Origin of the sequence: Tepidiphilus thermophilus (genome assembly GCF_001418245.1) — a bacterium.
GTDB classification, from domain to species: Bacteria; Pseudomonadota; Gammaproteobacteria; order Burkholderiales; family Rhodocyclaceae; genus Tepidiphilus; species Tepidiphilus succinatimandens.
Genome location: NZ_LIPU01000002.1, coordinates 55831 through 113219, shown reverse-complemented (window position 1 = coordinate 113219; position 57389 = coordinate 55831). Strand labels below are relative to the sequence as shown.

45 protein-coding genes and 1 tRNA gene (2 of these 46 only partly in view) are annotated in these 57389 nt (G+C 65.8%); 22 read left to right on the top strand and 24 right to left on the bottom strand.

Features of this window, described 5'->3' with window-relative positions; translation table 11 throughout:
* A protein-coding gene (gene ppsR / locus ASC37_RS02260) for a posphoenolpyruvate synthetase regulatory kinase/phosphorylase PpsR (RefSeq protein WP_055422824.1) crosses the window boundary here: on the bottom strand, positions 1-121 show its beginning. The gene continues 719 nt to the left of window position 1, outside the view; only the first 121 of its 840 coding nucleotides appear in the window; it begins with the start codon at positions 119-121; the stop codon falls past the left edge of the window.
* Between the two features lie 101 nt (positions 122-222).
* Here ppsR and ppsA point away from each other — a divergent pair, with 101 nt between their 5' ends.
* Together ppsA and ASC37_RS02250 are read left to right on the top strand one after the other, a co-directional pair.
* A complete protein-coding gene (ppsA, locus tag ASC37_RS02255; protein ID WP_055422823.1) occupies positions 223-2604 on the top strand; it encodes a phosphoenolpyruvate synthase in 2382 nt (793 codons plus the stop codon).
* A gap of 39 nt (positions 2605-2643) precedes the next feature.
* Positions 2644-2720, top strand: a tRNA-Arg gene (locus ASC37_RS02250).
* A 55-nt stretch (positions 2721-2775) separates the two neighbouring features.
* Here ASC37_RS02250 and ASC37_RS02245 read toward each other — a convergent pair.
* Complete coding sequence (locus tag ASC37_RS02245) at positions 2776-3624, bottom strand: thioredoxin family protein (protein ID WP_055422822.1); 849 nt, start codon at positions 3622-3624, stop codon at positions 2776-2778.
* Positions 3625-4099: 475 nt separating this feature from the next.
* Here ASC37_RS02245 and ASC37_RS02240 point away from each other — a divergent pair, with 475 nt between their 5' ends.
* The 3 genes from ASC37_RS02240 to ASC37_RS02230 all read left to right on the top strand — a co-directional run bounded on the left by ASC37_RS02240 (position 4100) and on the right by ASC37_RS02230 (position 9764).
* Positions 4100-5410 carry an AmpG family muropeptide MFS transporter gene (locus ASC37_RS02240; protein ID WP_072247891.1) on the top strand — a complete coding sequence of 437 codons (1311 nt, stop codon included), beginning with the start codon at positions 4100-4102 and terminating at the stop codon, positions 5408-5410.
* Between the two features lie 146 nt (positions 5411-5556).
* Positions 5557-6711, top strand: coding sequence for an exonuclease SbcCD subunit D (locus ASC37_RS02235; protein ID WP_055422820.1), 1155 nt, complete (start codon positions 5557-5559; stop codon positions 6709-6711).
* Entirely contained in the window at positions 6708-9764 is a 3057-nt protein-coding gene (locus ASC37_RS02230) for an AAA family ATPase (RefSeq protein WP_055422819.1), read from the top strand. The genes ASC37_RS02235 and ASC37_RS02230 overlap by 4 nt, the downstream gene beginning before the upstream one ends.
* A 33-nt stretch (positions 9765-9797) precedes the next feature.
* Here the strand turns inward: ASC37_RS02230 and dnaE are convergent, their stop codons facing one another.
* The 8 genes from dnaE to ASC37_RS02190 form a co-directional block, all read right to left on the bottom strand.
* Entirely contained in the window at positions 9798-13262 is a 3465-nt protein-coding gene (gene dnaE / locus ASC37_RS02225; RefSeq protein ID WP_055422818.1) for a DNA polymerase III subunit alpha, read from the bottom strand.
* Positions 13262-14245 carry a quinone oxidoreductase family protein gene (locus tag ASC37_RS02220; RefSeq protein WP_088178254.1) on the bottom strand — a complete coding sequence of 328 codons (984 nt, stop codon included), beginning with the start codon at positions 14243-14245 and terminating at the stop codon, positions 13262-13264. The genes dnaE and ASC37_RS02220 overlap by 1 nt, the downstream gene beginning before the upstream one ends.
* A gap of 19 nt (positions 14246-14264) precedes the next feature.
* Positions 14265-16565, bottom strand: a complete 2301-nt coding sequence (locus ASC37_RS02215) for an NADP-dependent malic enzyme (RefSeq protein ID WP_055422816.1) — start codon at positions 16563-16565, stop codon at positions 14265-14267.
* 99 nt (positions 16566-16664) lie between these two features.
* Positions 16665-18194 (bottom strand): GGDEF domain-containing protein, encoded by a 1530-nt coding sequence (locus ASC37_RS02210; RefSeq protein ID WP_055422815.1) that lies wholly within the window; start codon positions 18192-18194, stop codon positions 16665-16667.
* A gap of 190 nt (positions 18195-18384) precedes the next feature.
* Complete coding sequence (locus ASC37_RS02205) at positions 18385-19521, bottom strand: FAD-dependent monooxygenase (protein ID WP_055422814.1); 1137 nt, start codon at positions 19519-19521, stop codon at positions 18385-18387.
* A gap of 16 nt (positions 19522-19537) precedes the next feature.
* The gene (locus ASC37_RS02200) at positions 19538-20887 is read right to left on the bottom strand and encodes an aminopeptidase P N-terminal domain-containing protein (RefSeq protein ID WP_055422813.1); all 1350 of its coding nucleotides are present in this window, start codon (positions 20885-20887) and stop codon (positions 19538-19540) included.
* Entirely contained in the window at positions 20884-21591 is a 708-nt protein-coding gene (locus ASC37_RS02195; RefSeq protein WP_055422812.1) for a nucleotidyltransferase family protein, read from the bottom strand. The genes ASC37_RS02200 and ASC37_RS02195 overlap by 4 nt, the downstream gene beginning before the upstream one ends.
* 13 nt (positions 21592-21604) lie before the next feature.
* A complete protein-coding gene (locus ASC37_RS02190) occupies positions 21605-22600 on the bottom strand; it encodes an aminoglycoside phosphotransferase family protein (protein WP_055422811.1) in 996 nt (331 codons plus the stop codon).
* Between the two features lie 494 nt (positions 22601-23094).
* On the opposite strand from ASC37_RS02190, the gene ASC37_RS02180 reads away from it, so the two are divergent.
* Genes ASC37_RS02180 through rsmA form a run of 4 tightly spaced genes read left to right on the top strand, consistent with a single transcriptional unit; the run spans position 23095 to position 28110 of the window.
* The gene (locus tag ASC37_RS02180) at positions 23095-25326 is read left to right on the top strand and encodes an LPS-assembly protein LptD (protein WP_055422809.1); all 2232 of its coding nucleotides are present in this window, start codon (positions 23095-23097) and stop codon (positions 25324-25326) included.
* On the top strand, positions 25326-26333 hold the full coding sequence (locus ASC37_RS02175) for a peptidylprolyl isomerase (protein ID WP_055422808.1): 1008 nt from the start codon (positions 25326-25328) through the stop codon (positions 26331-26333). The genes ASC37_RS02180 and ASC37_RS02175 overlap by 1 nt, the downstream gene beginning before the upstream one ends.
* Complete coding sequence (gene pdxA, locus ASC37_RS02170; protein ID WP_055422807.1) at positions 26330-27307, top strand: 4-hydroxythreonine-4-phosphate dehydrogenase PdxA; 978 nt, start codon at positions 26330-26332, stop codon at positions 27305-27307. Before ASC37_RS02175 ends, pdxA begins: the two co-directional genes overlap by 4 nt.
* Positions 27304-28110: a 16S rRNA (adenine(1518)-N(6)/adenine(1519)-N(6))-dimethyltransferase RsmA gene (gene rsmA / locus ASC37_RS02165; protein WP_055422806.1), complete on the top strand. Its 807-nt coding sequence runs from the start codon at positions 27304-27306 to the stop codon at positions 28108-28110. The genes pdxA and rsmA overlap by 4 nt, the downstream gene beginning before the upstream one ends.
* Positions 28111-28133: 23 nt before the next feature.
* On the opposite strand, the gene ASC37_RS02160 is transcribed toward rsmA, so the two are convergent.
* Positions 28134-28346 carry a YgaP family membrane protein gene (locus tag ASC37_RS02160; RefSeq protein WP_055422975.1) on the bottom strand — a complete coding sequence of 71 codons (213 nt, stop codon included), beginning with the start codon at positions 28344-28346 and terminating at the stop codon, positions 28134-28136.
* A gap of 89 nt (positions 28347-28435) precedes the next feature.
* On the opposite strand from ASC37_RS02160, the gene rmuC reads away from it, so the two are divergent.
* Positions 28436-29908 (top strand): DNA recombination protein RmuC, encoded by a 1473-nt coding sequence (gene rmuC / locus ASC37_RS02155; RefSeq protein WP_055422805.1) that lies wholly within the window; start codon positions 28436-28438, stop codon positions 29906-29908.
* 51 nt (positions 29909-29959) lie between these two features.
* Here rmuC and ASC37_RS02150 read toward each other — a convergent pair whose 3' ends face one another.
* A complete protein-coding gene (locus tag ASC37_RS02150; RefSeq protein WP_055422804.1) occupies positions 29960-31708 on the bottom strand; it encodes a cation acetate symporter in 1749 nt (582 codons plus the stop codon).
* The gene (locus ASC37_RS02145) at positions 31705-32013 is read right to left on the bottom strand and encodes a DUF485 domain-containing protein (RefSeq protein WP_055422803.1); all 309 of its coding nucleotides are present in this window, start codon (positions 32011-32013) and stop codon (positions 31705-31707) included. The genes ASC37_RS02150 and ASC37_RS02145 overlap by 4 nt, the downstream gene beginning before the upstream one ends.
* 172 nt (positions 32014-32185) lie before the next feature.
* Between ASC37_RS02145 and ASC37_RS02140 the strand changes: the two genes are divergently transcribed.
* Entirely contained in the window at positions 32186-33838 is a 1653-nt protein-coding gene (locus ASC37_RS02140; protein WP_055422802.1) for a fatty acid--CoA ligase, read from the top strand.
* Here the strand turns inward: ASC37_RS02140 and mnmH are convergent.
* Positions 33835-34950 (bottom strand): tRNA 2-selenouridine(34) synthase MnmH, encoded by a 1116-nt coding sequence (gene mnmH / locus ASC37_RS02135; protein ID WP_072247890.1) that lies wholly within the window; start codon positions 34948-34950, stop codon positions 33835-33837. The genes ASC37_RS02140 and mnmH overlap by 4 nt on opposite strands.
* A 22-nt stretch (positions 34951-34972) precedes the next feature.
* Between mnmH and selD the strand changes: the two genes are divergently transcribed.
* The gene (gene selD, locus ASC37_RS02130) at positions 34973-36055 is read left to right on the top strand and encodes a selenide, water dikinase SelD (protein WP_055422973.1); all 1083 of its coding nucleotides are present in this window, start codon (positions 34973-34975) and stop codon (positions 36053-36055) included.
* 7 nt (positions 36056-36062) lie between these two features.
* Here selD and ASC37_RS02125 read toward each other — a convergent pair whose 3' ends face one another.
* Positions 36063-36749, bottom strand: coding sequence for an arylesterase (locus ASC37_RS02125; RefSeq protein WP_082438342.1), 687 nt, complete (start codon positions 36747-36749; stop codon positions 36063-36065).
* Here ASC37_RS02125 and ASC37_RS02120 point away from each other — a divergent pair.
* The gene (locus ASC37_RS02120; protein WP_055422800.1) at positions 36748-37446 is read left to right on the top strand and encodes an ABC transporter ATP-binding protein; all 699 of its coding nucleotides are present in this window, start codon (positions 36748-36750) and stop codon (positions 37444-37446) included. The two genes, ASC37_RS02125 and ASC37_RS02120, sit on opposite strands and share 2 nt — an antisense overlap.
* Here the strand turns inward: ASC37_RS02120 and ASC37_RS02115 are convergent.
* Genes ASC37_RS02115 through ASC37_RS02105 form a run of 3 tightly spaced genes read right to left on the bottom strand, consistent with a single transcriptional unit; the run spans position 37440 to position 40394 of the window.
* Positions 37440-38348 carry a DMT family transporter gene (locus tag ASC37_RS02115; RefSeq protein WP_055422799.1) on the bottom strand — a complete coding sequence of 303 codons (909 nt, stop codon included), beginning with the start codon at positions 38346-38348 and terminating at the stop codon, positions 37440-37442. The genes ASC37_RS02120 and ASC37_RS02115 overlap by 7 nt on opposite strands.
* A 28-nt stretch (positions 38349-38376) precedes the next feature.
* Positions 38377-39552, bottom strand: coding sequence for an FAD-dependent oxidoreductase (locus ASC37_RS02110; RefSeq protein ID WP_055422798.1), 1176 nt, complete (start codon positions 39550-39552; stop codon positions 38377-38379).
* Positions 39549-40394 carry a squalene/phytoene synthase family protein gene (locus ASC37_RS02105; RefSeq protein ID WP_055422797.1) on the bottom strand — a complete coding sequence of 282 codons (846 nt, stop codon included), beginning with the start codon at positions 40392-40394 and terminating at the stop codon, positions 39549-39551. Before ASC37_RS02105 ends, ASC37_RS02110 begins: the two co-directional genes overlap by 4 nt.
* 111 nt (positions 40395-40505) lie before the next feature.
* Between ASC37_RS02105 and apbC the strand changes: the two genes are divergently transcribed.
* The 5 genes from apbC (at position 40506) to ASC37_RS02080 (ending at position 48014) form a co-directional block, all read left to right on the top strand.
* Positions 40506-41594: an iron-sulfur cluster carrier protein ApbC gene (apbC, locus tag ASC37_RS02100; protein WP_055422796.1), complete on the top strand. Its 1089-nt coding sequence runs from the start codon at positions 40506-40508 to the stop codon at positions 41592-41594.
* 85 nt (positions 41595-41679) lie between these two features.
* Positions 41680-42246: a dCTP deaminase gene (gene dcd / locus ASC37_RS02095; RefSeq protein ID WP_028874211.1), complete on the top strand. Its 567-nt coding sequence runs from the start codon at positions 41680-41682 to the stop codon at positions 42244-42246.
* A 52-nt stretch (positions 42247-42298) separates the two neighbouring features.
* Positions 42299-44533 (top strand): arginine/lysine/ornithine decarboxylase, encoded by a 2235-nt coding sequence (locus tag ASC37_RS02090; RefSeq protein WP_055422795.1) that lies wholly within the window; start codon positions 42299-42301, stop codon positions 44531-44533.
* A 54-nt stretch (positions 44534-44587) separates the two neighbouring features.
* Positions 44588-45907, top strand: coding sequence for an ABC transporter substrate-binding protein (locus ASC37_RS02085; RefSeq protein ID WP_055422794.1), 1320 nt, complete (start codon positions 44588-44590; stop codon positions 45905-45907).
* Positions 45908-45917: 10 nt separating this feature from the next.
* Entirely contained in the window at positions 45918-48014 is a 2097-nt protein-coding gene (locus ASC37_RS02080) for a putative bifunctional diguanylate cyclase/phosphodiesterase (protein WP_055422793.1), read from the top strand.
* On the opposite strand, the gene ASC37_RS02075 is transcribed toward ASC37_RS02080, so the two are convergent.
* Entirely contained in the window at positions 48011-48505 is a 495-nt protein-coding gene (locus ASC37_RS02075) for a dihydrofolate reductase (protein WP_055422792.1), read from the bottom strand. The two genes, ASC37_RS02080 and ASC37_RS02075, sit on opposite strands and share 4 nt — an antisense overlap.
* Positions 48502-49296, bottom strand: a complete 795-nt coding sequence (locus ASC37_RS02070) for a thymidylate synthase (RefSeq protein WP_055422791.1) — start codon at positions 49294-49296, stop codon at positions 48502-48504. The genes ASC37_RS02075 and ASC37_RS02070 overlap by 4 nt, the downstream gene beginning before the upstream one ends.
* Positions 49297-49434: 138 nt before the next feature.
* Here ASC37_RS02070 and ASC37_RS02065 point away from each other — a divergent pair, with 138 nt between their 5' ends.
* Both ASC37_RS02065 and ASC37_RS02060 read left to right on the top strand, forming a co-directional pair.
* The gene (locus ASC37_RS02065) at positions 49435-50199 is read left to right on the top strand and encodes an oxygen-binding di-iron domain-containing protein (protein WP_055422790.1); all 765 of its coding nucleotides are present in this window, start codon (positions 49435-49437) and stop codon (positions 50197-50199) included.
* Complete coding sequence (locus ASC37_RS02060; protein WP_055422789.1) at positions 50196-52367, top strand: putative bifunctional diguanylate cyclase/phosphodiesterase; 2172 nt, start codon at positions 50196-50198, stop codon at positions 52365-52367. Before ASC37_RS02065 ends, ASC37_RS02060 begins: the two co-directional genes overlap by 4 nt.
* 26 nt (positions 52368-52393) lie before the next feature.
* On the opposite strand, the gene ASC37_RS02055 is transcribed toward ASC37_RS02060, so the two are convergent.
* The 3 genes from ASC37_RS02055 to ASC37_RS02045 are packed head-to-tail and all read right to left on the bottom strand — an operon-like array spanning position 52394 to position 55031.
* On the bottom strand, positions 52394-52693 hold the full coding sequence (locus ASC37_RS02055; RefSeq protein ID WP_055422788.1) for a lipid-A-disaccharide synthase N-terminal domain-containing protein: 300 nt from the start codon (positions 52691-52693) through the stop codon (positions 52394-52396).
* Positions 52690-53418, bottom strand: coding sequence for a glycosyltransferase family 2 protein (locus ASC37_RS02050; protein WP_055422787.1), 729 nt, complete (start codon positions 53416-53418; stop codon positions 52690-52692). Before ASC37_RS02050 ends, ASC37_RS02055 begins: the two co-directional genes overlap by 4 nt.
* Positions 53419-53423: 5 nt before the next feature.
* Positions 53424-55031, bottom strand: coding sequence for an ArnT family glycosyltransferase (locus ASC37_RS02045; RefSeq protein ID WP_055422786.1), 1608 nt, complete (start codon positions 55029-55031; stop codon positions 53424-53426).
* A 215-nt stretch (positions 55032-55246) separates the two neighbouring features.
* Between ASC37_RS02045 and ASC37_RS02040 the strand changes: the two genes are divergently transcribed.
* Positions 55247-55939, top strand: a complete 693-nt coding sequence (locus tag ASC37_RS02040; RefSeq protein ID WP_055422785.1) for a response regulator transcription factor — start codon at positions 55247-55249, stop codon at positions 55937-55939.
* Entirely contained in the window at positions 55917-57173 is a 1257-nt protein-coding gene (locus ASC37_RS02035) for a sensor histidine kinase (protein WP_055422784.1), read from the top strand. Before ASC37_RS02040 ends, ASC37_RS02035 begins: the two co-directional genes overlap by 23 nt.
* Here ASC37_RS02035 and ASC37_RS02030 read toward each other — a convergent pair.
* Positions 57168-57389, bottom strand: partial view of a hypothetical protein gene (locus ASC37_RS02030; RefSeq protein ID WP_055422783.1) — the 3' end only. The gene runs 294 nt beyond the window's last position; only the last 222 of its 516 coding nucleotides appear in the window; its start codon lies beyond the right edge, outside the window — the gene reads right to left on this strand; its stop codon occupies positions 57168-57170. The two genes, ASC37_RS02035 and ASC37_RS02030, sit on opposite strands and share 6 nt — an antisense overlap.

Genomic DNA, 57389 nt, shown 5'->3' with positions numbered 1-57389 from the left:
CGCGCACCTCGTCGTAGTCGAACTCGGGGAATTGCGCGAGCAGACTGTGACCGAGCGTTTCGGCGGTGATGCCCGTGCCGTCGGAGACGTAGAATACGGTGCGTTTGGGGGTATCCGGCATGGCGGGGGAGCAGGCGCGAGCGGCGCTTTGCGCTTACCAAAATGGGGGAAAACCCTTAGAATACCATTTTTCCGTGCCTCACGAACTCAGGAAAGGCTGCGATGACTCGATATGTGATCCCGTTCAACGAGCTGCGCATGACCGACGTCGGCATCGTCGGCGGCAAAAACGCCTCACTCGGCGAGATGATCAGCCAACTGCCCGCGGACGTGCGCGTGCCGGGCGGTTTCGCTACCACCGCCGAGGCCTACCGCCTGTTCCTCGCGCAAAATGGCCTGGCGCAGCGCATCCATGAGGCGCTCGAGGCGCTCGACGTCGATGACGTCAACGCCCTCGCCAAGACGGGCGCCGAGATCCGCCGCTGGATCATGGAGACGCCTTTCCCGCCCGAGTTCGAAACCCAGATCCGCCAAGCCTACGCCGAGCTCGTCGCCCGCGAAGGCGAGGGGGCGAGTTTTGCCGTGCGCTCCTCGGCCACGGCCGAAGACCTGCCCGATGCCTCCTTCGCCGGCCAGCAGGAAACCTTGCTCAACGTCTCGGGCATCGAGAACATCCTGCACGCCATCAAGGAAGTCTTCGCCTCGCTCTACAACGACCGGGCGATCGCCTACCGCGTGCACAAGGGTTTCCGCCACGCCGAAGTGGCGCTCTCGGCCGGCGTGCAGCGCATGGTGCGCTCCGACGTGGGCGCTTCCGGCGTGATGTTTACCATCGACACCGAATCCGGTTTCCGCGACGTCGTCTTCATCACCGCCTCCTACGGTCTGGGCGAGATGGTGGTGCAAGGGGCGGTCAACCCCGACGAATTCTACGTCCACAAACCCACCCTGATGCAGGGCAAGCCCTCCATCATCCGCCGCAATCTCGGCTCCAAGCTCATCAAGATGGTCTTCGGCGAGCCCGGCGAGGGGGTGCGCGTCAAGGTGGTCGACGTGCCCGAGGCCGATCGCAACCGCTTCTGCCTCGAAGACGCCGACATCCTCGAACTCGCTCGCTACGCGGTCATCATCGAACGCCACTATGGCCGTCCCATGGACATCGAATGGGGCAAGGACGGCATCGACGGCAAGATCTACATCCTGCAGGCGCGCCCCGAGACGGTGAAGTCGCAGGAAAGCGGCCGCGTGATGGAGAAATACCGCCTCAAGCAGCACGGCAAGGCGCTGGTGCATGGGCGCGCCATCGGGCAGAAAGTCGGCGTGGGGCCGGTGCGCATCGTCACCGATCCCAGCCAGATGGAGCGCGTGCAACCCGGCGACGTGCTCGTCACCGACATGACCGACCCCAACTGGGAGCCGGTGATGAAGCGCGCCGCGGCCATCGTCACCAATCGCGGCGGACGCACCTGCCACGCGGCCATCATCGCCCGTGAATTGGGGATCCCGGCCATCGTCGGCTGCGGCAACGCCACCGAAGTGCTGCAGGAAGGGGAGATCGTCACGGTCTCCTGCGCCGAAGGCGATACCGGCTACGTCTATCGCGGCAAGCTCGACTTCGAAGTACAGCGTACCGACCTCGGAACGCTGCCCGAGCTGCCGGTGAAAATCATGATGAACGTGGGCAATCCCGAGCTTGCCTTCGAGTTCGCCCAGATCCCCAACGCCGGCGTGGGCCTTGCCCGGGTGGAGTTCGTCATCAACAACGTCATCGGCGTTCATCCGCGCGCCATCCTCGAATTCGACCAGATCTCGGCCAAACTGCGTGAGGAAATCTCGCGCCGCGCCCGTGGCTACGCCAGCCCGCGCGCTTTCTACGTGGAAAAGCTCGCCGAAGGCATCGCCACCATCGCCGCCGCGTTCTATCCGCAGCCGGTGATCGTGCGCCTGTCCGATTTCAAATCGAACGAATACCGCAAGCTCCTGGGCGGCGAGATCTATGAGCCGGAAGAAGAAAACCCCATGTTGGGCTTTCGCGGGGCGGCGCGTTACATCGCGCCGAGCTTCCGCGAGTGCTTCGAGATGGAATGCGAGGCCGTGAAGAAGGTGCGCGACGTCATGGGGCTCACCAACGTCAAGGTGATGATCCCCTTCGTGCGCACCGTGGGCGAGGCCGAGCGTGTGGTCAAGCTCCTGGCGGCCAACGAGCTCGAACGCGGCAAGAACGGGCTCGAGCTCATCATGATGTGCGAGATCCCCTCGAACGCGCTGCTCGCCGAAGCCTTCCTCGAGCACTTCGACGGCTTCTCCATCGGCTCGAACGACCTCACCCAGCTCACCCTGGGGCTGGACCGTGATTCGGGACTAGTGGCCGAATCCTTCGACGAGCGCGATCCGGCGGTGAAAGTCCTGCTCGGCATGGCGATCGACGCCTGCAACAAGCTCGGCAAATACGTCGGCATCTGCGGCCAGGGCCCGTCGGACCACCCCGATCTGGCCGAATGGCTGATGGAGCGCGGTATCCAGACGATCTCGCTCAACCCCGACACCGTCATCGACACCTGGCTTCAGCTCGCCGAGCGCCTGCGCGAGCGAAAGGGTGCTTGACACCTGGCGGAGAATGGCTATAATTTCAATCTCTGTTGCGCGCCCGTAGCTCAGTTGGATAGAGTACCTGGCTACGAACCAGGGGGTCGTGGGTTCGAATCCTGCCGGGCGCGCCAAGAACCGGAACCCGGAGCCGCTGGTGCGGCTTCGGGTTTTTTTATCGGTGTCGAGTCAATACAGCACACTTGCCAGCTTGCGCCGATACTCGGCCACGAGCGGATCGTCTCCCAGCAGCTCGAAAACGGAAAGCAGCGCCTTGCGCGCCGCCTCGTCGTTCCAGCGTCGGTCGCGACGGATCATCGCCAGCAGCTCATCCATCCCTTCCGCGTAACGTCCCGCCGCCACCAGCTGTTTGGCCAGCCGCAGGCGCGCTTCCATGTCGTCGGGGTTGCGGGCGAGCCGTTCGCGCAGCGCCCTTTCGTCTTCCGTCGCCGCGCGGGCGAATTCCAGCCGTGTGACGAGCCGTTTGGTCGCCTCGTCGAGTCGCCCAGCAGCAGAGATGGCGTCGATCTGCGCTTGGGCTTCTTCGAGCCGTCCGAGCTCGATCAGCACCTCTGCCAAGGCGCGTTTGACTTCATCGTCGTCTGGTGCGAGTGCTGCTGCGGCTTCCAGGCGCTGCAGGGCAGCAGCCAAGTCACCGCGTCTGCGTAGTTGCTGTGCCTCGCGCAATAGATCGTCGGCCGGCGAGGGGAGCAACCGCTCGATGAAGTCTCGTACCGCCCGCTCCGGCAGCGCTCCGGTGAATTCGTCGACCACCTCGCCATGGCGGAACGCCTTGACGTTGGGGATGCCGCGCACGCCGTAGCGGGTGGCGAGCGCCGGGTTCTCGTCCGAATTCACCTTGGCGAGCAGGAAGCGGCCGCCGTATTCTTCGGACAGCTTTTCCAGGATGGGCTTGAGCACCCGGCACGGTCCGCACCAGGGCGCCCAGAAGTCGACCAAGACGGGAACCTCGTGCGAGCGCTCGAGTACGAGAGAGGGAAAAGTGCGTTCGTCGACGTCGAAAGAAAATTGACTCATCGTTTCCTTTCCTGATTTTCGACAAGGGACGACTGGGAGAGCCCATTCAGCGTAAGATATGAGGATAAGGCCTGGCCGCGACAAGGATGAAAACGAAGGCAAAGGCGCAGAGCACGCCAAGATCCCTCCCTGGTCCGAAGACACTGGAAACGCCGGGCAACCCGGAAGGGGGCCTGATGGGGGGGGAATCATCGCCTTGCCAAGGGTTTTAGTTGATTTTAGCCCCCATTGCAACCTCAACGTCAAGATTTTCGTTTGGGCGAAACAATGAGTTTTATAATCTCGATGCCGCGCTCGCGTTCGTCGTGGTGGTCATGCTCTTCGGCCAGGTTACGCGAGTGACGATTTTCGTCGGACCGGCGTGGATTGCCCCGGTCGTGACGGCTTATCATGCTTTTGGTCTTCAAAGGGAAAACGTCGGCTTGCCATCGAGGCCAATTCTTGAAAGAGGCTTCCGATTGCCGAGAAAATGACCATGCCTGCCTGGCTTGCCCCGCTTCTCACCCGCAAGATGCTGATCTGCATCTTTACCGGTTTTGCCTCTGGGCTGCCGCTCTACCTCCTCATCAACCTGCTGCCCGCCTGGCTGCGCAGCGAAGGCGTCGACCTGAAGACCATCGGCTTCTTCGCCCTGATCCAGTTTCCCTACACCTGGAAATTCCTCTGGTCGCCTCTGCTCGACCGTTTCGCGCCGCCGCTCGGCCGGCGGCGTGGCTGGATGCTGATCACCCAGATCGGCCTTTTATTTTGCATCGGCGGCTTGGGCGGTTTCGATCCGCGGACGCACATTTTCGCCATTTCCTGCCTCGCCGCGCTGCTGGCGTTCTGTTCCGCCACCCAGGACGTGGCGCTCGACGCCTTTCGCCGCGAACTGCTCGCCGAGAGGGAACTGGGCCTGGGCAATGCCGTGCATGTCAATGCCTACCGGCTCGCCGGCCTCGTTCCCGGTTCGCTTTCGCTGATCCTCGCCGACCGTCTGCCGTGGAACATGGTCTTCTGGATCACGGCGCTGTTCATCCTGCCGGGCATGGCGATGGCGCTCTTCATCCGCGAACCGGTCGTCGTCGACCGGCCGCGCACCCTGCGGGCGGCCTGCATCGAACCCTGGCAGGAATTCATCGGCCGACGCGGCTGGCGCGATGCCTTCTGGATCCTGGCTTTTCTGTTTTTCTACAAATTGGGCGACTCGCTCGCCACCGCCTTGTCGACGCCGTTCTACCTGGACATGGGCTACGGCAAGACCGACATCGGCCTGATCGCCAAACACGCCGGTCTGTGGCCGGCCATTCTCGGCGGCTTGGCGGGTGGCCTGTGGATGGTGCGCATCGGCATCAACCGCGCCTTGTGGCTCTTCGGCCTGGTGCAGATGTTCGCCATTCTCGGTTTTGCCTGGCTGGCCTGGCTCGGCCCTTTTTCGCACGTCGGCACCTTCGAGCGCGCTGCACTGGCCGGCGTGATTTCCGTCGAATATCTGGGCGTCGGACTGGGGACGGCGGCCTTTACCGCCTTCATCGCGCGCACCACCCATCCGGCTTACACCGCCACGCAGTTCGCGCTCTTCACGAGTCTCGCCGCCGTGCCGCGCACTGTGATCAATGCCTTTGCCGGCGTACTCGCCGAACGGCTGGGCTGGATGAATTTCTTTTTCTGCTGCGTGGCGCTGGCCGTGCCGGGCATGCTTTTGCTCAAATGGATCGCGCCCTGGAACGGGGAAAGATGGGGCGACTCGGAGCGCCGGCTCGATCCGTCTGGCGGCATCGGCACGATGCCACTGCGGTCGAGGTAGCGGGTAGTCTGGTTCGTCCGCTCTCGAGGGATCCGGGGGATATAATGGATCGATCAGAGGCTGGACAAGCACCTGCCCGGGCGATGGCCTTATCGTAGCATTGGGGCATTGCCGCGGTTCGGACGGGAAAATCTTCCGGAGGGGACATGAGGATCCTGCACACTGCCGACTGGCATCTCGGCCGCGTCTATCACGGCGTCTCACTCCTGGAAGACCAGGCGCACGTGCTCGATCAGCTGGTCGGGCTCGTGCGTTCGGAGCGCCCGGATGTGGTGCTGATCGCCGGCGACGTCTACGACCGCTCGGTCCCGCCGGCCGAGGCCGTTCGCCTGCTCGACGAGACGCTCACCCGGATCGTGGTGGGCGAGCGCACGCCCGTTCTGCTCACCGCCGGCAACCATGACAGTCCCGATCGGCTCGGCTTTGGTGCGCGTCTTCTGGCCGAAGCCGGGCTCACGGTCCGGGGGCTTGCGACCGCCGACGTCTCTCCCGTGCTGCTGCGAGACCGTTACGGCGAGGTCGCTTTCTATCCCTTGCCCTACGCCGAGCCCCCTTGGGTGCGTCAGTGTCTGGAGGACGAGTCGATCGCGGACCACCACGCGGCGATGAAGGCTCAGGTCGAACGCATTCGACGGCTCCACGATCAAAGTCGCCGTTCGGTGCTCATCGCCCACGCCTTCGTGCAGGGTGGGACGGCGAGCGAATCCGAACGCCCTCTGTCGGTTGGCGGGACCGGTCTCGTCGGGGCGGAGGTATTCGAGGGATTCCATTTCGTGGCGCTCGGCCATCTGCATCGCCCCCAGAGCCTGGCCGGTGGTCGCATCGACTATGCCGGTTCGCCCTTGAAATATTCTTTTGCCGAGGTCGGCCACGACAAGAACGTTTCGCTGGTCGAGCTCGACGGACAGGGCTGCGTGCGTCTCGAACGCCTGCGGCTCACTCCGCGTCGGGACCTGCGCATCCTCAGCGGCAGCCTGGACGAGATTTTGGCCGCCGCCGGAGACGATCCCGGCCGGGACGACTACGTCCTTGCCCGGCTCACGGACACGAGTGCGCTCCTCGATGCGATGGGAAAACTGCGCACGGCCTACCCCAATGCGCTCGCCATCGAGCGTCCGCAGTTTGCCGGAGCGGGAGCTGGGCTCGAAGCGGGCACCGATCACCGCAAAGTCGGGCTGGACGAACTCTTCGAGGCTTTCTACCGCGAGATGACGGGGCGCGCGCTCGACGAATCCGCCAGGCGCCTGCTGCATACCGAGATCTCTGCCCTGTCCCAGCAGGAACGGGAGGTGGCCCCATGAGACCGATCCGCCTGATCCTGAGCGCCTTCGGCCCCTTTGCCCAACGCGAGGAGATCGACTTCACGCGCCTGCCGCCGGATGCGCTCTTTCTGATCCACGGTCCTACGGGAGCAGGAAAGACTTCGATCCTCGATGGTATCTGCTACGCGCTCTATGGCGAGACCTCCGGCAGCGAGCGGAGCGCCAAGGAGATGCGCAGCCATCATGCCGCGGACGATGCGCTCACCGAAGTCGAGTTCGAGTTCGGTCTGGGACGCAGGCGCTATCGCGTCAAGCGTTCGCCAGAGCAGGAACGCGCCGCCCTGCGGGGCAAGAAGGATCAGCGGGTCAGGATTCCGGCCAGGGCCGAACTGCAGGTGTGGGATGGCGATGGCTGGAAGCCTCTCGTCAGCAAGGCGACGGAGGTCACGCAACGCCTCGTCGCGCTCCTCGGTTTCGAAGCCGACCAGTTCCGCCAGGTCATTCTGCTGCCGCAAGGGCAATTCCGCAAACTCTTGGCGGCCGACTCCAAGGAGCGGGAGCAGATTCTGGAGACGCTCTTCGCCACCGAAACCTGCAAGCGCTTGCAGGAACGGCTCAAAGCGGCGGCGAATGCTCTTGAGCGGCAGGCCGAAGAAGCCAAGGCCCGGAAAAAGACGCTGCTCGAACAGGCCGGGGTGGAGTCGGAAGAAGCGCTCGGTGCCCGGATCGAGGAAGCGACGGCACGGCGCTCGCTCCTGGCGGAGGAGGAACGACGTCGCCGCACCGAAGAGGCGAACGCCACCGCCGCGCTCGCGGCCGCTGAGGCTCTGGCGCGGCAATTCGAGGAACGAGATGGCGCTCGCGCCGCCTTGGACGGGCTGAGCGCTGCTGCCGCCGCGATCGCAACCCGACGCCGTGAGCTGGATGCCGCCTCGCGGGCCCAGTTCGTCCGTGCGGCCCATGCGAACTTCGAGGACGCCGCTGCGCAACGGCAGCGGCTCGCCCAGCAGTTGGCGCAGGCCGAGGGCGAGGTCGAAGCCACCGCCCGCCAGCGCGAATCGGCCGAATCTCGGTTGCAGGAAGAACGCGCGCGAGCGCCCGAACGGGAACGGGCCATTCGCGAGCTCGAGCGGCTCGAAGGCTTGCGCGAGGCCGTGCGCACGTTCGACGAGGCGCGGCGGGAAGCAGAGAAGCTCTCCCGCTCGGCCGAAGCGGCAGAGGCCGAACTCGCGCGCCTGCAAGGAGAATCCAAAACCCTCACCGAGCAGCGTGCACGGCTGCAGCAGGCGATCGAGGCGGATACTCCCCTGGCTGGGCGGGTCGAGGCGCTGCGGCGCGATCTCGCCCAACAGGAACGACTCATCCGCTCGCTGCAGCAACTCGATCAGGCCAAAGCGGCCCTGGCCGCGCACCGCGACGAAGAAACCAAATGCCGCCAAGCCTTGGAGGCCGCGCAGACCGGGCGGGATGCCGCTCGGGTGCGTAAGGAGGATTTGGAAGCGCGCTGGCGCAGTGGCCAAGCCGCCGTGCTCGCCCTGCACCTGAGCGAAGGTGCTCCGTGTCCCGTTTGCGGCAGTCTGGAGCATCCTGCCCCGGCGACGGCGGGCGAGGCCGTGCCGAGCGAGGAAGAACTGAATGCGGCCGCCAAGGCCCTGCAGCAGGCCGAATCCGCCTTGGAAAGCGTTCGTGCCAAGCATCAGGCCGTTCTGGGTCGGATCGCAGGGGCCGAATCCGTAGTTTCAACCTTGGAGGCGGGACTGCCGCCCGATCCCCCCAGCCTCGAGCAGGCCAAAGCGCGCCTGGTCGACCTCGAACGTGACCTGGCGAGAGCGCTCGAAGCGACCAAACGGCTCGATGCAGCCAAGGCCGAGTTCCAAGCTTGCGAGCAGCGGCTCGCCGCGCTCGGTCCTGCGCTGGAGCAGACGCGCAGCCGCACCGAAACCTTCAAGATCCAAGCCGCGGCGGCTGCGGCCCAAGTCCGCGAACGTTCCGACCGAATTCCGGAACCTCTGCGCGACGTACGCACGCTCGAGCAGGCGATCGACGCTGTCCGCAAGCAAGCGGATACGCTCGCCGCCCGGCTCAAAGCGGCCGAGGAAGCGCATCAGCAGGCGAGTACCGCGCACGCGGCTGCGGGTTCGAAGCGGCAGGAGCGCGCCGAAGCGCTCGATGCCGCCTCGGTGCGCCTCGCCCAGTCCCACGCCGTCTTCCTCAAGGCCCTGCAGGAACAGGGTTTCGCGGACGAAGCCGCTTTCCGCGAGGCCATGCGTTCCCCCGAAGAAATTGCCGTCTTGCGCACCGAGATCCAGTCCTACGACGAATCCGTGGCGGCAGCCAAGGAACGCCTGCAGCGCGCCGAAAACCAGGTCGCCGGAAAAACGCCACCGAATCTCGCCGCGCTCAAAGCCGCCCAGGAAGAGGTCCGGCGCGCCGTCGAGCAGCTTGTTGCCCAGCAGCAGAGTCTCGAAGAGCGTATCGGGCAGGACCGCAGGACGTGCGAAGTGCTCGCGGCCATCGGGCAGGAGCTGGGGGAGATTGAGTCGCGCTACGAAGTGATGGGGCACCTCGCCGGTATCGCCAACGGGGACAATGGCAAGAAGCTCACCTTCCAGCGGTTCGTGCTCGCGGCACTGCTCGATGACGTGCTGCGTCAAGCCTCCCTGCGCTTGCGCACCATGAGCCGCGGCCGCTACAGCCTGCAGCGGCGCGAGGACGTGGCCGATGCGCGCAGGGCCTCCGGCCTCGATCTCGAAGTCTTCGACGAATACACCGGTCGATCCCGGCCGGCCAGCACGCTTTCGGGCGGCGAGAGCTTCATGGCCGCCCTCTCGCTCGCACTGGGGCTATCGGACGTCGTGCAAGCCTACGCGGGCGGCATCCAGCTCGACACCCTCTTCATCGACGAAGGCTTCGGCAGTCTCGATCCCGAGTCGCTCGACATGGCGATGAAAGCCTTGAGCGAGCTGCGGCAGAAGGGACGAATGGTCGGCATCATCTCCCACGTCGACGAGCTCAAACGCCAGATCGACGTCGGCATCGAAGTGATCCCGGGGAGAAGCGGCAGCCATGTCCGGGTCGGAGCGGTAGGGTGATGTTGGGCAGTGGACGATGGTTTTTCGGATGGATTAGGCGTAACGCACCTCGACGCGCTCTACCCCCGGGATTGCGCGCAGGGCGGCGAGTAAGGTCTCCTGTGGGTGCACCCCCCAGGTAGGGGAGGGACGCAGCATTCCTTCGGTGCCGTCCAGGCGCAGGGTGAGCGCGAGCGGCAGCTTGCCACCGAGATGCGGACGCAGCGCGGCTTCCAGCTCGGCGGTGAATTCCGGCGTGGTGCGTTCGAGTGCCACGGTGAGGGCGACTGCCCGGGCGCGTTCTTCGCGCAGCTGCGCGAGCGTGGCGAAGCGCTCGGCCACCACCCGCAACCCCCCCGAGTAGTCGTCGGGGCTTACTTTCACCTCGGCGAAGAGCGGCTCGTCGAGCACGATGGCGTGGCGCCACGCCTCATAGACCTCGCTGTAGGCGAGCACCTCGACCTGGGCCGTGCCGTCGTCGAACTCGACGAAAGCCATCTTGCCGCGGTTGCCCATCTTGGTGCGCAGGGCGGTGACTACCCCGGCGATCCACACCGGGTCCCAGCCGGGTTCGAGGCTGGCGAGCGGCCTCGACACCAGACGGCGCACTTCCTCGGCCCAGGCGTGGAAGGGGTGCCCCGAGAGGAAGAATCCGAGGGCGCTCTTCTCTTCCTTGAGCCGTTCGCGCTCGGTCCAGGGGCGCACGGCGGCAAAGGCCGGCTGCATCGCTTCGGCCTGGGGGAGATCGTCGAAGAGTCCCGCCTGCAGGACGTTCGCCTGCGCCTGCTCGGCCGCTTCCAGCGCGAGCCCGACGGTGGCGAGCAGCTGCGCCCGGTCGCGTCCGGCATGTCCCGGCAGGGTGTCCAGCGCCCCGGCGCGCACCAGGGCTTCGAGCACGCGGCGATTGACCGCTCGCCGGTCGATGCGTGCGCACAGCTCGAAGAGATCACGGAAGGGGCCGTTGCGCTCACGCTCGGCGACGATGGCTTCGGCCGCCGGCCGGCCCACCCCCTTGATCGCGCCCAGACCGTAGCGGATGGTGCCCGAGTCGACCGGTTCGAAACGGTAGGCGGAGGCGTTGACGTCCGGCGGCAGGATCTCGAGGCCGTTGGCGCGCGCGTCTTCGACGAAGATCTTGACGCTGTCGGTGTCGTCCATGTCGGAGGACAGCGTCGCGGCCATGAAGGCGGCGCAGTGGTGCGCTTTCAGCCAGGCGGTCTGGTAGGTGACCACGGCGTAGGCGGCGGTGTGTGACTTGTTGAATCCGTACTCGGCGAATTTCTCCATCAGGTCGAAGAGGCGCATGGCGAGCGCCTCGTCGTAGCCTTTCTTGCGCGCCCCCTCGCGGAAGATCTCGCGGTGCTTGGCCATCTCCTCGGGCTTTTTCTTGCCCATCGCCCGGCGCAGCAGGTCGGCCCCGCCCAAGGTGTAGCCGCCGATGATCTGCGAGATCTGCATCACCTGCTCTTGATAGACGATGACGCCGTAGGTGGGTTCGAGGCAGGGCTTGAGGTCGTCGTGGAAATAGTCGATGGCCTGCTCGCCTTTCTTCCTCAGGATGAAGTCGTCGACCATGCCCGAGCCCAGGGGGCCGGGGCGGTAGAGGGCGAGCACGGCGATGATGTCTTCGAAGCGGTCGGGCTGGAGCTTCTTGAGGAGCTTCTTCATCCCCTCCGATTCGAGCTGGAAGACGGCGGTGGTGTTCGCCTCTTTCAGGATCTGGTAGGTGGCCGGATCCTCGTAGCCCAGGGTTTCGAGTTTGGGGCGACTGCCGGTGAGTCGCTCGACGTAGTCGAGGGCGAGGTCGATGATGGTGAGGTTGCGCAGCCCCAGGAAGTCGAATTTCACCAGACCGATCGCCTCCACGTCGTCCTTGTCGAACTGCGACACGGGCACGGCGTCCTCGCCGTCGGCCAGATACAGGGGACAATAGTCGGTGAGCTTGCCCGGGGCGATGAGCACGCCGCCGGCGTGCATGCCCACGTTGCGCGCCAGTCCCTCGAGCGGCCGGGCGAGCTGCCACAGCTGCTGGATCGCCTCGCCGTCGTTGGCGTCTTCCATCAGCTCGCGCAGCTGCGGTTCGAGCTCGAGCGCCTTGTCGAGCGACACCGGTTTGACACCCTCGAGCGGGATGAGCTTGGAGAGGCGGTCGCACAAGCCATAGGGCAGGTCGAGCACGCGCCCCACGTCGCGCACCACGGCTTTGGAGGCCATGGTGCCGAAGGTGGCGATCTGGCTCACCGCGTCGTGCCCATAACGATCGCGCACGTACTCGATCACTCGGTAGCGCCGATCCTGGCAGAAGTCGACGTCGAAGTCGGGCATGGACACCCGTTCGGGGTTGAGGAAACGCTCGAAGAGGAGCGCATAGCGCAGGGGGTCGAGGTCGGTGATGCGCAGGCTGTAGGCGACGAGCGAGCCTGCGCCCGAACCGCGTCCCGGGCCGACGGGCACGCCGTTTTCCTTGGCCCAGTTGATGAAGTCGGCCACGATGAGGAAGTAGCCGGAAAAGCCCATCTGGACGATGGTTCCGGTCTCGAAGGCGAGCCGCTCTTCGTAGCGCGGGCGCTGGCGTTCGCGCTCGGCCTCGATCGGGTAGAGTTCGCGCAGACGCACTTCCAGCCCTTCCTTGGCGCGCTCGACGAGGTAGTCGTCCAGCGTCACGCCCGGCGGCGTGGGGAAGGGCGGCAGGAAATTCTTGCCCAGCGTGATGGAGAGCGAGGCGCGCCGCGCGATCTCGCCGGCGTTCTCCAGCGCCTCGGGCAGGTCGGCGAAGCGCTCGGCCATCTCGGCGCGGCTGAGGAAGTACTGCTCGGCGGTAAAGGGCTTGGGGCGCCGGGGGTCGGCGAGCACCGTGCCCTGGGCGATGCACACGCGCGCCTCGTGCGCCTCGAAATCCTCTGGGCGCATGAATTGGATGGGGTGCGTGGCCACCACCGGCAACCCCAGGCGGGCGGCGAGCCCGACTGCGGCTTCCACGTAGAGCTCGGTGTCTGGCTGCCCGGCGCGCTGCAGCTCGAGGTAGAAGGCGTCGGGGAAGACCTCGGCCCAGCGCCGCGCCGCCGCTTCGGCTTCCTCTTCTTTTTGGGCGAGCAGCAAGCGCCCCGGTTCGCCCTCCATCGCCCCGGAGAGGGCGATGAGGCCGCTGCAGGATTCCCGTTCGAGCCAAGCCGGGTGGATCTCGGCGCGGCCGCGGTACTGGTTCTCGAGATAGGCGCGACTGAGGAGCTCGCACAGTTGGCGATAGCCTTCGCGGTGGCGGGCAATGAGCAGCATCCGCCAGGGGTGGGCGCGGTCCTCTTCGTTGCTGATCCAGACGTCCACGCCGATCACCGGCTTGATGCCCTTGGCGCGCGCGGCCTTGTAGAACTTGACCATGCCGAAGAGGTTCATCGCATCCGAGATGCCCAGGGCGGGCATGCCGTCGGCGGCGGCCGCGGCGACGGCATCCGTGAGGGTGCAGATGCCGTCGGTGAGCGAGTATTCCGAGTGCAGGCGCAGATGGACGTAGGGCGTCATCAGGGCAGCAGAAGGGTGGCGCCGATGGTGCGGCGCGATTCGAGCGCGCGGTGGGCCTCGGCCGCCTGGCTGAGCGGAAAACGCTGGCCGATCTTGACGTCGAGCCAGCCTTGACGGATCGCCGCGAAGAGCTCTTCGGCCATGGCGAGCAGATCCTCGCGCCGGGCGATGTAGGTGAAGAGCGTCGGGCGCGTGAGGAAGAGCGAACCCTTCTGCGCGAGAAGCCCGATGTCGAAAGGCTCGACCTTGCCCGAGGCGTTGCCGAAGGAGACCATCAGCCCCAGGGGGCGGAGCGAATCGAGCGAGCCGAGGAAGGTGGCGCGGCCCACCGAGTCGTAGACCACGTCGACGCCTCGTCCGTTGGTGAGCGCACGGGTGCGCTCGGTGAAATTCTCCCGCGTATAGACGATGACGTGATCGGCGCCGTGCGCGCGCACGAGTTCGGCTTTTTCATCGTTGCCTGCGGTGGCGATCACCGTGGCGCCGAGCTGTTTGGCCCATTGCACGAGCAGCAGTCCCACACCGCCGGCAGCGGCGTGGATGAGCACCGTGTCGCCCGGCTGCACGCGGTGGGTGCGGCGTACCAAACACTGCGCCGTCAGGCCTTTCAGCATCACCGCGGCGGCGGTCTCAAAGGAAATGTCGTCGGGCAGGCGCACGGCGCGCTCGGCCGGGAAGTTGCGTACTTCGCTGTAGGCGCCTACGGGTGAGAGAGCCCCGCCGCAGTAGGCGACGCGATCGCCCGGGCGAAATTCGGTCACGCGGGGGCCGACGGCCTCGACCACGCCGGCACCTTCCTGACCCAACCCCGACGGGAGGGCGACGGGATAGAGGCCGGTGCGATGGTAGGTGTCGATGAAATTCACCCCGATCGCCTGGTGGCGGATGCGGAGTTCGCCCGGACCGGGATCGGGCAGCTCTACCGTCTCCCAGCGCAGGACTTCGGGGCCGCCGTGGGCGGAGAAACGGATCGCGTGCGTCAGCATGGCCTTGCTTCCCCGGTCATTGCGCTTTGAGTTTGTTGCGCAGCTCGAGCGCGTCGACCACCGATACGGCCGTCATGTTGACCAGGCGACGCACCGTCGAGGAGGGCGTGAGGATCTGCACCGGCATGGCCGCGCCCAGCAGCATGGGGCCGACGGTCACCCCGTCGCCATTGGCCACTTTCATCAGGTTGAAGGCGATGTTCGCCGCGTCCAGATTGGGCATCACCAGGAGGTTCGCTTCGCCTTCGAGCGTGCTTGCCGGAATCAGGCGCTGGCGGATGCCCGGGTCGAGCGCCGAGTCACCGTGCATCTCGCCGTCCATGTTGAGCTGCGGGCACAAGGCGCGCAGGATGTCGCGCGCCTGGCGCATCTTGCGCGCCGAAGGAGTGTCGGCCGAGCCGAAGTTGGAGTGCGACAGCAGCGCCACGGCGGGTTCATAGCCGAAGCGGGTGAGCTCGACGGCGGCCATGCGGGCGATTTCGGCCACGTCTTCGGCGCAGGGGTCGTAGTTGACGTAGGTGTCGGTGATGGCCAAAGTGCGCTTGGGCAGCATGAGGATGTTCATCGCCGCGAAGAGGCGCGCGTCCGGGGCCAGGCCGATGACGTCGCGCACGTGCTGCAGGTGGGAATGGTAGGTGCCGAAGGTGCCGCACACGAGCGCATCGGCGTAGCCGTTCTTGAGCAGCATGCAGCCGATGAGGGTCGTGTCGCTCATCATGCGCACCTTGGCGATTTCGGGCGTCACCCCCTTGCGGCACATGAGTTCGAGGTATTGCTGCCACAATTCCTTGTAGCGCGGGTCGGATTCGGGGTTGACGACGTCAAAGTCGCGCTCGGGCACGAGGTTGAGCCCCAGGCGCTTGATGCGCATCTCGATCACCGCGGGGCGGCCGATGAGGACGGGGCGGGCGAGCTTCTCGTCGATCACGGCGCGCGCGGCGTGCAGCACCCGTTCGTCTTCCCCTTCGGCGTAGAGCACGCGTTTGTGCTCGGGCGGGACGCTTTTCGCCACCGAGAACACCGTTTTCATCACCACGCCGGAGTGGTAGACGAAGTTTTGTAGCGTGGTGCGGTAGGCGTCGAAATCCTCGATCGGCCGCGTGGCTACGCCCGATTCCATGGCAGCCTTGGCCACCGCCGGGGCGATGCGCACGATGAGGCGCGGATCGAAGGGTTTGGGGATGAGATAGTCCGGTCCGAAAGTGAGGGCGGCTTCCCCATAGGCTCCCGCGAGCATGTCGCTCTGCTCGGCGCGCGCGAGATCGGCGATGGCGTGCACGCAGGCGAGCTTCATCTCTTCCGTGATGGTGGTGGCGCCCACGTCGAGTGCGCCGCGGAAGATGAAGGGAAAGCACAGGACGTTATTGACCTGGTTGGGATAGTCGGAGCGTCCCGTGGCGATGATCGCGTCGGGTCGCACGGCCTTGGCGACTTCCGGCATGATTTCGGGAATGGGGTTGGCGAGCGCGAAGATGAGGGGGTCGCGCGCCATCTTGGCGACCATCTCGGGCTTGAGCACCCCGGCCGAAGAGAGGCCGAGGAAGACGTCGGCGCCGTCGATTACCTCGGCGAGGGTGCGCGCGTCGGTCACCTGGGCGTAGCGCGCCTTGTTCGGTTCCATGTCCGGTTCGCGCCCGACGCGGATCACGCCACGGGAATCACACACATAAACATTTTCGCGTTTCAGCCCCAGGCGCACCATTAGATCGAGACAGGCGATGGCCGCTGCTCCGGCGCCCGAGCATACGAGCTTGACTTCTTCGATCTTCTTGCCGACGACCATGAGGCCGTTGAGGAGCGCCGCGGCCGAGATGATGGCGGTGCCGTGCTGGTCGTCGTGGAAGACCGGAATCTTCATGCGCTCGCGCAGCTTCTTCTCGATGTAGAAGCACTCGGGCGCCTTGATGTCTTCGAGGTTGACGCCGCCCAGCGTCGGCTCCATGGCGGCGACGATGTCGATGATTCGATCGGGGTCTTTCTCGTCGAGCTCGATGTCGAAGACGTCGATGCCGGCAAATTTCTTGAAGAGGCAGCCCTTGCCTTCCATCACGGGTTTGGCGGCGAGCGGCCCGATGTTGCCCAGCCCCAGCACCGCCGTGCCGTTGGTGATGACGGCCACGAGGTTGCCGCGCGAAGTGTATTCCCGCGCGGTGAGGGGGTCGCGCACGATTTCCTCGCAGGCGGCCGCGACGCCAGGGGAATAGGCCAGCGACAGGTCGCGCTGGTTGCTCAGGCTCTTGGTGGGGACCACCGAGATCTTGCCCGGCGTAGGGTGGCGGTGATAGTAGAGCGCGGCGTCGCGGAAGTTCTTGTCCATTGAAAGCTCTCCAGAACGGTTGGATGCGTGCGCCTGCCCTCGGTCGCACGTCGAAACGGGGGTTCATCTATCGGAAGAGAAGTATACCGCGGGTGGGCTTCAGGTGTCGGCGACGAAGACGCGGTTCTTGCCGGCGCGCTTTGCGCGGTACATCGCCTGATCGGCACGCTCGAAGGCGCTCTCCCAACCGTCGTCGGGGTAGACTTCGGTGACGCCAGCGCTGAAGGTGACCACCCGATGACGATCGTCGTGGAAGAAAATCTCGCGCGTGAGGATGCGCTGCAGCCGGCGTAGGATTTCGGCGGCATTCTCGGCGGTCGTACCCGGTAGGATGACGACGAATTCTTCTCCACCGTAGCGACCGATGACATCGTGCTCGCGCAGGTGCTGACGGGCGATCTCGGCGAGGAATTTGAGGGAATCGTCGCCGGCTTGATGACCGAAGAGGTCGTTGATGCGCTTGAAGTCGTCGAGATCGATCACGCCCAGCGTGAGCGAAGGGATGGATCCTTGGCGCAGGGTCTCGATCGTGCGGGAAAAAGTGGCCTCCAAGCCGTTGCGGTTATAGAGACCGGTGAGGGAGTCTCGCACGAGTCGTTCATTGAGCGACTGTAGCTGCGCTTCCAATTCACGTACCTTGGCATCGGCATCCTCGGCTTCACGGCGGGTGCGTTCGAGCGCTTCGTGCGCCTGGCGTGTGGTCTCGCTCATGTGGCGCGTCGCCTGAAGCAAGGTGCGGAGCTCGCCCGCGACGGAGGCGAGATCGTCGGCCTGTTCGATGGCCGTTGCCGCCTGCTGCAGTTGGGACTGGTACTGCTCGGTCTCCCGGCTCATCTGCCCCAGCTGGGAGAGGAAATCGGCCAGCAGGCGTTTGAGTTCGGCCTCGGCTGCGCGCTTGCGCTCGAGGGTGCACTGCAAAGGGTCGAGCAGGGCGTCGAGCCGTTCCTGCAGTAGGCGCACCACCTGAGGCGTGAGGGCCGTGGCCGGCTGGAGGAGTTCGTGGCGCAGACGGCCTAACTCGGCTCGAATGCCGTCGTTGTCGCCGCCGACGAGCTCGAGCGCGTGCATGGTATGGGCGAGCAGCTCGAGCAGCGCTCCCGTGAGGGCGGCCGTGTCGATCTCTGGGGCAGCAGCCGGGGCGGAGGACGTTTCTCCGGGCGGCTGGCGCAGTCCAGCGATGAAGCGCTCGAGCCGCCGTGGGAGCCAACGACTCTGTCCCTCCTCGAGAATCGTCTCCAAGGCATGGAGTTTGCGCTCCGGCGTCCATCCAGGGGCGGCGTGCTCCCAGGCGTCGATCAGCCGGCGGATCAGGGGGACCCACGAAACCTCCGTTTCGTGGGCTGGAGGCAGGGCGAGCAAGGCTTCTTCGACGTCAGCCAGAGCCTGTGCCGTCTCATTGCGCTTGAGGTGATCCCTTGCGCGCGCGAGTGCGGCGCAGGTCCGCTCTCCCGTGCGGGGGAGTTTGGCCACGACCAGCTCGAGCAAGCGCACGAGCCGCGGTGGTAGCAGCTCCGGTTCCCCGGCGAGTTCGCAATAGATGCGGGTGTAGTTCTCTGGGGTGGGCGGCTGCTGCAGCTGCGCCAGGCGCAGGAGGGTTTCTTTGGCGAGATCGACGGGAGAGGAAGGCATCGTTCGTGAGAGGCAAGCGCCGGCAAGGATGTCAGTGTATCACTGCGGCCGCTAGCGCGCCTCAATCCAGTGCCGGCGCTCGGGGCCATGCGGAGGCGCCGTTAGGCGAATTGGGGTGCGAAGCGGCGGCATTGCTCGGCTGCGAGGACACGCGGTGATTGGACGCAAGACCTTGGCTGCCTGCGAGTGATCATCGCCACCCGAACATCATCTGCTGCGCGAAGCGCGCTTTGAGCGGCAGGCAGGCATCGAGTGCGAAGAGGGCAGCGCCGCGTGCGAGCGGGATCAAACCTTCTCGAGGCAGGAATCCGCGTGCGAAGCCGTCGGTGAGGCCGATGGTGAGCCGCCGGTCGGGGGCGCGGCGCCGGGCGTAGCGCTCGAGCGTCCAGGCGCTGCCGGGGTCGTCGGCCTCGCGCAGCAGTTCCACCAGCGTGCCGACGTCGCGGGCGGCGAGGTTGAAGCCCTGGCCTGCCACCGGGTGCAGGGTCTGGGCCGCGTTGCCCAGCCACACGGTACGCTCGGCCACCGGCCGGCGGCGCCAGCGCAGCACCAGGGGGTAGGCGGCGCGGCCGTGGATCCCACCCAGCCGCCAGCGGTTGCCGAAGGCGCGCTCGAGGCGCTCGAGATAGGCCGCATCGGGCAGGGCGGCGGCCTGTCCGGCCTCGCCGTGCGGCAGCACATGGACAAAGGTCCACTGACCGTGATCGGGCAGGAGCGCCGCTGGTCCTTGCGGCGTGAAGCGTTCGACGGCGCTCTCCGGCGCGAGCCCCTCGGCGTGCACCCAGCCGATGAGGGCGCTCTGGCCGTAGTCGTGGGAGACGACCCCTTCGGCCTCGGCGGGAAGCCGTCCCTCGGCGCGGGCGCAGAGCCGGGCATGGAAGGCTCCTTTGGGCGTGCGTAGGGCGATGCGCTCGCTCTGTGCTTCTGCCGACTCGACCGGAGTCTCGTCGAGCACGGCGATGCCGCGGGTTTGTGCCGCCTCGAGCAGGGCAGTGATGAGATCCGACGCGCGCACGACCGCGCCGAAGAGGGGAACTCCCAGGGTGTGCGCCTCCAGGCGCACGCGACCGAAACCTCGCTGCGAGACGTGGATCGTGCGGATCGGCGTGGCCGGGAGCCGCTCGGCGATCTGCAACCGCTCGAACTGGCGCCAGGTACCGAGTGAGAGCGCCAGAACCCGGGCATCGTCGGTGAGCCGCGCGCGCGGGCGGGCGTCGAACACCATGGCGTCTCGGCCGAGTTCATGCAACCACAGGGCGAGCGTCAGCCCGACGGGGCCGGCGCCGACGACGGCGACTTCGGAGGAGGAAGAGGGGGGTGGTGTCATGGGGGCGGTCCTGCGGTCAATCCGATTCGTGCTGCATCAGCGCTTCGATCGCCTCGGCCGCGACGGGCACGTCGCGCGTGAGGAGCCGGCACCCCCTCTCGGTCACGAGGGCGTCATCCTCGATGCGGATGCCGAGGTTCCAGAAGTCCCGCGGCACGTCGTCGGCCTCGGGTACGTAGAGCCCCGGTTCGACCGTGAGCACCATGCCGGGCACGAGCGTCACCGGCAGGCCGTTCTCATGGGTGGGGCCGGCGTCGTGCACGTCCAGGCCGAGCCAGTGGCCCGTGCGGTGCATGTAGAAGCGCTTGTAGGTCTGCCGTTCGAGCGCTTCGTCGAGCGAACCGGAGAGGAACCCCAGGTCGAGCAGCCCCTGGACGAGCACGCGCACCGCGGCCTGATGGGGGTCGTCGAAGGTGGCGCCGGGGCGGATCGCGGCGATCGCCGCCTCTTGCGCCGCGAGCACGAGGTCGTAGAGCAGGCGCTGCGGCGGGCGGAAGCGCCCATCGACGGGAAAAGTGCGGGTGATGTCGGAAGCGTAGCCGTCGTATTCGCAGCCCGCATCGATGAGCACGAGTTCGCCCGCCTTCAGCCGCGAGCGGTTGTCGGTGTAATGCAGGATGCAGGCGTTGGCGCCGCCGGCGACGATGGTAGGGTAGGAAGGCCCTTGGGCACCGTGGCGGCGGAATTCGGCGATGATCTCCGCTTCCAGCGTGTATTCGTGCACGCCGGGGCGGCAAACGCGCATGGCGCGGCGGTGGGCATGGGCGGCGATCGTCGCGCTGCGCTGCATCAGCTCGAGCTCGAAGGCGTCCTTGATGCGGCGCATGCGGGCGATGAGCGCACGGGCGTCGTGCAGCGTGGCCGGTGCCGGCGGGCCGAGCCGGGCCTTGGTACGCAGGGCCGGCAGCAGGCGGCGCAACCGGGCGTCGATCTCCTCGTTCTCCGCGAGCGGCAGCCACAGCGCCGGCGCTCCGGCGACGAGTTCCGGCAGTTTCGCGTCGAGTTCGGCGAGCGGAAACGCCGCTTCCAACCCCAATGCCTGGGGGGCGGCGGCCACCCCCAGTCGGCGGCCTTCCCACAGTTCCTTTTCCGGATCGCGGTCGCGGCAAAAGAGCACGCTTCGCGGCGATTCATGGGTGCGAAGCAGCAGCCAGGCATCCGGCTCGATGTAGCCCGTGAGGTAATAAAAATCGCTGTCGAAGCGGTAGGGGTAGGTGGTTCCGCCGTTGCGGATGCGCTCAGGAGCGGTGGGCAGCAGCAGCGCCCCGCCGCCGGTAACCTCGAGCTGTGCCAGCAGGCTCGCGCGGCGTTTGGCGAAGGCGCTCAGGTCTTCGTGGTAACGGCCGACGGGAAAATCCGGATTCATGGGGTGCTCTCCTCGTCCGCCGCCGACAACTGGCGGCGCAGTGATTCCAAGCGCTCGGGGGTGCCGACGTCGACCCACGGGCCGTCGTGGCGCTCGCCGCTCACCTTGCCCTCGCGCATCGCCGTGCGCAAGAGCGGCGCGAGCGGCGCGCGTTTTCCGGCCGGCAGTGGTAGGAAGAGCTCGGCGCGGTAAAAACCGATGCCGGCGAAGGTGAGCGGCTCCCCCCGTACATCTTCCGCGTCAGGATACACCATCGCATCTTCCCCCAGGGCAAAGTCTCCGCCAGGGCGGTGCGCCGGATTGGGCACGAGCAGCAGGTGCGCAAGGAACCCGGCTTCGAGCTGCCGGCAGGCACGGCGCACGAAGGCGGCCACGTCGAGCGGGCAGTAGACGTCGGCATTGACGACGAGAAAGGATGCGGCATCGAGCAGTGGTAGCGCTTGGCGTATCCCGCCGGCCGTCTCCAGCCCTGGCCCCGGCTCGGGGCTGAAGCGCAGGGGTGGCACATCGCCGCGCCGCGCGAGATGCGCGATGAGTTTCTCCCCGAGCCAGCAGGGATTGACCACGGCGTGGCTGCAGCCCGCGGCGGCGAGTCGATCGAGCCAGTGGTCGATGAGCGCCTTACCGCCTACTTCCACGAGTGGCTTGGGGCAGGTATCGGTGAGCGGGCGCAGGCGCTCGCCGCGTCCGGCGGCGAGTACCATGGCCGCGAAACCCTCAGAATGTGTAGCCAACGGCCAGTTCCTCGGGATGCAACCGTTCGAGGAGCCGGCGCAAGGGGGCGAGTTCCCCGTAGCGGCGGCTCGTGAGCAGCAGATGACGGCGCACGCGCGGCAGGTCTTCGAGGTAGCGCGTCTTGCCGTCGCGATGCGCGAGTCGCGCGAAGATGCCCAACACCTTGAGGTGGCGCTGCACGCCCATCCATTCGTAGTCGGTATAGAACGCTTCGAATTCCGTGTGGATCGGCAGCCCGAGTTTCCTGGCTACCTGCCAGTAGCGCACCAGCAGATCGAGCGCGAATTCCTCGGTCAGATCGACATAGGCATCCTTGAAGAGCGAGACCGCGTCATAGGTGATGGGGCCCCAGACCGCGTCCTGGAAATCGAGCACGCCCGGACCGCGGCCATCGTCGAGCAGCATCAGGTTGCGGCCGTGGTAGTCGCGATGCACGAAGACCCGCGGTTGCGCGAGCGCCCGCGCGACCAACGCCTCGAAGAGCCGTTCGAGCATCGCTTCTTCGCTCGGCGCGAGGGTCACGCCCAGGTGGCGGCGCAGGTACCATTCGGGGAAGAGCCGCAGCTCGGCGAGCAGTTTTTCCCGGTCGTATTCCGGCAGCCAATCCGGGCGCGTCAGGGCTTGCATCGCCGCGAGCACCCCCAGAGCCTGGGCGTAGCGCTCGTGGGCGGATTCTGGGGAAACGTTGCCGGCGTAGGGGAGATCGCCGAAATCCTCCATCAGCACGAATCCTTCGGCCGCGTCGACCGATTCGAGGCGCGGCACGGTGATGCCGGCCCCGTACAACAGACGCTGTACGGCGAGCCAGGGGGCGAGCGGCTCTTTTTCGGGCGGAGCGTCCATAACGATGCGCGTGCCGCCTTCGGGGAGCGCCACACGCCAGTAGCGGCGAAAACTCGCGTCGGCGCTCGCCGGCCGTGGTTCGGCGGCAATGCCCAGATCGGCCAGCCAATGGCACAGGCGCGCGAATCGATCCATGAGGGAGAGTTCCTTGCGGTACAATGGCGGACGATTTTAACAAAGCCGAGGCTGCACGCCCGTGACTTCCGGGGAGTAGGATTTTGCGTGACGGGGAAAATTTCGCCTTGCTCGCCTGGGCAGCGGTATTCTTGGCCTGGAGCCTACCCTGCGCCAAGGCGGTCGCTCAGCCCTTGCCGCCCTTGCCCGTGAAACCGGAGCTCCTCGGCCTGCCGCCGGCGCCCAAGCCTGCGCCTGCGCCCTCCGCCTCGCCCGCCACATCGCCTTCCGGCGCTACGGTCACCGTCGTTCCTTCGCCTGCGGGAGGAAGCGCCCAGCCTTTGCCTCCGGCCGGCGCACCCCAAGCCGTTCCCTCTGCACGGCAGCAAGCGACTCCATCCGCAGCCGAGCCGGCGCAAGCGCCGGCCGCCGCTTCGCCAGCTGCCCCTGCTGCGGCTTCAACCCAGGCGCCAGCGGGAACGGTTCCGGCTCCTTCGCCCCCTGCCGGGCCAAGAGTGGCTCAACCGCAGGAACCCCCCCGTATCCGCCTCTCCACCGACACGGCGAGCGGCGTCGAGATCCCCCTCCTGCCCCAGGGAACGATCGTCGAGGCCGACGAGATCCGCGGCGAGCGGGGCGCCGCCGTCGAAGCCGTGGGCAACGCCATCCTCGTGCGCGACAACATCCGCATTCAAGGCGATCGCCTGCGCTTCGACGAGCTCACCGACGAGGCGAGCGGCGAGGGGAATCTTTTCATCCAGGACACGGCCAAGGGCTTTCAGGTCGAAGGACCTCGCGGCCGACTCTACGTCACCGCCAAGGAAGGCGAGATCGAGCAGCCGGTCTATCGCTACGACCCGCCGGAGAACGTCAAGGAGCAGAGCCGCGCGGGCCACGGTGCCGGCGAGAAACTCTTCTTCGAAGGAGAGAACCGCTACCGCCTGCTCAATGGCACCTGGACGAGCTGCGCGGCGCCCGACCCGGCCTGGTACGTGAGGGCCGACGAGCTCAAGCTCGACTACGACCGCAACCAGGCCCAGGCGCGAAACATGGCGCTGGTGTTCCACGGCGCGACGATCCTGGCTGCACCTTATGCGGAATTTCCGTTGGGGCGGGAGCGCAAGTCCGGTTTCCTCACCCCCAGCGTCGGCATGTCGACCAATTCTGGCTTCGACGTGGCCGTGCCGTACTATTTCAACCTCGCGCCCAACTACGACGCAACCTTGACCACGAGGGCGATCGCGCGGCGCGGCCTCCAGCTGGGGGGCGAATACCGCTACCTCACGCCTTCCTACCAAGGGCAGATTCGCGCCGAGGTCTTGCCCGATGACCGCGAGGCCGAACGCAACCGGGCGCTCGCCTCATTTCAACACCAGCAAAGCCTCGGCCCGGAATGGTCCTATGGGCTGGATTTCAACCGTGTCAGCGACAAAGACTATTTCAACGATCTGAGCAACCGCATCGAGCTTTCCTCCACCGCCCATCTCGTGCAGCAGGGGGTGCTGAACTATCAGAATTCCTCGGGCTGGGGCGGGTCTTTGCTGATGCAGCAGTATCAGACGATCGACCGGGAGGTGAGCGAACCCTACCGGCGCCTGCCGGAGTTTTCCTTGTGGCACCAGCCCGTCGAATTGCCGGGTGGGCTCGAGTTCAAGCTGCGCACGCTCTACACCCAGTTCCGTCACGACGACGCCGGCCAGCGCGGCGATTACGGCATGAACTGGGTCGATGGCGACCGAGCCGTGCTCAACCCTTCCATCTCTTTACCCATATATCGTAGCTGGTGGCATTTCGAACCGAGCCTGCAGTGGCACTACACGAGCTATGACCTGGATCAGCCGGCCCTGGCGGGGGGGCGCACGTCCATCGATCGCAGCGTTCCGATCGCCTCGCTCGACATGGGGCTCGCCTTCGAGCGCGACGCGAGCTTCTTCGGCCGTGACTGGCTCCAGACCCTGGAGCCGCGCATCTACTACGTGAAAACCCCCTATCGCCGCCAGGATGACATCCCGCTCTTCGACACGGCGCGCTTCGGCTACGGTTTTGCCCAGATTTTCTATCCGAACCGCTACGTGGGCGACGACCGCATCTCCGATGCCGACCAGGTCACGGTGGCGGCGACCACCCGTCTCCTGGAATCGGACACCGGCTGGGAACGCCTGCGGCTCACGCTGGGTCAACGCTATTATTTCGAGACGCCGGAGGTGCTCATGCCCGACGAGAGCCCCATCGTCGACCGGCGCACCGATGTCCTTGGCGAGGCCGATGTGCATCTCACCCGCCGGATGCAGTTCAAATCGTTCTGGCAATACAACACGAGCGAAGACCTGACGCAGCGCTTCAACGCCGGGGTGCGTTATCAGGCCGGATTCGCGCGGGTGCTCAATCTCGACTACCGTTATACGCGCGATCTGCTCGAAGACGTGGGAATCGGGGCGCAGTGGCCGCTTGCCCGTGGCTGGGTTGGCGTGGGGCGCCTGAGCCGCTCGATTCTCGAAGAGCGCCTCACCGAGGCCATCCTCGGCCTCGAGTACGATGGCGGCTGCTGGGTGCTGCGAACCGTCTTCCACCGCTACGCCTTGTCGGAGAACGACAACAACACCGCCTTTTTCGTGCAGCTCGAGCTCACGGGCCTGGGGAGCCTCGGCTCGAGCCCCGAGACGCTGCTGCGCCGCTCGGTGCCGGGTTACGGCAAGATCTCGCCTACCGCCACCAGCACCCTGTTCGGATCCGCAGGAGGAATGTGATGGCAGTGAAACGACGCTCGCTTCCGCTGCTCGGGGCGGTTTTTCGCTCTGCGCTATTGCTGCTCGCGCTGTGGGCAGGATCTACCTCTGCCGCCGAGCTCACTCGGGTCGTGGCCGTGGTCAATAACGAACCGATCACTTCCACCGAGCTGCAGCAGTACATGGTGCGTGCCAAGCGGCAAGTGGCCAAGCAAGGGGTGCAGATCCCCGAGGACGAGCTGCGCCAGCAGGTGCTCGAACAGATGATTTTGGAGAAACTGCAGCTGCAGGTGGCCAAGCGCATGGGGATCACCGTCGACGATACGGCCATCGATCGCGCCATCGAGGACATCGCCCGGCGCAACAATATGACGCTCGATGCCCTCAAACAGGCGCTCGCCGCCGACGGCATCACCTTCGAGCAGTTCCGCGAGCAGATTCGCCGCGAGATGACCATTGCCCGCCTGCGCGACCGCGAAATGGAAGGGCGGGTGACGGTGTCCGATGCCGAGGTCGACCACTTCCTTGCCAACAACCCCGACGTGATGCGCCGCATCGAAGCGGAAGCCGGCAACGTGACGCAGACCCACGTGCGCCACATCCTGGCCCGTACCAACCAGACCACCAACGACGAGGCAGCCAAGGCCAAATTGCTGGCGCTGCGCGAGCGCATCGTCAATGGCGTCGATTTCGCCGAGCTCGCCAAGGCCAACTCCGACGACGGCTCCGCCTTCAAGGGCGGTGATCTCGGCTGGATCAACCCCGGCGATACCGTTCCTCAATTCGAAGAAGCGATGAACCGGCTCGCTCCGGGTGAGATTTCCCAGCCGGTGAAAACCCCCTTTGGCTGGCACCTGATCCAGGTGCTGGAACGCCGTCCGCTCACCGCTTCCGAGGACTACCGCCGCAACTACGCCCGGCAGTTGCTTCGGCGGCAAAAGATGGAGCAGGCCTATAATGCCTGGTTGCAGACGATCCGGGCCGAGGCCTTCGTCGAGATCCGCCGCGATGCGCTGGAGGCGAAATGAAACCGATCGCCATCACCACCGGTGAGCCCGCCGGAGTAGGGCCCGAGCTCTGCGCCCGGCTCGCCGACCGTCTGTGGCCTGCGCCGCTCGTGCTGATCGGCGACCGGAAGTTGCTGCGCGAGCGCGGCGTGTCGTCGTTGCCCGAGTTCGATCCGGCTGATCCCGCACCCTTGTCGATACGCCATGTGCCGCTGCGCGCGCCTTCCATCCCCGGCCGGCTCGAACCGGCCAACGCGCCTTACGTGCTCGAAGTGCTCGATACGGCCATCGACGGCGTGCTCGGCGGCCTTTTCAGCGCCATCGTTACCGCACCAATCCAGAAAAGCCTCATCGCCGACGCGGGTCACCCCTTTACGGGACACACCGAGTATCTCGCCGAGCGCAGCGGCACTCCGCTCGTGGTGATGATGCTGGTGGGCGCGGGGCTGCGCGTGGCGCTGGTCACCACCCATCTGCCGCTCGCCGAAGTGCCTGCCGCGGTCACGCCGCAGCGGCTCGAAGCCGTGCTGCGCATCCTCGATCGGGATCTGCGCCGACGTTTCGGTATCCCGCAGCCGCGCATCCTGGTGGCCGGCCTTAATCCGCACGCCGGCGAGAGCGGCCACATCGGGCGCGAAGAGCTCGAGGTCATCACCCCGGTGCTCGAGCGCCTGCGTGCCGAGGGCATGACCCTGATCGGCCCTCTGCCCGCCGATACGCTCTTCACCCCCCGCGTCATCGCCGGCAGCGACGCGCAGCTCACCATGTACCACGACCAGGGCCTGCCGGTGCTCAAATACGCCAGTTTTGGCAACGGGGTCAATGTCACCCTGGGCCTGCCCTTCATCCGCACCTCGGTCGATCACGGCACGGCGCTCGATCTGGCCGGAACCGGGCGCGCCGATCCAGGCAGCCTCTTCGAAGCGGTCACGCTCGCCTGCCTGCTCGCTTCCGTCGAGGAGCGCCTTGCTGCCCAAGGAGAAAGCGGTACGTGAGCGCCGAAGTACAAGGCCACCGGGCGCGCAAGCGCTTCGGACAGAATTTCCTGCGCGATCCCAATATCATCCGGCGCATCGTCGCCGCCATCGACCCGAAACCCGGCGAGCATCTGGTCGAGATCGGCCCCGGACTCGGCGCGCTCACCGAGCCGCTCATCAATGCTGCCGGCCATCTCACGGCCATCGAGCTCGACCGTGATCTCGCCGCCCGCTTGCGGGAGCGTTTTCCCGAGGAGCGGCTGCGGCTCATCGAGGGCGATGCCCTGCGCTTCGATTTCGCCACCTTGCCGGCGCCGCTGCGCGTGGTGGGAAACCTGCCTTATAACGTGTCGACGCCGCTCCTCTTCCATCTCGCTGGGTACGCCGATCGCATAAAAGACATGACCTTCATGCTGCAAAAGGAGGTAGTCGAGCGCATGGCGGCCGAGCCGGGCAGCGCCGCCTACGGGCGATTGTCGGTGATGCTGCAACTGCGCTTTGCCGTGCGCAAATGTTTCGACGTGCCGCCGGGCGCGTTCGTGCCGGTGCCGAAAGTGACTTCCAGCATCGTACGGCTCACCCCGTTGCCTCGAGGCAGGTACGAGGTGGACGACTTCCCCACGTTTGCGCGCGTAGTGGCCGCAGCATTCAACCAGCGGCGCAAGACGCTACGCAATGCCTTGAAAGCGCTGGCGTCGGCCGAGATTTTTTCCCGTACCGGCATCGATGCGTGTCTGCGCGCCGAGATGCTGTCCGTGGCCGATTTCGTGCGGCTGGCCAATGCGCTCTCGCGCGAGAAGCCAGAGACATCCGCCGACTGAGCTTCGACGGATGTCTCCTCAACTCAGGAGGCCTGACCGGAGCCGGATTCCTTCTTCTGGCAAGTGTTGACGCCGATCAGGGTATACAGCGGGCACCAGTTGAGCAGCCCCGTAGCCAGCGGCAGCACGCCGATCCACGTCCACGGCGTACCGATACCCATCAAAGCGAGGACGATCAGCACCACCCCGACGACGATGCGCGCGATTTTATCGATGCCGCCGACGTTTCGTTTCATTTCCATCTCGCTTCTCCTGTGCTTCCTGTGCTTCCAGTAAACCCGCGTATCATCATAGATCACTTCGGCGGATTTTGGAGTTTCCGGTCATGGATTTTTTGCTACTCATCGTGCTGGCCACAGCCGTCGGCGCTGCTTTGTCCTTCTTGGGGGCGCGTCTGGCGCTCTCGGCCCAGCGGGCGAGTTTCGAGCGCGAGCTCGCTCAGCGCCAGGAGGCCGAGCTGCGCCTGCAGAGCGAATTGCGCCAGCGCATCGAAGCGATCGAAGGAGAGCGCCGCGCGCTGCACGAGGAGGTGGCGCAGCTGCGCGGCGAGCTCGCGCATCGCGCCGGGCTCGAAGAGCGGCTCGCCGAGGCCAAGCAGCGCCTTGCGGAGGTACAGGACCGCTGGCAGCAGACCCTGGAAGAAAACCGGAGTCTGGCCGAACGGCAGGCGGCTCTGGCCCAGGAGCTGGAAGCCGAGCGCCGGGCGGCAGCAGAGAAACTGCGCTTGCTCGAAGACGCGCGCCAGCAGCTCAGCGAGCAGTTCAAGAATCTGGCCAACGACATCCTCGAGGAGAAATCCCGGCGCTTCAGCGAGCAGAACCAGAACGAATTGGGTGCCTTGCTCGAACCGCTCAAGCTGCGTCTGACCGAATTCCAGCGCAAGGTGGAAGAGGCCTACGTCACCGAAGGAAAGGATCGCACCGCGCTCGCCGAGCAGGTGCGACAGCTCATGGCGCTCAACCAAACCCTGAGCCGTGAAGCGCGGCAGCTCACCGAAGCCCTCAAGGGCTCGAGCAAGACCCAAGGCACCTGGGGAGAGCTCGTGCTCGAGCGGGTGCTCGAAGCTTCGGGGCTGCGCCGCGGCGAAGAGTACGAGGTGCAGGTCGCCCACACCGACGGCGAAGGGCGGCGCCTGCAACCCGACGTCGTCATTCGCCTGCCCGAGGGGCGCCACCTCGTCATCGACGCCAAGGTCTCGCTCAACGCCTACGAAGCCTACGTCGCCGCCGAGAGCGACGGCGAGCGTCAAGGCGCGCTCAAGCGCCATCTCGACTCGGTGCGCACCCACATGAAAGGGCTGTCGCAGAAGCGCTACGAGCAGCTCTATGGGGTCTCCTCGCTCGACTTCGTGCTGCTCTTCGTGCCGATCGAACCGGCCTTCATGCTCGCCGTCACGCACGACAAAGAGCTCTTCATGGACGCCTGGCAGCGCAACGTGCTGCTGGTGAGCCCCTCGACCCTGCTCTTCGTCGTGCGTACGGTCGCGCATCTGTGGCGCCAGGAGCAGCAGAATCGCAATGCCCAGGAGATCGCCAAACGCGGCGCCGAGCTCTACGACAAACTCGCCGGCTTCGTCACCGACTTGCAAGCGCTCGGGCAGCGCCTGGAGCAGGCACGCAGCGAGTACGACAAAGCGATGGGAAAGCTCGTCGCCGGCAGGGGAAACCTGCTGCACCGGGCCGAGTCGCTCAAGGCTCTGGGAGTCAAGCCAGGGAAGAATCTACCGCTCGGCCTGCTCGGCGAGGATCCCGAAGCAGACGGCCCATTGGCGGAGACGGCGGAGGAGCCGAGGAGGTAGAAAAACCCCCGGACGGGGCCGGGGGTGAAAGGGATTGCCTTGTAGGGACGATCAGTGGTCTGAAGCCGCCGCCGCGCCGAAGCCGGTCTCGGAGCGCACGCGCTGGGCCGCGTAGGCCGCGCGCTCTTTCTTCGCCTGTTCGCTCTGGTCGAGCACCGAGAAGAGCCAGGTGCCGAGGAAACCGGCCAGCATGGAGAAGAGCGCCGGCGAGGTGTAGGGGAACCAGGCCGAACCCTTGGGATTGCCGAGCACGTCTTCCCACACCGCCGGCGAGACCACGGTGAGCCCGACCGAGGCGATCAGGCCGAGGAAGCCGCCGATCACCGCGCCGCGCGTGGTGCAGTCTTTCCACAGCACCGACAGCAGCAGCACCGGGAAGTTGGCCGAAGCCGCCACCGCGAAGGCGAGCGACACCATGAAGGCGACGTTCTGCTTCTCGAAGGCGATGCCGAGCAGCACGGCCACCACGCCCAGGCACAGGGTGGCGATACGCGAGACGCGCAGCTCCGAGGCCGAATCCGCCTTGCCCTCCTTGAAGAGGGTGGCGTAGAGGTCGTGCGACACGGCCGAGGCGCCCGACAGGGTGAGTCCCGCCACCACTGCGAGGATGGTAGCGAAGGCCACCGCCGACATGAAGCCGAGGAAAATGTTGCCGCCCAGGGCGTTGGCGAGGTGGATCGCCGCCATGTTGCTACCGCCCTTGAGCGCGCCCTTGGCGTCGAGGAAGCTTGGATCGGTGAGCACGAAGATGATCGCGCCAAAGCCGATGATGAAGGTGAGGATGTAGAAGTAGCCGATCCAGGTGGTGGCCCAGAGCACGGATTTGCGCGCCTGCTTGGCATCCGGCACCGTGAAGAAACGCATGAGGATGTGCGGCAGGCCGGCCGTGCCGAACATCAGCGCCATGCCGAAGGAGATCGCCGAGATCGGGTCCTTGATGAAGTTGCCCGGTCCCATGATCGATCGCCCGACGTTTTGCGCCACCTCCATCACGTCCTTGCCCTGCTCGGCCGCCTTGGCGACCACCTTGGGATCATTGAGCGCCAGGTTGGTCTTGATCTCCACCGCCTTGGCGAACATCGCCTCCACGTTGAAGCCGAAGTGGAAGAGCACGGCGAAGGCCATGAAGGAAGCGCCGGCGAGCAGCAGGCACGCCTTGATGATCTGCACCCAGGTGGTGGCGGTCATGCCGCCGAAGAGCACATAGACCATCATCAGCACGCCGACGATCACCACGGCCATCCAGTAGTCCAGGCCGAAGAGCAGTTTGATGAGCTGCCCGGCGCCGACCATCTGCGCGATGAGGTAGAAGGCCACGACCACCAGGGTACCGGCGGCGGCGAAGGTGCGGATCGGCCCCTGCCGGAAGCGGTAGCCCGCCACGTCGGCGAAGGTGAAACGACCGAGGTTGCGCAGCCGCTCGGCGAGCAGGAAGGTGATGATCGGCCAGCCGACCAGGAAACCGATCGAGTAGATCAGCCCGTCGTAGCCGTTGGCCATGATGGCCGCCGAGATGCCGAGGAAGGAGGCCGCGGACATGTAGTCGCCGGCGATCGCCAGTCCGTTCTGGAACCCGGTGACGCCGCCTCCGGCGGTGTAGAAAGCCGCCGCCGTCTTCGTACGCGCCGCCGCCCACTTCGTGATCCACAGCGTCAGACCGACGAAGATCAGGAACATGATGATCGCGGTCCAGTTCGTCTCCTGCTTGACGGTCTGCCCCAGGTCGCCACCGGCCGCGAAGGCAACCCCAGTGGCTGCGAGCAGCGTCAGCGCGCCGCACAGTTTCGTCGCCGTTCTCATTTGCGCACCTCCTTGAGGATCTCTTCGGTCAGGGCGTCGAACTCGGTGTTGGCGCGGCGCACATAGATACCGGTGATGATGATGGCAAAGAGGATGACACCGACGCCGATGGGGATACCAAGGGTGGTGACGCCGGTGCCGATGGGCTTGGCGAGGAACTCCTTGTCGAAGGCGATCAGCGCGATGTAGCCGTAGTAGACGATCAGCATGAGGATCGTCAGGATCCAGCCGAAACGCCCGCGCTCCTGCACGAGGCGCTGGTACTTCGGATTCGCCCGAATCCGCTCGTAGATGTCGTTTTGCATGGTGTTCTCCTCCTAAGCGTTTGCAGGGGTCTGCAGATCGTAGGCTAGAGGGGAAGCCTTACAAAATGCTTACGCGTGCAAAAATAAAAATTATTTGATAATCTCGCGCCAAGAACGCGGCGGTGAGATGTCACCGCCCTTCAAGTATTTTTTCCTTGGAGAGGACCGAACCATGGACGCCACATCACGCACCGAGCGGACTCCCTCTGCCTATCCCTATCCCTTGCTGATACGGCACATGCTCGAACGGGCGGTATCCGATCACCCTGCCTCCCTGATCGTCTATGGCCAGACATGCCATTCGTACCGGCAATTGCGCGAACGGGTCGGACGGCTGGCCGATGCCCTTGCCGCACTCGGGGTGGGGCGAGGGAGCACCGTCGGGGTCATGGACTGGGATACGAACCGCTATCTCGAATGCTTCTACGCCGTGCCGATGATGGGTGCGGTGCTGCACATGGTCAACGTGCGCCTTTCGCCGGAGCAGATCGTCTATACGATCAACCACGCCGCCGACGACATCCTGCTCGTCAATGTCGAGTTCTTGCCGCTGCTAGAGCGTATCGCCGGGCAATTGCGCACCGTCAGGGCAGTCGTGCTGCTCGACGACGAAGGAAAGGCTCGCGAGGCAGATTTGCAGGGCTTGCGCTGCGCCGGGGAGTATGAGGCGCTGCTCTCGGCGGCTTCGCCGGATTACCTCTTTCCCGAGCTCGACGAAGATACCCGTGCCACCACTTTCTATACCACCGGCACTACGGGCCTGCCCAAAGGGGTGTTTTTCAGCCACCGCCAGCTGGTGCTGCACACGATCGCCTGCCAGCTCGCGCTGGGCGCTGCGGCGCACTGTCGTCTCGACAAACGGGACGTCTATATGCCCATCACGCCCATGTTTCACGTCCACGCCTGGGGCATGCCGTACGTGGCGACGAATCTCGGTCTGAAGCAGGTCTATCCTGGCCGCTACGTGCCGGAGCGCCTCCTGAAGTTGCGTACCGAGCATGGCGTGACGTTTTCGCATTGCGTGCCTACCATCTTGCAGATGCTGCTGATGAGTCCGGCATCGGCCACGACCGATCTGTCCGGCTGGAAAGTGATCATCGGCGGTTCGGCCCTGCCAGCTGCATTGGCCAAGTCCGCCTTGGAGCGCGGCATCGACGTCGTCACCGGCTATGGCATGTCCGAGACCTGCCCCATCCTGACCGTGGCCTTCCTCGATGAAGACATGCTGTCGTGGGACCTGGAAGCCCAAGCCCGGCAACGGGCCAAGACGGGACGGCCGATCCCCTTGGTGCAGCTGCGCATCGTCGATGGGGCGATGAACGAACTGCCGCACGATGGCAAGAGTGCCGGGGAAGTGGTGGTGCGCGCGCCCTGGCTCACCCAGGGCTACCTGCACGATCCCGAGGGCTCCGAGCGCCTGTGGCGCGGCGGATGGCTGCACACGGGAGACATCGGCGTGATCGACCCCGACGGCTTCCTGCGCATTACCGACCGGCTCAAGGACGTGATCAAATCGGGCGGGGAATGGATCAGTTCGCTCGAGATCGAAGGGCACATCCTTCGGGTGCCGGGGGTGGCCGAAGTGGCGGTGATCGGCGTACCCGACGAGCGCTGGGGGGAGCGCCCCTTGGCCTTTGTCGTGCCGTCCCGACCGGGGGCGGTGAGTTCCGAAGAAATCCTCCAGGCGCTGCGGCGCGCCGCCGAGGCAGGGGAAATCTCGCGCTATGCCGTGCCCGATCGCATCGTCTTCCTCGAGGAAATCCCGAAAACCAGCGTGGGCAAGATCAACAAGCGGGCCCTGCGCGAGCGCTACGGCGCCGCTTAAGGAGGGCGGGCCGAGGCGGCGGCCGAAGACGGTCGGGGAAGGAGTTCGGAAGCCGATCCCCACGCCTCGATCTCCCCGCAGGCGGCCTCCAGCGCGGCGGTGTCCAGCCCCGTGAGCCGTACCCGGGGCGCCTGTACGAGCTCCGGATGGCGGGCGAGCGAGCGGCGGTAGAGGGGATCGTAGTGCCGGGCAATGAGCTCGGCAAAGAGCGTTGCCAGATCGCGGCGAAGGGCGAGTTCCTGCCAGCGGCGCAAGGTCTCGTTCGGGACGAAGCCTTTGAAGCGCTCGAGCCGCCGCGCGAGCGCTGCGGGCTCGTCGCCCAGCCAGCCATAGTCTTCGAGCAGGAGCTGCAGGCGGCACTCCTGGGGCGTATCGAGCACGATCATGGGGGCGAGCCGCATTGCTTCGTGGAGTACCTCGGGCAGCTGCACCAGGCCGATGCGCTTGCTCTCGGCTTCGACGAAGACGGGCCGGAAAGGGTCGAAGCGGCGCAGCGCCGCGACGAGCGCCGTATCGAAGGCTTTTTGTGTGGGCTGGGCTTCGCCCCCCGGCCAGGCGCCGAGGATGGAGCCGCGATGACGCGCCAAGGCTTCGAGGTCGAGCACCTGATGGCCGCGGAGCTCGAGCGCCTGCAGCACGCGCGTCTTGCCCGAGCCGGTGGGGCCGGCGATGACGCGCCAAGAAAAGTGCGCCGGCAGCTCGGCGAGCCGCTCCAGCACCCAGCGGCGATAAGTCTTGTAGCCGCCCGCCAGCTGCGCCGCCGACCAGCCGATCATACGCAGCCAGGTGACGAAGGCGCCGCTGCGCTGCCCGCCGCGCCAGCAGTAGACGAGGGGGCGCCATGAAGGGGGGTACTGCTGCAGGCGTTCCTGCAGGTGGCGCGCGAGATTCTTGGCCACCCAGGCGGCCCCGAGCCGGCGCGCCTCGAACGCCGAGCGCTGTTTGTAAATGGTGCCGATGATGCGCCGTTCGGTGTCGTCGAGCACTGGCAGGTTGATCGCGCCGGGGATGTGGTCTTCGAGAAACTCGGCGGGCGAGCGTGCGTCGATGATCGCGTCGAATTCGTCCATCCGTTCGAGCGGTACAATCCGGTCTTTGTCTTTGGCAGCCATGGATCTCGAGGAGGTCAAATATATGGAACGAGGAACAAGCACTTCGGCGCACGGCATCCGGCTCACCGAATGGGCCCACGGCGGCGGTTGCGGCTGCAAGATCGCGCCGGCGGTGCTGCAGCGCCTGCTCGGTTCGCTGCCTCCCGGGTTGTGTCCGCCAGAGCTGCTCGTGGGTACCGAGGCGAGCGACGATGCGGCAGTCTACCGCCTGCGCGAGGATTTGGCGATCGTCGCCACCACCGATTTCTTCACCCCCGTGGTCGACGACCCCTACGATTTCGGCCGCATCGCCGCCACCAATGCGCTCTCCGACGTCTACGCCATGGGCGGGCGGCCGATTTTGGCGCTGGCCCTCGTCGGCATGCCGGTCGGCAAGCTGCCCGAGGAGGCGATCACCCGCATCCTGGAGGGCGGCGCGGGCGTGTGCCGTGAGGCGGGCATCCCGCTCGCCGGAGGGCATTCGATCGACACGGTCGAACCGATCTACGGCTTGGTGGCATTGGGCGTGGTGCATCCCGAGCAGGTGAAGACGAACGGCGGAGCGCGCCCGGGCGACGTCCTCATTCTCAGCAAGCCGCTTGGCATCGGCATCCTCTCGGCGGCGCTCAAGCAGGGGCGGCTCTCCGGCAGCGAATACGCCGAGATGCGGCTGTGGACGATGACGCTCAACCGCGCCGGGCGGGCGCTCGCCAGTCGCGAAGCGGTGCACGCCATGACCGACGTCACCGGCTTCGGCCTGGCGGGGCACCTCCTGGAAGTCTGCCGTGCGAGCGGCGTGGCGGCGGTGCTCGACCGGGAGGCGATCCCCGTGCTCGCCAGTGCGCGGCGATATGCCGAAGAGGGCGTGGCCACCGGGGCCTCCAAGCGCAACTGGGCGAGTTACGGCGAGGAGGTCGATCTGTCGGCGCTCACTGAAGACGAAGCGGAGGCGGCGCTGTGGCGCACCCTCCTCACGGACCCACAAACGAGCGGGGGGCTCTTGATCGCCTGCGCGCCAGAAGCGGCCGAAGGGGTGATGGCCGAGATCCGGGCGCACCAGGCGCTGGGCGGCTGGAAGATCGGCGAGATCGTCGAGTCGCCCGTGCCGCGGGTCGTGCTGCGCTGAAGGGCTTTCAGCGCCCGGAGGCGGCGCCGCGTTTGCGCACCGCTTCCAGCGCCGAGGCGATCGCCGGCCACACCGTCTGGGACAGCTTGGGCACGGCCTCCAGCACCGGGTGCAGCCCGTCTTCCTGGAACGCATCAGGGTCGAGCGCGATCGCTTCGAGCAGGAAGGGGACGAAATGCACGGGGTAACGGGCTGCGAGGCGCGGATAGACCGCATCGAACTCGGCAGTGTAATCGGGCCCCAGATTGGGGGGCAGTCTCATGCCCACGAGCACGACTTCGCAGCCGGACTGTTTGGCCATGAGGATCATGCGCTCGAGATTGGTCTCCATCGCTTTCGGCGGCAGGCCGCGCAGGCCATCGTTGGCGCCCAGGGCGAGCACGACGACATCGGGTCGGTGCCGTTCGAGCAGCCTCGGCAGGCGGGAGGCTCCCCCGGCCGTGGTCTCCCCCGAGACGCTGGCGTCGATGACGCGGTGTGCTCCAGGTTCGAGCGCATCGAGCTGGCGCTGCAGCAGGTAGGGCCAGCCGCTTTGCGGCGGTAGCCCATAGCCCGCGGAGAGACTGTCGCCGAAGACGAGAATCGTGGCTGCGCTGGCCGGTAAAGCCGTTGCGAGCAGGGCAAACGCGAGGAAGAGCAACGCGGGAATGGATCGACCACCCTTTGGGTGGAAACGCGGAGGAAGGATCGACATGGGCAATGAGACTCCGGGAAAAAACGTCACCCCCATATTGTGCGCCGAGAAACTGCGCAAGGTCGTTTTACGCCGCGGCGAGGAGCCGCTCGTGATCCTCGACCAAATCGATCTTGCCGTTTTGCAGGGCGAAGCGGTGGCCATCGTCGGGGCCTCCGGCTCGGGGAAATCGACCTTGCTCGGTTTGCTCGCCGGCTTGGATATCCCCAGCGAGGGGGCGGTGCTTCTGGATGGAACGCCGCTCTTTGCTCTGGACGAAGATGGACGCGCGGCCCTGCGCGGCCGCACGATCGGTTTCGTCTTCCAGAATTTCCAGCTTTTGCCCACCCTCTCCGCCCTGGAAAACGTCATGCTCCCGCTGGAGTTGAACGGCGTGCCCGCGGCCGCGGAGCGGGCCCGTCAGTGGCTCGAACGGGTGGGATTGTCCCACCGCTTGCACCATTATCCCCGTACGCTCTCCGGCGGCGAGCAGCAGCGCGTGGCGCTGGCGCGCGCTTTCGTCACTTCGCCCAAGGTGATCCTGGCCGACGAGCCTACCGGCAACCTCGACACCGCCACCGGCGAGGCGGTGATCGAGCTGATGTTTGCCTTGCGGGAGCGCGAAGGCACCACGCTCGTGCTCGTCACGCACGATGTCTCGCTGGCCAGGCGCTGCGACCGTATCTTGAAGATGCATGCGGGGCGACTCGTTCAGTGAGGGGTGTGCGCTTCGGCGCGCGTGAGCTCCGCCGCTTCCCGGCCCTGTTCCCTCGTCTGGGCCCAGAGGATGCCGGCAAGGAGGATCGCCGCTCCGAGCCACTGGCGCGGAGTCATCGTCTCGCCCAACCACAGGGCGCCTGCCAGCGCGGCGAAGACGCTCTCGAGCGAGAGGATCAGCACGGCGTGCATGGGTCGCACCGTGCGCAGCGCCTGGATCTGCAAGGTGAAGGCCACGGCGCTCGAGAGCACTCCGGCCCACAGCAGCGGCAGCCAGGTATGGGCGAGCGACTCCAGCTTCGGTTGTTCCCACAGCAGGGTGCATAGGCCCGAGAGCACGGCGGCCACGGCGAACTGGCCGGCAGAGAATCCGACGGTCGGCAAGTGCCGCCCGTAATGGCTCAGGGCGATCACGTGCGCCGACCAGAAGATCGCGCCGACGAGCTCGAGGAGGTCGCCGCGATGCACCTCCAGATTCCCCTGCACCGACAGAAAGTAGAGGCCGGCGACGCAGGCGGCCAGGCCGGGCCAGAAGGCTGCCGGCGGTCGCACGCCGCGCAGCCATCCGAGCAAAGGAACGAAGACGATGTAGCTCGCCGTAATGAAAGCGGCATTGGCGGCGGTCGTCTCGGTCAGGCCGATCTGCTGGAAGGCGAATCCCGCGAAGAGCAGCGTCCCCGTCACGATCGAGGCGCGTAGCCAGCGCTTCAGAGAGACTCCACGGCGCTGGCGCTCGAGGGCCCACCACAGCGGCAGCAGCGCCACCGCTGCCAGGGCGAAACGGGCGGCGTTGAAGGCGAAAGGCTCCATCGTCGCCATTGCCTGGCGCTGCGCGACGAAGGTGCTACCCCAGATGGCGGCGACGAGCAGGAGCAGGAAGTGGTCGCGGGAGAAACGCGGCATGGAGGAATCCGGAACCGAAAACCCGATTCTATCCTGCCGCCGTTGCCGGACGCAGGATCGCCCCGGCCGTGCGCCAGCCGCTGGCCGCCGCCGATTCCGCCCCCGGCAGGGTCGGTTCCGGCGCCATCCAGCCACCGGCGAGCCAAAGGCCAGGGAAAGGGTGCAGGGGCGGGGGAGAAGGTGCAGGCAACGGAAAGCGCTCGTCGCACCATGGCGCCGCGAGCGTTTCTTCGCCCAAAGGGAGGAGCCGCTCCGGCCCGGGGGGAGCGAGACAGGCCAATGCGGTGCGGCCACCGCCCGCCGGCGCTTGCCAAGCATCGGCTTCGGGGGTGAAGCACCATCCGTGCGTGGTATGGGGGGTGATCGCGCTCCAGAGCCGGATCTCCGGCCAATTCGAAAGCCGTGCGACCAGCGCTTCGAGCCCGGCGATTCCCCGGAGCAGGGACGCTGCGTCCCGGGGCGGAACGGCGAGCACGACGTGATCGAAATGGCGGACGTCGGTCTGCGGCAGGCGCCATCCGCCTTCCGCCGGCTCCAGGGACTGCACCGGCGCGGCGATCGCCACCTCGCCGCCGCGTCGCCCCAGCGCGCGGGCAAGCGGCACGGCAAACCATTCGACGAAGGAATCCGGCAGGCGGAACCACTGGCGGTGCGCCCGTGCGCCCAGCGCGGCGGCGAGAAGACGGGCGAAGCGGGGCAGAGGGGTCTCTTCGGCCGGAGCAAGGCACAGAAGGCGGCACAGGGGGCGCCACAAGAGGTGCAGCGCCGCTTCGTCGCCCCACGGCAATGCCGTCTGGGCGAGCGGTAGGTCGGGTAGGGCGCTCCCGCCATGCCGGCCGGCGCGCAGCAGCCGCCGCAAGGCGCGGCTGGTCGCGCGTCGTTCCCTGCTAGAGAGCGTTCCTTCCGGCTCGCCCCATACTTCCAGACCGCTCCAGCGCGTGCGCAGGGTGAGCGATCCGGCACCCACCACCGTCCATCCTGGCGTCGACGTTTTCAGGTGGCGCGGCGACAGGCCCAGGCGGCGGGCGCAGGCAAAAAGGTGTGGGCTCGCCCCCCACAGGGGCAAAATTTCCGCGCTCAGACAGGAGATGCCCGTGCCCAGCCTTGGCGAGCGCTCGAATACCGCCACCCGGACTCCGGCTTCCGCCAGCCGCAGGGCGCACACCAACCCCGCCACCCCGGCGCCGACGACCGCCACCCTCATCGGCCGGGTTTCCTCCGCCAGCCGCGCCAGGTCAGCCACAGCTGCCGCAGCGGCGGCAGTTCGAGACGACGATCGAGCAGGCGGTAATCAATCTCCTCGGCTTCGGCGAGCAGGGCTTCGGTCACCGTGCGGCGCGCCATCAGGGGACGCAGTGCCTGGCGCATCTGGGCGGTGGCCGCCTCGTCGGCGGCCCGGAAGTGGTGCCGCACCCGCTCGGCCTGGGCCCGCATCAGCGCCGCGAAGGCTTCGCTCCAGCGCCCTTCGAGGATCTGCGCGGCGGGCACGCCGTGGCGCTGCAGCTGATCCACCGGCAATAGGATGCGCCCGGTGCGTGCGTCCGCCCCAACGCCCAGCAGCAGCTCGGCAAGCGCGAGCCCCATGCCCAATTCCTGCGCCGCCTGCTGGGCCTCACGCTCCAAGCCTCCCAGGGCGCGCACCGTCAGCAGCGCCGGCACCGCCCCCAAGCGATAGGTCAATTGCTGCAGCTCGGCGCTGGAAGCACAGCGCATCGTCGCCGCCCGCAGACGCGCCGCGAGCACCAGTTCGTCGAAGAAAGCCCGTTCCCAGGGGAGATCCGCCAGCACGAGGCGCAACGCCCGCGTAATGGGGTGGGTCGGCGTTCCAGAGAAGGCGGCTGCGACTTCGTTCGCCCACCAGGAAAGGGTGGTGAGCGCTACTTCAGGCTCGCGGCAGGAACGCACGGCGTCTTCCAGCGCGTCGATGAGCGCATAGAGCACGAAGAGCGCCTCCTGCCTCGGGCCACGCAGCAGCAGAAGGCTGTAGTAGCGGGCATCGGGACGGCGCTCGAGACGCTCGCGGCAATGGTCGATGTCTGGACTCATCCTCGGACCTGACGGAAACCCTGAAGGGCGGCGGGTTTGCCATCCTGCGCTTTGCAGTAAGATCGGGGCAAACCCGCAGCAATGATACCCGAACCCTGTTGGAGTCCCGAGATGAGCCTTTCCCCTGATGCGATCCGCGACGCCCTCGCGGCCCTGACCGATCCCAACCTTGGAACCTCCTTGGGTAAAAGGGCGATCGTCGGGCTAGAGACCGAAGGCGGCACGGTGCGCGTGCGGCTTGCTCTGGATTACCCCGTGGCGACGATGGGCGAGGCGGTACGCGAGGCGGTGACGCAGGCGCTCAGCCGGCTGCCCGGGGTGGAGTCGGTGCAGGTCGAGCTTCTCTCCCGCATCGAGATCCACAAGATCCCGCCCGGCACCCAGCCTCTGCCCGGCGTGGCCAACGTGATCGCGGTGGCTTCCGGCAAGGGCGGGGTAGGCAAGAGCACCACGGCGGTGAACCTCGCCTTGGCGCTTCTGGCCGAAGGGGCGCGCGTGGGCGTGCTCGATGCCGACATCTACGGTCCCTCGATTCCCCAGATGCTGGGTCTGGGGCATCAGCCGCCGGAATCGACCGACGGCAAGAGCATGGAACCGCTCATGGCGCACGGCCTGCAGGTCAATTCCATCGGCTTTCTCGTCGATCCCGAAACGCCCATGATCTGGCGCGGGCCCATGGCCTCCCAGGCGCTGCTGCAGCTGCTCACCCAGACGAACTGGCACGAGCTCGACTATCTCGTCGTCGACCTGCCGCCGGGCACGGGCGACATCCAGCTCACCCTGTCGCAGAAGGCACCGCTCACCGGCGCGCTCATCGTCACCACCCCGCAGGACATCGCGCTGCTCGACGCGCGCAAGGCGGTGAAGATGTTCCAGAAGGTGAATGTTCCGGTCCTCGGGCTCGTCGAGAACATGAGCATCCACGTCTGCTCGAACTGCGGTCATGCCGAGCCCATTTTCGGCAGCGGCGGCGGCGAGAAGATGGCCCAGGAATACGGCCTGCCTTTCCTGGGCGCGCTGCCGCTCGACATCCGCATCCGCAAGGAAACCGACTCGGGAACGCCCACCGTCGTGGCCGAGCCGGAAGGGCCCATCGCCGCCCGCTACCGCGACATCGCCCGCCGTGTGGCGCTGGCGCTCGCGCGCGCGCCGCGCGATCTCAGCCACAAATTCCCTACCGTCGTGGTGCAAAACCGCTGAGTTTTGGCGTACACTTCGCGGCAATTCTGGGCGCGCAGGGTTGCCGGTCGCGCCGTTTTCGACCCAGGCCACGAACGGGAGTACGATGAGCATCAAATCGGATCGCTGGATACGGCGCATGGCGCAAGAGCATGGCATGATCGAACCCTTCGCGCCCGAGCTCGTGCGCCAGACCGAGCGCGGCAAGATCGTCTCCTACGGCACTTCCAGCTACGGCTACGACGTGCGCTGCGCCGACGAATTCAAGATCTTCACCAACATCAATTCCACCATCGTCGACCCCAAGGCCTTCGACGAGCGCAGTTTCGTCGATTTCAAGGGCGAAGTCTGCATCATCCCGCCCAACTCCTTTGCGCTCGCCCGCACGGTGGAATACTTCCGCATTCCCAGGAACGTCCTCACAGTCTGCCTGGGCAAGAGCACCTACGCGCGCTGCGGCATCATCGTCAATGTCACGCCGCTCGAACCGGAATGGGAAGGCTACGTGACGCTGGAATTTTCCAACACCACGCCGCTGCCAGCAAAAATCTACGCCAACGAAGGCGTGGCGCAGATGATCTTCTTCGAGTCCGACGAAGTCTGTGAAACCTCCTACCGCGACCGCGGCGGCAAATATCTCGGCCAGCGTGGCGTGACGTTGCCGCGTCTCTGAGTCGCCTCCCGGTCTTCGATCCATGCCGTTTCTTGCTGCGAGGGCGGGTCCCATGCGCTTCCATTTCCCTATCGTCATTATCGACGAAGACTTCCGCTCCGAGAATGCGAGCGGCCTGGGCATCCGGGTGCTGGCCAAGGCGATCGAAGCCGAAGGCATGGAAGTGCTCGGCGTGACCAGCATTGCCGATTTCTCCTCGTTCGCCCAGCAGCAGAGCCGCGCCTCCGCGTTCCTGCTGTCGATCGACGACGAGGAATTCCAGGCGCCGGAAGATGCCGCACGCGCCATCGCCCGGCTGCGCGGCTTCGTGCGCGCCGTGCGCTTTCGCAACCACGACATCCCCATTTTCCTCTATGGCGAGACGCGCACCAGCCGCCACATCCCCAACGACGTGCTGCGTGAGATGCACGGCTTCATCCACATGTTCGAGGACACGCCCGAGTTCATCGCGCGCTACGTCGTGCGCGAGGCGCGCAATTACCTGGAGAGCCTGCCGCCCCCCTTCTTCCGCGCGCTCACCCATTACGCCGCCGACGGCTCCTACTCCTGGCACTGCCCTGGGCACTCGGGGGGCGTGGCCTTTCTGAAGAGCCCGGTGGGACAGATGTTCCACCAGTTCTTCGGCGAGAACCTGTTGCGCGCCGACGTCTGCAACGCCGTCGAGGAACTCGGGCAGTTGCTCGATCACACCGGACCGGTGGCGGCCTCCGAGCGCAACGCCGCGCGCATCTTCCACTGCGACCACCTTTATTTCGTCACCAACGGCACCTCCACCTCGAACAAGATGGTGTGGCACTCCACGGTGGCGCCCAACGACATCGTGGTGGTCGACCGCAACTGCCACAAGTCGATCCTCCACGCCATCATCATGACGGGGGCGATTCCCGTCTTCCTGCCGCCCACGCGCAACCACTACGGCATCATCGGCCCGATTCCGCTCGAAGAGTTCGAACCGGCCTCGATCCAAGCCAAGATCGATGCGCACCCCTTCATCGATCAGGCCAACAGCCGCACGCCGCGCATCCTGACGATCACGCAGTCGACCTACGACGGCATTGCCTACAACGTCGAGACCATCAAGCAGAAGCTCGACGGCTACATCGACACGCTGCACTTCGACGAAGCCTGGCTGCCGCACGCCGCCTTCCACGATTTCTATGGCGACTATCACGCCATCGGCGAGGATCGCCCGCGTTGCGAGCACTCGCTCATCTTCTCGACGCAGTCGACGCACAAGCTGCTCGCGGGCTTGTCCCAAGCCTCGCAGATCCTGGTGCAGGAGTCGCGCACGCGCAAGCTCGACCGCGACGTGTTCAACGAATCCTACCTCATGCATACCTCCACCTCGCCCCAGTACGCCATCATCGCCTCGTGCGACATCGCCGCCGCCATGATGGAGCCGCCCGGCGGCACGGCGCTCGTGGAGGAATCCCTCATGGAGGCGGCGGAATTCCGCCGCGCCATGCGCGACGTGGAAGCCGAACTCGGGGATTGGTGGTTCAAGGTCTGGGGTCCGGATTACCTCGCCGAAGAAGGGGTGGGCCAGCGCGAAGACTGGCTGCTGCGCCCCAACGACCGCTGGCACGGCTTCGGCGCCGTGGCCGAAGGGTTCAACATCCTCGATCCGATCAAGGCCACCATCATTACCCCGGGGCTGGACGTCGAAGGCGAATTCGACGAATGGGGCATTCCGGCCGGCGTGGTGACGCGTTACCTTGCCGAGCACGGCATCGTGGTCGAGAAAACGGGCCTTTATTCTTTTTTCATCATGTTTACCATCGGCATCACCAAGGGCCGCTGGAATACCATGGTCACCGAGCTGCAGCAGTTCAAGGACGACTACGACGGCAACCGCAAGCTGTGGCGGGTGATGCCCGAATTCGTCGCCAAACACCCGCAGTACGAGGACTGGGGGCTGCGCGACCTGTGCCAGCGCATCCACGCCTTCTACAAGGCGCACGACGTGGCTAGGCTCACCACCGAGATGTACACCTCCGAGATGGTGCCGGCGATGCGCCCGTCCGACGCCTTCGCCATGATGGCGCACCGCAAGATCGACCGCGTCCCCATCGACGAGCTCGAAGGCCGGATCACCGCCATGCTCGTCACGCCTTATCCTCCCGGTATTCCGTTGCTGATCCCCGGCGAGCGCTTCAACGCCACCATCGTGCGCTATCTCCAGTTCGCCCGCGACTTCAACCGGCGCTTTCCCGGTTTCGAGACCGATATCCATGGTCTGGTCAAGGACTCTGAAGGGAACTATCATGTCGACTGCGTGCGTTCGTAGCGGCTGAACGCGGCGCGCCGCCGCACACGCTAGCGACGACAAAGGGGGGGCGATATGCAGCGTTTCGGAAGGTATCTGCCAGCGGCGGCGAGGTTTTTCGTCTTTTGCCTGCTGCGCCTGGGGCATTTCCGCTCTTCTTGTTCTTGGCGCAAGGCAGGGGCCTGCTTTCTACCCTTCCTTTTCCTGAGTAGCATCTCCTTCGCCCAGACCCTGCCGCCGCTGCTCATCGCCCACGTGATGCCCACCACGGGCCGTTTCGCCCTACACGCCGAGGCCGACCGGCGCGGCGTGGAGATGGCGATCGAGGATTTCGGCGGCAAAATCCTGGGGCGAGACCTGGTTCTGCTCACACGCAACGCCACCACCGATCCGGCGCAGGCGGCCAAGATCGCCGAGGCGCTCATCACGCAGAACCACATCGCCTTCATGGTCGGGGCGATCGACTCGGGCGTGGCCGCTGCCATGTCGGCGGTGTGTCAGAAATACGGCGTGATCTTCATCAACACGAATTCCTCTTCTCCCTCGGAGGCGGTGGAGAACGCACATCGCACCAAGTTCGTGTTCGACGCCAACGGAGCCAACTTCAACAAGGCGCTCCTGAAATACGCCCTCGATCGGCATCCGCGCAAGCGCGCCATCCTGCTCACAGAGGACAACGTCTGGGGGCACAGCAACGCGGCGGCCTCGCGCGGCTACATCGAGCGCTACGGTGGCAGCGTGGTCGAGGAGGTCGTCGTGCCCGTCTCGCTGCCCGATCCGGCGGGGCTTGCCACGCGCATCGCCGCCATGGACATCGACGTCGTCGCCGTGAACCTGAGCGGCAATAACCAGATCCGGCTCTTCGCCCAGATCGATCCCGCGCTCTTCGAACGGCAGTCGTGGGTGGTGGGGGAGGTCGATTGGGAAGAACTCTATCCGGCCCCCGGTACGCCGCGGCCGCTCTTCGGCACCACCTGGGCGTGGAACCTCGACACGCCCGGCACGGCCGAGTTCGTGGCACGCTACCGGCAGCGCTACGGCAACACGGTGCTCGATTATCCCGGCGACGTGACGCACGCCGCCTATCTGGCCATGCGGGCGCTGCTGCAGGCGATCGAACGCGCCGCTACGACGCACAACCATGCCGTGATCCGTACGCTCGAGACGATGCGCTGGAGCGCGCGCGAGCGCATGCAGCACGACGACGCCTACATGGATCCGGCAAGCCATCACCTACAGCAATCCGTCTATACCGCCACCTGGCGCCATGATCCCGCCAACCCCGCTGCCGGCATCAAAATCCTCGGGCACCTGAGACCCGAGGAGGCGCGCTACGAGGGGGAAGACGCCACCCGCCTCGAATCCTTCGAGGAAACTCCTTCTTATACGCCTTGAGAGGCCAGGCATGCACCGTCCCCGCTTCGGTCTCATCGCCCGCATCGCCTGGCTGGTCCTGGCGATCGAGGCGCTCGCCTTCGGCGCGCTCACGGCCGTGTATCTCGACCGCTCGCGCACCCTGATGGAGCGGCGCATCGAGACGCAGCTGCAGCGCGTCGGCCGCATGCTGCAGGAAGAAAACCTGCCGCTCAACGCGGTGTCCACGCCAGCGCTGATGTCCGACCTCATCGGCCTCGGCTACCAGGGAGGATTCGTCTTGGGCGGCAGCGGCCGGGTGATCGTCGCAAGCGACCCCCTGCTGTTGGGAAAAAAAGCCGATGAAGTGCCGGGATTCGACCCTTCCTGGTTGAATGCCTCCGTACGGTCAGGGTTCGAAGCATTCTTCGCGCCCGAACGGCTCACCGCCGTCTTGCACGTGCGAGGGCCGGAGTCCTCCGCTCCTCTCTATACCGTGGTGCTCACCTTCGACACCGCCGAGCTGCGTGCCGCCACCCGTGAGGTGATTGCCTGGGGCGCGGCGCTGTCTTTGGCCTTCCTCCTCTTCACGTCGTTTGCCATCGTCTTCGTGGCGCACCGCCTCATCACGCGCCGGGTGCAGCATACCCTGCGCGCGCTCAAGCAGATCGAGGACGGAGCCCTGGAGATGCGCATCTCCATCACCGCCACCGACGAATTGGGCGACTTGCAGCAGGGCATCAATTCGATGACGGAAAAGCTCGCCGCCACCATCGCCGAACAGAAGCAGGCGCAGGCGCGTATCCGCCAGCTCGCTTTCTATGACCAGCTCACCGGCTTGCCGAACCGAGTAGCCATTCTCGAATACCTCCGGGAGGTTCTGAGCAACGATGGCGGAAGTCATGGGGCGCTGCTGCTCTTCGATCTCGACGACTTCAAAACGCTCAACGAGACGCTGGGCCATGAGGCGGGCGACGAACTGCTGCGCGAGGTGGCCGAACGCTTACGCGACGGACTGGGGGGCGAAGCGCAGGTTGCGCGCGTCGGCGGCGATGAGTTCCTCGTCGTCCTCACCGGACTCGGCGAGGACGAAGCCGAGGCCAGAGGCCGCGTCGAGGCGCTCTTCGAGCGGCTGCGTACCTTGCTCGTCCAACCCTGCCGCATCGGACACGCGCAGCTGCGTACCACCGCCAGCTGCGGCGTCGCCCTGTTTCATGGGGCACGGGTCGGGCTCGACGAGCTCCTCAAGCGCGCCGAACTGGCGATGTACCACGCAAAGGCCAGCGGCCGTAACCGCTTGTGTTTCTTCGATGAAGAGATGGCGCGCGCCGTGCGTCACCGCGCCGAGCTCGAGCGGGATCTGGAGCAGGCGATCGAGGCCGGCCAGTTCGTCCTGTATTACCAGCTGCAGGTGCGTGGCCCCCATCAGGCCGTGGGCGCCGAGGCGCTCATCCGTTGGCCGCATCCCGAGCGCGGCATGATCTCGCCGGCCGAGTTCATTCCGCTCGCCGAGGAAACCGGCCTCATCGTCCCTCTCGGGCGCTGGGTGCTGGAGACGGCCTGCCGGCAGCTGGTTTCTTGGGCAAGCACGCCGGAGACGGCCCAGCTGACCCTCTCGGTCAACGTCAGCGCCCGCCAGATCTATCAGCCGGATTTCGTCGATCAGGTGCTGGAGGTGGTCGAAAAGAGCGGTGCGGATCCGCGCCGCCTCAAACTGGAGCTCACCGAGAGCACCTTGGCCTCCGACATTGCTGGCGTCATCGAGAAGATGCGTCTTCTCAAACAGAAAGGCATTGGCTTCGCCCTGGACGACTTCGGCACGGGGTATTCCTCGCTCACCTACCTCAAGCGCCTGCCGCTCGACGAGTTGAAGATCGATCAGTCCTTCGTGCGCGACGTGCTCACCGACTCCAACGATGCGGCCATCGCACGCACCATCGTGGCGCTCGCCCACAGCCTGGGGCTGGAGGTGATCGCCGAGGGGGTGGAGACGCCCGAGCAATGGAAGTTCCTGGCCGAGCTAGGATGCCCCGCCTACCAGGGTTATTATTTCGCGCGACCCGTGCCGATCGAGCGTTTCGAGGAGACCTTGCGCGGGTTCCTTCTCGTCCAGCGGGAAATTGGACTACCGACGGATTCGGGGCGCTAAGCGTCGCTGTGGCGGTAGGTGACGATCTGGTAAGGGTATTCGTCGTCAGGATCCGCCTCGGGGCGTTCGCGGCCGACTTCGGCGAAGCGCCTCCGGTCCCATTCAGGGAAGAACGCATCCCCCTGAGGCTCGGCGTCCACTTCTGTGATCACCAGGCGATCGGCAAACGGCAGTGTCTGGCGATAGATCTGCGCTCCGCCGATCACGAAGACCACCGGCTCAGCCTCGAGCGCCGCCCGCGCGGCTTCGAGCGAGGGATAGACTTCCGCGCCGGGGGCCGTGAAAGAGGGATCGTGGCTCACCACCACGTTGCGGCGATCGGGCAGGGGGCGACCGAGCGATTCCCAGGTCTTGCGCCCCATGAGCACCGCGTGCCCGGTGGTAAGTCGGCGGAAGTGCCGCAAGTCGGATTTCAGCCGCCACGGCAGCGCCCCGCCGCGACCGATCACGCCATTTCGCGCCACCGCGGCGACGATCACCCACTCGCTCATACCGCCACCGGTGCCGGGATGTGGGGGTGCGGATCGTAGCCTTCCAGCGTGAAATCCTCGTAGCGGAAAGCGAAGAGATCGGTCACTTCCGGGTTGAGCTTCATCTTGGGTAGCGGCCGCGGCTCGCGGCCAAGCTGCAGCCGGGCCTGCTCCAGGTGGTTGAGGTAGAGATGGCAATCTCCCCCCGTCCAGATGAACTCGTGCGCCTCATAGCCGCAGATCTGGGCCACCATCAGGGTGAGCAGCGCATAGGAGGCGATGTTGAACGGCACGCCGAGAAAGACGTCGGCGCTGCGCTGGTAGAGCTGGCAGGAGAGCCTGCCCTCGGCGACGTAGAACTGGAAGAGCGCGTGGCAGGGCGGTAGCGCCATCTGGTCCACCTCGGCCGGATTCCAGGCCACGACCAGGTGGCGGCGCGAATCCGGATTCGTCTTCAGCCCTTCGACGAGGCGGGCGATCTGGTCGATGCTGCGACCGTCCGGCGCCTCCCAGCGCCGCCATTGCTTGCCATAGACCGGCCCGAGCTCGCCGCGCTCGTCGGCCCACTCGTCCCAGATCGTCACGCCGTGCTCGCGCAGGTACGCCACGTTGGTGTCGCCGCGCAGAAACCACAGCAGTTCGTGGATGATCGATTTGACGTGCAGTTTCTTGGTGGTGAGCAGCGGAAAGCCTTGGCGCAGATCGAAGCGCATCTGCCAGCCGAAGACCGACAGGGTGCCGGTTCCGGTGCGGTCCGCCTTGCGGGTGCCGTGCTCCAGGATGTGCCGCAGGAGGTCGAGGTAGGGTCGCATTGCCGTGTCGGAGGAAAAAATCGACCCTTATTCTAGCGCAGCTGCGCGGCGGCAACACCGCCGTCAGGGTTTATCCTCGGGTGAGTCGGTGTTATTCTTTCCTGCGTCGGCATGCCCCTTTTCAGGAACGGAACATCCATGCACAACGTAGAGCTCTACCGGGACGATGCCCATCTGTGCGTGCTGCTCAACGAAAGCGAGGAGCTCGATGAGGGCGGCATCCACTCCAACCAGTTCCTCATCCTGCATCAGGAGTTCGGCGTCCTGCTCGATCCCGGCGGCTTCGGGGTGATGCCCGACGTGCTCGATGCCATGCTCGCCTACTGCGAGCCGGAGCAGATCCGCTACATCGTCTTGTCGCACCAAGACCCGGACATCGTGGGCGGCCTTGCCTCCTGGCTCGAACTCACGCGCGCCACCGTGCTCATCTCGCGCCTGTGGACGCGTTTCATCCCTCATTATGGCCTTCCGAACACCGATCGTATCGTCGCCATCCCCGATACCGGCGCCCAGATCGATCTTGGAACCTCCGCCGTTCTCGACCTGATTCCGGCGCACTTCCTGCATTCCGAGGGCAACTTCCAGGTCTACGATCCGCGGGCGAAGATCCTCTTTTCCGGCGACGTGGGGGCTTCGGAACTGAGCGGTGCCGAGACGCAGACCTTCATCGAGGATCTGGCGCCGCATCTGCCCCGCATCGAGGGGTTCCATCGCCGCTACATGGCGAGCAACCGCGCCATCAAAGCGTGGAGGGAAACCTTGGGCGAGCGGCCGGTCGAGCTGCTGGCGCCACAGCACGGGCCGGTCTATCGCGGCGCTGCCGTTGGCCAGTTCCTCGGCTGGCTCGAGGGGCTCGAATGCGGCGTCGATCTCCTGCAGCCCGGGGGAGTGTTTCGGCGATGAACCGTTTCATTCCCCCCGATCTCTTGCGTCTGCGGCGCGATAGCCTGCGAGCGATCACCGGTATCCTCGAGCATGAGACCCGTTTCCGTCTCGGGTTTTCGGCCATGGCGGCTGCACTCGAGCGCGCCCATCGCCGTCTGGCGGCGACGCTCGAGCATCCGCCGGCCGAAGGAACGGCCGAGGCGGAATCTCCCCGCTCCCAGCTTGCCCGCCTCGACCGTATGGTCGGTCTGCTCCACGAGCTCCTCGACCAGGATGGGCGGGCCCAGACCGATGCGATCGTCTCCTTGCTGCATCACTTCGAAGAAGCCAGCGCCGAACTCACCCAGACCCTGGTGGAGAAGGAACTCATCGACCGGCAGCGCGCCGTCCTCGAACGCATCATCTTCTCGTATGAGCGCATCTCCCAATGGATGGAGTTTCTCAAGGAGATCCTCACCGATTTCTACCAGATCTTTCCGTTCGATGTATTCTTCGTCGCTTTTGCCGAGAAGCACGGACTGACGCTCAAGGTCTTTCACCCTTCGGCGCAGGAATCGACCGTGCGAGAGCAACTCTTGCATCGAGTCTCGCAGCACGTCCTCTCCTCCCTGGGGCAGCCTCCAGATTCGTCCTTCGATATCGAAGAGCATTTCCTCACCACCAAGCCCGCCGAGGCGAAGCCGGTCGAATCGATGATGTTGATCACCGAGCGCGTGCCGGAGCATCACACCAAACTGGCCGGTATCCTCGGTGCTGCTTTCGGGGTGCATGAAAAACTCTCGCCGCAGGAAGAGGCGGTGATCCGTTCGCTCCTGGCGATCGTCGTCATCGTGGTCGGCTCCAGCCGTGCGTTGGGGCAGTCGCTCGCCGAGCTCGAATACTATTCGCTGCACGACCCCCTCACCAACCTCTACAACCGGCGGCATTTTCTCTCCATGCTGCAGTACGAGATCACGCGCAGCGAGCGCCACCAGCACGAATTCTCTCTGCTGATGGTCGATCTCGACGATTTCAAGGACGTCAACGACACCTTCGGCCATCCCGTGGGCGACGAAGCCTTGTGTCAGGTAGCCAATCACCTCAAGGGCAGCGTGCGCCCGGGCGATCTCGTCTGCCGCATCGGAGGCGACGAATTCGTCATCCTCTTGCCGGAGACGGGCAAAGAAGAAGCCAAACGCCTTGCCCGTACCATCCGTGACCGTCTGCGCGAGCATCCCGTCCACGCTTCCCAGCTTGAATTCCATCTCACGGCCTCCATTGGCATCGTCACCTATCCCGCCGACGGAGCCAATCAAAACGATCTGATGACCCGGCTCGACTTCGCCGCCTATGAAGCGAAGAAACGGGGCAAGGACGGCGTCTTTCACTACAGCGACATCGACCGCGGCGAGGAAGTGCAGCGCATCGCCCAGCACCGTCGCCAGGAAGCGGAGGTCGTGCGTGCCGCTTTACGCAAGGGGCGCATCGTCCCCTATTTCCAGCCCATCATCGAAACGGGAAGTGGCCGGGTCGTCGCCTACGAGGTGCTCGCGCGGCTGATCGCCGACGATGGCGAGATCGTCTCCGCCGCCCGCTTCATCGACGCCATCGAAAAGTACGGCATGGGCCGGGAGCTCGACCGTCGCATGATCTCTGCCGCGCTCGATGCCCTGCGCCGTCTGCCGCCGACGGCAAACGATTCGGCCCCGCTGCTCTTTCTCAATCTCTCGGTGCAGGAGATCCAGAACCGCAACGTACTGACCTTTGCCTCCCGCCTTTGTTATCAGTGGGAGATCGACCCTCATCGCATCGTCTTCGAGCTGCTGGAGCGCGATGCCATTTCTGACATGGAGAAGATCCGCCGTTTCCTCTCCACCTTGCGCAAGAAAGGGTTTCGTTTCGCCCTCGACGATTTCGGCAGCGGCTACAACTCCTTCCACTACCTGCGCGAGCTGGAATTCGATTTCGTCAAGATCGACGGTGCCTTCATCCGCGGCATCGAGCACTCGAAGACCGACGAAGCGCTGGTGCGCAACCTCGCCCGCCTGTGCCACGATCTCGGCATCCAGACGGTGGCCGAATTCGTCGAGAGCCAGAGCCTGCTTGAGCACCTGCGTGCCCTTGGAGTGACGCACGCCCAGGGGTATTACATCGGTTTGCCTAGACCCGACATTCTGCTTTTCGCGGACAAGACCGTCGGGCGCTGAGCGCTCGTGAAGAAATCAGCTGCGCTTCAGGCCGAGACCTCGGAGGCGCCGTCCCGGGCGTGACGCTTGCGCTCGCGCCAGATGAGATGCAGGTTGCGGGCGTAGATGAAAAGGCCCGTGAGCTGGCCGATGATGAAGACGGGATCGGCGCGATAGATGGCGTAGGCAAGCAGCGTCGCCCCGCCAGCGAGGCTGAAGTACCAAAATGCTATTGGCATAACGCTTCGCCGCTGGCGTTCGCTCGCGAGCCACTGGACGAGAAAACGCATCGAGAAAAGCGCCTGACCGGTCAGACCGATGCCGAGCCAGATGAGGTCGGGGTTCATCTTTGTTCTCCGTGCCGTGAAGGGTAGGGCAAGCGGCGGCGGTGCAGCAGCCACCACACACCACAGAGATCGACCAGACCGACCCAGAGGCGGTTGCCGATGCCGTATTTCGACGTGCCGTGCCGCCTGGGGCGGTGATGCACCGGCATCGAGACGACGCGTCCTCCTTCGCGTCGCACCAGCGCCGGCAGGAAGCGGTGGAAGTGGTCGAAGTAAGGCAGGCGCAGGAAGAGCTCGCGCCGGATGAGCTTTACGCCGCAGCCGCTGTCCGGCACGCCGTCGTGCAATAGCGCCGAACGGACCGCATTGGCGATGCGCGAGGATAGCCGTCGAATCCACGTGTCGTGGCGATCGACGCGGTGGCCGATGACCATGTCCGGTGGGTCTGACTCCTGCTGCACCAGGGTCCAGAAACGCCACAGGTCGGCCGGATCGTTCTGACCGTCGCCGTCGAGCGTGCCGATCCATGCTCCTTGTGCAGCGAGCGCCCCGGTGAGCAGCGCCGCGCTTTGACCGGCATTGCGCTCATGGCGCACCACGTGCCAGTTCGGCCCCTTCTGGGCGCAGAGGTCTTGCAGCACGGCAAACGTGTCATCGGTGCTCGCGTCGTCGACGAAGATCACCTCGAAGTCGAGCTTGCCGCCGAGCGCGGCTTGGATTTCGTCGGCGAGGGTGGCGACGTTGTCGCGTTCATTATGTACAGGAATGACGATGGAGAGGTCCATGAAGTTCACTCCGACGCGTCGTCGACGTCGTCGTTGGGTTGAAGGGTGGGGGATGAAGGATGGGAAAGCGCCGCGATTTCGCGGGCGGAGGCGATGAAGAGGATTTGTCCGCGATAGGGTTGCTGCAAGAGGGGCGCCGCGAACTCGGGGGGCGGCATGCCCTTGAACGTATCGATGAGGATCCCTTCGGGATGTTCCTTGGCCCAAACATGCAGCTCCGACCAGGAGATTTCCTCGATCGGTTGATTCAAACGGCCGTAGAAGTGGAATTGATCGTGATATTGACCCACGAACGCCACCGGACGCCCTTCGGCCTGGGCTTGGGCGATGAAGCGGCTCGCCGGGCGTACGTCGTAATAGGGGGCGGCGGCCCGGCCCAATCCCAGGGCGAGGATCGTGAGGAAGAGCCCCGTGCCGAGAGCAAAGGTTGGCAGCCAGGCCGAACGCGTGCGCCAAGGCAGGAGCCAACCGGTGATCGCCAGGGTGGCAAGCGCCGCCGCTGGCCAGGAAGGAAGGTTGGCCAGGAAAGGCGGCAGATGCGCTGGCGGGTGCAGGCGCAAGAAGACGAGGGCGGCGGCCGCCGCGAGCGGCAGCAGAACAGGCAGGCGATCGAGGCGGCTGGGGTGCTCGCCGTGCACGGCGAGTGCCCGCGCAAGCAGCAGGGACACGGCGGGGAAGAGCGGCAGGAGATAATGTGCCTGCTTGCCGCTGATGGCGCAGAAGGCGAGGAAAGAAATTCCTGCCCACGCCAGGAGAAAACGCAGCGCCGGCTCGCGCAGGGGGCGCAGACGCGCGAGCGCACGCCAGGCGCTCGGCCACAGCGTCCAAGGTGCGAGCAGGAGCGGCAAGAGCGGCAGGTACCACCACCAAGAGCGGCGGTGGGCGAAGGATTCGACGATGCGCCCGGCGCTTTGCCCCCAGAAGATCATGTGGGCATACTCCGGGCCGCCGCGGATCGCCGCCGGCACCGCCCAGGTGAGGGCGATGGCCGCGCCACCCAGGGCGGCGAGCGCCAAACGTCGGTACCAGCGACCGGGCAGCCCCGCTTCCGGCCGCCACCAGGGCCACAGCAGTGCCGCCGGCAGCACGTGCAGCAGCACCACCGGCCCTTTGGCGAGTACGCCCAGACCGATGCCGGCGCCCACCCATAGCCAAGCACGTCTCTGGCCTCGAGCGGCATCCCATAGGCCGTTCATCGCCAGCAGCACGCAGGCGGCGAGCAAGGTGTCGAACATCACGGCCGCCGTGAACACAGCCCACAGTCCCGTTCCGAGCAGGATCGTACCGGCCCATCCACCGAGCGCCGGCGTCTCCGGCCACAGGCGGCGGGCGAGACGGGCGGTGAGGAGCACTCCGGCAAAGGAGAGGCTGGCGCTCGCCACCCGCGGCCACCAGTCGTTCACCCCGAAAATGGCCCAGCCTGCGTGGAGTATCCAGAAGAGCAGCGGCGGCTTGTGGTGATAGGGGTGTCCGTTCAAATAGGGTACGAGGAAGTCGCCGCGGGCGAACATCTCCCAGGCCACGCCGAGGTAGCGCGTCTCGTCGATGGGAATGAATGGCAAGGCGTAGAGAAAGGCGAAGGTGAGCAAACCGATGCCGGCGAGCCAGGTCAAAACATAAAAAGGGATCGAATGGCCTGCTGCAGCCGCTGGCGATGGTTTTTCGAGAGGACCGCAGGGAAAGATCGTCGGGGAAGCGGGCATGCTGCGTAGGGAGGCGTTCGTGGAGGCGCCATGATAGGCGCAGCCACGTCAACGCGGTGTGAAGGTGTCGAGGGAACGGAGCCCTCCTGTGCCCTCGATCGACAACTCTCCTATAATGAGTCGCCATGGACGTTTTGCTCATCGAAGACAATCCCGATCTGGCGGGTAATATCGTAGATTATCTCGAATCGCGAGGACACCGCGTCGATCTGGCGCGCGATGGCCTCAGCGGCCTGCATTTTGCCGCCAGCAAGGCGTTCGACGCCATCGTGCTCGATCTGGGCTTGCCCGGCATCGACGGCGTCGAGCTGTGCCGGCGCCTGCGAGAGGAAGGCCTTGCCACCCCCATCCTCATGCTCACCGCCCGTGGTGAGCTCGATGACAAGGTGCTCGGCCTCGAAGCCGGGGCCGACGATTACCTCGTCAAGCCGCTGTCGCTGCGCGAGCTCGAAGCGCGCTTGCGTGCGCAAGTGCGCCGCGCCGCCGGAGGGTTGGAGCAGCAACGCTTGCAAGTGGGAGATCTGCTGCTCGACGAGCGCACCCGGCAGGTATCGCGACAGGGGCGCCGGATCGCGCTGGCACCTTTGGATTATCAATTGCTGCGCCTGCTGATGCGTGCCTCACCCGCCGTGCTGCCGCGCGAGCGCCTGGAATCCCTGCTGTGGGGGGATGATCCGCCCGACAGTGACGCCTTGCGCGCCCACATCCACCGCCTGCGGCTGGCGATCGACCGTCCCTTCGACGTCCCCTTGCTGCACACGGTGCCGCACGTGGGCTACCGGCTGGCCGTGCCCGATGAAGCAGAAACGTCCTCCTAGCCTGCGCCTGCGGCTCATCGCCGCCTTCGTCTTTCTTGGCGTAGCCTTGGGGCCCCTGGTGTCGGGCGCCATGCTCTGGGTGAGCTATACCCTGGAAGAGGAAGCGGTAAAGGCGACGGTGCAGGAGCGGTTGCAGCACCTCTTGAGCACCCCGGAGCATTACGTCCTGCGCGAGCATCCCCGCCATCCCAAGGTCTATGTTTTGTCCTCGTTCGAACTCGAGGGCGTGCCGGATCGCATTTTTTCCCGCGCCGACGGAATCCATGAATTCGAACTGGGGCACCGGGCCTGGATCGTCGGGCTGGCGAGCCTCGGCGACGGGCGGCGTTACGCCGTGCTCGAGGACATCTCCAGCATCGAACGGCGCGAATGGGTGAGCGTGTTCATCGTGCTCGGCGGCGCGGCTTTTTCCGGCTATGTCGCGCTGTGGTTCGGTTTCTACTTTTCACGCCGGCTGCTCGCGCCGCTCACCCGGCTCGCCGGGCGCCTGGGCGAGGCGAACGATCTCGCCGCCGAGGTGCGGCTCGCCGAAGAAGGGCTGGACGAAGAGGTGCTGGTGCTGGCGCGAGCGCTCGACGAGTATCGCTGGCGCATGTCCGAGCTGCTGGCCCGAGAGCGGGAATTTTCCGCCGACGCAAGCCACGAGCTGCGCACGCCGCTTACCGTGATCCGTCTGGCGGCGGAGCTTCTCGCCGAGGATGCGGCGCTGTCCGAGCGTTCGCGCCGTGCCTTGGTGCGCATCGAACATGCGAGTGCACGGATGGCCGAGACGATCGAGACGCTGCTGATGCTCGCGCGCGAACCGGAAGCGACCAAAGAGGAGTTCGACGTCGTCGACGTGGCCCGTGAGGCGCTGGCGCACATCGAATTCTTCGCCGAAGGATCGGAGATCACCTTGGAGCTGCTCGTCTTGGCCCATCCTCTCGTCCATGGATCCCCGGCGGCGCTCTCCGTCATCGTCGCCAATCTCGTGCGCAACGCGATCCAGCATGCACAGTGCCACCGCATCACGGTGCGCATCGAACCGGACCGGCTGTGCGTCGAGGATGACGGGATCGGCATGCCGCAAACCGCGGATGGGGCGAGCGGTGGTCGCGGCCTGGTGATGGTGCGCCGGCTGTGCGAACGGGAAGGGTGGGAGCTGCGCTCGAGCGCTCGCGAGGCCGACGGTCGGGGAACGAAAATCGAGGTGGTCTTTTTCAGGCCCTTTGCCGATGAACCTCGTTCATCATAGAACCTTGAGCAGATCGGCGCGCAGCTGTTCCGCCCTTCTTCTTCCTTCCGCGCTTTCCTGGATCAGCCGAAACCATTGTCCATAGAGCGCGCGCAGCTCTTCGTGCGATTGGGCTGCGGCAATCTCGTCGATGAGCGAGAGATGGATGATTGGGCCGCGGCAAAAGGCCTTGATGGTGTTGATCATGAAATGACGCGCCATGTCCAGTTCTTCGGG

Coding starts and splice junctions, on each gene's coding strand:
- ppsA (WP_055422823.1), top strand. CDS start 223: ATGACTCGATATGTGATCCCGTTCAACGAGCTGCGCATGACCGACGTC.
- ASC37_RS02245 (WP_055422822.1), bottom strand. CDS start 3,624: ATGAGTCAATTTTCTTTCGACGTCGACGAACGCACTTTTCCCTCTCTC.
- ASC37_RS02240 (WP_072247891.1), top strand. CDS start 4,100: ATGCCTGCCTGGCTTGCCCCGCTTCTCACCCGCAAGATGCTGATCTGC.
- ASC37_RS02235 (WP_055422820.1), top strand. CDS start 5,557: ATGAGGATCCTGCACACTGCCGACTGGCATCTCGGCCGCGTCTATCAC.
- ASC37_RS02230 (WP_055422819.1), top strand. CDS start 6,708: ATGAGACCGATCCGCCTGATCCTGAGCGCCTTCGGCCCCTTTGCCCAA.
- dnaE (WP_055422818.1), bottom strand. CDS start 13,262: ATGACGCCCTACGTCCATCTGCGCCTGCACTCGGAATACTCGCTCACC.
- ASC37_RS02215 (WP_055422816.1), bottom strand. CDS start 16,565: ATGGACAAGAACTTCCGCGACGCCGCGCTCTACTATCACCGCCACCCT.
- ASC37_RS02210 (WP_055422815.1), bottom strand. CDS start 18,194: ATGCCTTCCTCTCCCGTCGATCTCGCCAAAGAAACCCTCCTGCGCCTG.
- ASC37_RS02205 (WP_055422814.1), bottom strand. CDS start 19,521: ATGACACCACCCCCCTCTTCCTCCTCCGAAGTCGCCGTCGTCGGCGCC.
- ASC37_RS02200 (WP_055422813.1), bottom strand. CDS start 20,887: ATGAATCCGGATTTTCCCGTCGGCCGTTACCACGAAGACCTGAGCGCC.
- ASC37_RS02195 (WP_055422812.1), bottom strand. CDS start 21,591: ATGGTACTCGCCGCCGGACGCGGCGAGCGCCTGCGCCCGCTCACCGAT.
- ASC37_RS02190 (WP_055422811.1), bottom strand. CDS start 22,600: ATGGATCGATTCGCGCGCCTGTGCCATTGGCTGGCCGATCTGGGCATT.
- ASC37_RS02175 (WP_055422808.1), top strand. CDS start 25,326: ATGGCAGTGAAACGACGCTCGCTTCCGCTGCTCGGGGCGGTTTTTCGC.
- pdxA (WP_055422807.1), top strand. CDS start 26,330: ATGAAACCGATCGCCATCACCACCGGTGAGCCCGCCGGAGTAGGGCCC.
- ASC37_RS02160 (WP_055422975.1), bottom strand. CDS start 28,346: ATGAAACGAAACGTCGGCGGCATCGATAAAATCGCGCGCATCGTCGTC.
- rmuC (WP_055422805.1), top strand. CDS start 28,436: ATGGATTTTTTGCTACTCATCGTGCTGGCCACAGCCGTCGGCGCTGCT.
- ASC37_RS02150 (WP_055422804.1), bottom strand. CDS start 31,708: ATGAGAACGGCGACGAAACTGTGCGGCGCGCTGACGCTGCTCGCAGCC.
- ASC37_RS02145 (WP_055422803.1), bottom strand. CDS start 32,013: ATGCAAAACGACATCTACGAGCGGATTCGGGCGAATCCGAAGTACCAG.
- ASC37_RS02140 (WP_055422802.1), top strand. CDS start 32,186: ATGGACGCCACATCACGCACCGAGCGGACTCCCTCTGCCTATCCCTAT.
- mnmH (WP_072247890.1), bottom strand. CDS start 34,950: ATGGCTGCCAAAGACAAAGACCGGATTGTACCGCTCGAACGGATGGAC.
- selD (WP_055422973.1), top strand. CDS start 34,973: ATGGAACGAGGAACAAGCACTTCGGCGCACGGCATCCGGCTCACCGAA.
- ASC37_RS02120 (WP_055422800.1), top strand. CDS start 36,748: ATGGGCAATGAGACTCCGGGAAAAAACGTCACCCCCATATTGTGCGCC.
- ASC37_RS02125 (WP_082438342.1), bottom strand. CDS start 36,749: ATGTCGATCCTTCCTCCGCGTTTCCACCCAAAGGGTGGTCGATCCATT.
- ASC37_RS02115 (WP_055422799.1), bottom strand. CDS start 38,348: ATGCCGCGTTTCTCCCGCGACCACTTCCTGCTCCTGCTCGTCGCCGCC.
- ASC37_RS02110 (WP_055422798.1), bottom strand. CDS start 39,552: ATGAGGGTGGCGGTCGTCGGCGCCGGGGTGGCGGGGTTGGTGTGCGCC.
- ASC37_RS02105 (WP_055422797.1), bottom strand. CDS start 40,394: ATGAGTCCAGACATCGACCATTGCCGCGAGCGTCTCGAGCGCCGTCCC.
- apbC (WP_055422796.1), top strand. CDS start 40,506: ATGAGCCTTTCCCCTGATGCGATCCGCGACGCCCTCGCGGCCCTGACC.
- dcd (WP_028874211.1), top strand. CDS start 41,680: ATGAGCATCAAATCGGATCGCTGGATACGGCGCATGGCGCAAGAGCAT.
- ASC37_RS02090 (WP_055422795.1), top strand. CDS start 42,299: ATGCGCTTCCATTTCCCTATCGTCATTATCGACGAAGACTTCCGCTCC.
- ASC37_RS02085 (WP_055422794.1), top strand. CDS start 44,588: ATGCAGCGTTTCGGAAGGTATCTGCCAGCGGCGGCGAGGTTTTTCGTC.
- ASC37_RS02080 (WP_055422793.1), top strand. CDS start 45,918: ATGCACCGTCCCCGCTTCGGTCTCATCGCCCGCATCGCCTGGCTGGTC.
- ASC37_RS02075 (WP_055422792.1), bottom strand. CDS start 48,505: ATGAGCGAGTGGGTGATCGTCGCCGCGGTGGCGCGAAATGGCGTGATC.
- ASC37_RS02070 (WP_055422791.1), bottom strand. CDS start 49,296: ATGCGACCCTACCTCGACCTCCTGCGGCACATCCTGGAGCACGGCACC.
- ASC37_RS02065 (WP_055422790.1), top strand. CDS start 49,435: ATGCACAACGTAGAGCTCTACCGGGACGATGCCCATCTGTGCGTGCTG.
- ASC37_RS02060 (WP_055422789.1), top strand. CDS start 50,196: ATGAACCGTTTCATTCCCCCCGATCTCTTGCGTCTGCGGCGCGATAGC.
- ASC37_RS02055 (WP_055422788.1), bottom strand. CDS start 52,693: ATGAACCCCGACCTCATCTGGCTCGGCATCGGTCTGACCGGTCAGGCG.
- ASC37_RS02050 (WP_055422787.1), bottom strand. CDS start 53,418: ATGGACCTCTCCATCGTCATTCCTGTACATAATGAACGCGACAACGTC.
- ASC37_RS02040 (WP_055422785.1), top strand. CDS start 55,247: ATGGACGTTTTGCTCATCGAAGACAATCCCGATCTGGCGGGTAATATC.
- ASC37_RS02035 (WP_055422784.1), top strand. CDS start 55,917: ATGAAGCAGAAACGTCCTCCTAGCCTGCGCCTGCGGCTCATCGCCGCC.